Annotated in this window: 42 protein-coding genes and 2 pseudogenes; 22 read left to right on the top strand and 22 right to left on the bottom strand. The window is 66.8% G+C overall.

Features of this window, described 5'->3' with window-relative positions; translation table 11 throughout:
* From A9W99_RS15745 to A9W99_RS15720, 6 genes are all read left to right on the top strand, one after another.
* Positions 1-4546: non-ribosomal peptide synthetase (locus A9W99_RS15745; RefSeq protein ID WP_156623126.1), on the top strand; the 4546-nt coding region annotated here is incomplete at its 5' end.
* 194 nt (positions 4547-4740) lie between these two features.
* A complete protein-coding gene (gene glnA / locus A9W99_RS15740) occupies positions 4741-6081 on the top strand; it encodes a type I glutamate--ammonia ligase (RefSeq protein ID WP_067379629.1) in 1341 nt (446 codons plus the stop codon).
* A 21-nt stretch (positions 6082-6102) separates the two neighbouring features.
* Complete coding sequence (locus A9W99_RS15735) at positions 6103-9108, top strand: bifunctional [glutamine synthetase] adenylyltransferase/[glutamine synthetase]-adenylyl-L-tyrosine phosphorylase (protein WP_067379626.1); 3006 nt, start codon at positions 6103-6105, stop codon at positions 9106-9108.
* Positions 9105-9758 (top strand): PaaI family thioesterase, encoded by a 654-nt coding sequence (locus A9W99_RS15730; protein ID WP_067379623.1) that lies wholly within the window; start codon positions 9105-9107, stop codon positions 9756-9758. The genes A9W99_RS15735 and A9W99_RS15730 overlap by 4 nt, the downstream gene beginning before the upstream one ends.
* On the top strand, positions 9755-10612 hold the full coding sequence (locus A9W99_RS15725) for a TIGR03619 family F420-dependent LLM class oxidoreductase (RefSeq protein ID WP_067379620.1): 858 nt from the start codon (positions 9755-9757) through the stop codon (positions 10610-10612). Before A9W99_RS15730 ends, A9W99_RS15725 begins: the two co-directional genes overlap by 4 nt.
* Before the next feature lie 106 nt (positions 10613-10718).
* Positions 10719-10940, top strand: a complete 222-nt coding sequence (locus tag A9W99_RS15720; protein WP_067379617.1) for a hypothetical protein — start codon at positions 10719-10721, stop codon at positions 10938-10940.
* Positions 10941-11170: 230 nt separating this feature from the next.
* On the opposite strand, the gene A9W99_RS15715 is transcribed toward A9W99_RS15720, so the two are convergent.
* From A9W99_RS15715 to glnA (A9W99_RS15705), 3 genes are all read right to left on the bottom strand, one after another.
* Positions 11171-12487 (bottom strand): cytochrome P450, encoded by a 1317-nt coding sequence (locus A9W99_RS15715; protein ID WP_172828884.1) that lies wholly within the window; start codon positions 12485-12487, stop codon positions 11171-11173.
* 115 nt (positions 12488-12602) lie between these two features.
* Positions 12603-12866 (bottom strand): hypothetical protein, encoded by a 264-nt coding sequence (locus A9W99_RS15710; protein WP_067379614.1) that lies wholly within the window; start codon positions 12864-12866, stop codon positions 12603-12605.
* A gap of 74 nt (positions 12867-12940) precedes the next feature.
* Positions 12941-14377, bottom strand: coding sequence for a type I glutamate--ammonia ligase (gene glnA, locus A9W99_RS15705; protein WP_067379610.1), 1437 nt, complete (start codon positions 14375-14377; stop codon positions 12941-12943).
* Positions 14378-14571: 194 nt separating this feature from the next.
* Here glnA (A9W99_RS15705) and A9W99_RS15700 point away from each other — a divergent pair, with 194 nt between their 5' ends.
* On the top strand, positions 14572-14994 hold the full coding sequence (locus A9W99_RS15700; protein ID WP_067379607.1) for an RDD family protein: 423 nt from the start codon (positions 14572-14574) through the stop codon (positions 14992-14994).
* A 16-nt stretch (positions 14995-15010) separates the two neighbouring features.
* Here A9W99_RS15700 and A9W99_RS15695 read toward each other — a convergent pair whose 3' ends face one another.
* The 5 genes from A9W99_RS15695 to sucB all read right to left on the bottom strand — a co-directional run bounded on the left by A9W99_RS15695 (position 15011) and on the right by sucB (position 20204).
* Positions 15011-15763 carry a DUF4191 domain-containing protein gene (locus tag A9W99_RS15695; protein ID WP_067379604.1) on the bottom strand — a complete coding sequence of 251 codons (753 nt, stop codon included), beginning with the start codon at positions 15761-15763 and terminating at the stop codon, positions 15011-15013.
* A 21-nt stretch (positions 15764-15784) separates the two neighbouring features.
* Complete coding sequence (lipA, locus tag A9W99_RS15690; protein ID WP_067379601.1) at positions 15785-16720, bottom strand: lipoyl synthase; 936 nt, start codon at positions 16718-16720, stop codon at positions 15785-15787.
* Positions 16717-17409 (bottom strand): lipoyl(octanoyl) transferase LipB, encoded by a 693-nt coding sequence (gene lipB, locus A9W99_RS15685; RefSeq protein WP_067379597.1) that lies wholly within the window; start codon positions 17407-17409, stop codon positions 16717-16719. Before lipB ends, lipA begins: the two co-directional genes overlap by 4 nt.
* An 85-nt stretch (positions 17410-17494) precedes the next feature.
* A complete protein-coding gene (locus A9W99_RS15680; RefSeq protein WP_067379594.1) occupies positions 17495-18418 on the bottom strand; it encodes a TIGR01777 family oxidoreductase in 924 nt (307 codons plus the stop codon).
* 4 nt (positions 18419-18422) lie between these two features.
* Positions 18423-20204: a 2-oxoglutarate dehydrogenase, E2 component, dihydrolipoamide succinyltransferase gene (gene sucB, locus A9W99_RS15675; protein WP_067379591.1), complete on the bottom strand. Its 1782-nt coding sequence runs from the start codon at positions 20202-20204 to the stop codon at positions 18423-18425.
* Between the two features lie 173 nt (positions 20205-20377).
* Here sucB and A9W99_RS15670 point away from each other — a divergent pair, with 173 nt between their 5' ends.
* Positions 20378-22150 (top strand): SDR family oxidoreductase, encoded by a 1773-nt coding sequence (locus A9W99_RS15670; protein ID WP_067379587.1) that lies wholly within the window; start codon positions 20378-20380, stop codon positions 22148-22150.
* Between the two features lie 6 nt (positions 22151-22156).
* Here A9W99_RS15670 and A9W99_RS15665 read toward each other — a convergent pair whose 3' ends face one another.
* A complete protein-coding gene (locus A9W99_RS15665) occupies positions 22157-22495 on the bottom strand; it encodes an aminopeptidase (protein ID WP_067379584.1) in 339 nt (112 codons plus the stop codon).
* A 136-nt stretch (positions 22496-22631) separates the two neighbouring features.
* On the opposite strand from A9W99_RS15665, the gene A9W99_RS15660 reads away from it, so the two are divergent.
* Together A9W99_RS15660 and A9W99_RS15655 are read left to right on the top strand one after the other, a co-directional pair.
* Entirely contained in the window at positions 22632-23096 is a 465-nt protein-coding gene (locus A9W99_RS15660) for an SRPBCC family protein (protein WP_067379581.1), read from the top strand.
* A gap of 2 nt (positions 23097-23098) precedes the next feature.
* Positions 23099-24688: a phytoene desaturase family protein gene (locus A9W99_RS15655; protein ID WP_371514965.1), complete on the top strand. Its 1590-nt coding sequence runs from the start codon at positions 23099-23101 to the stop codon at positions 24686-24688.
* 174 nt (positions 24689-24862) lie between these two features.
* On the opposite strand, the gene A9W99_RS15650 is transcribed toward A9W99_RS15655, so the two are convergent.
* Together A9W99_RS15650 and A9W99_RS15645 are read right to left on the bottom strand one after the other, a co-directional pair.
* Positions 24863-26410: a leucyl aminopeptidase gene (locus A9W99_RS15650; RefSeq protein WP_067379578.1), complete on the bottom strand. Its 1548-nt coding sequence runs from the start codon at positions 26408-26410 to the stop codon at positions 24863-24865.
* A 20-nt stretch (positions 26411-26430) separates the two neighbouring features.
* The gene (locus A9W99_RS15645) at positions 26431-27534 is read right to left on the bottom strand and encodes an adenylate/guanylate cyclase domain-containing protein (protein ID WP_067379648.1); all 1104 of its coding nucleotides are present in this window, start codon (positions 27532-27534) and stop codon (positions 26431-26433) included.
* A gap of 134 nt (positions 27535-27668) precedes the next feature.
* Between A9W99_RS15645 and gcvT the strand changes: the two genes are divergently transcribed.
* Both gcvT and A9W99_RS15635 read left to right on the top strand, forming a co-directional pair.
* Positions 27669-28763, top strand: coding sequence for a glycine cleavage system aminomethyltransferase GcvT (gene gcvT / locus A9W99_RS15640; RefSeq protein WP_067379575.1), 1095 nt, complete (start codon positions 27669-27671; stop codon positions 28761-28763).
* 56 nt (positions 28764-28819) lie between these two features.
* The gene (locus A9W99_RS15635; protein ID WP_067379572.1) at positions 28820-29926 is read left to right on the top strand and encodes a branched-chain amino acid aminotransferase; all 1107 of its coding nucleotides are present in this window, start codon (positions 28820-28822) and stop codon (positions 29924-29926) included.
* 29 nt (positions 29927-29955) lie between these two features.
* Here A9W99_RS15635 and A9W99_RS15630 read toward each other — a convergent pair whose 3' ends face one another.
* The 4 genes from A9W99_RS15630 to A9W99_RS15615 are packed head-to-tail and all read right to left on the bottom strand — an operon-like array spanning position 29956 to position 33013.
* Positions 29956-30696 carry an adenosylcobinamide-GDP ribazoletransferase gene (locus tag A9W99_RS15630; protein WP_067379569.1) on the bottom strand — a complete coding sequence of 247 codons (741 nt, stop codon included), beginning with the start codon at positions 30694-30696 and terminating at the stop codon, positions 29956-29958.
* The gene (gene cobT / locus A9W99_RS15625) at positions 30693-31754 is read right to left on the bottom strand and encodes a nicotinate-nucleotide--dimethylbenzimidazole phosphoribosyltransferase (RefSeq protein ID WP_172828886.1); all 1062 of its coding nucleotides are present in this window, start codon (positions 31752-31754) and stop codon (positions 30693-30695) included. Before cobT ends, A9W99_RS15630 begins: the two co-directional genes overlap by 4 nt.
* 2 nt (positions 31755-31756) lie before the next feature.
* Positions 31757-32299, bottom strand: a complete 543-nt coding sequence (locus A9W99_RS15620; protein ID WP_067379566.1) for a bifunctional adenosylcobinamide kinase/adenosylcobinamide-phosphate guanylyltransferase — start codon at positions 32297-32299, stop codon at positions 31757-31759.
* Between the two features lie 27 nt (positions 32300-32326).
* Positions 32327-33013: a DUF3043 domain-containing protein gene (locus tag A9W99_RS15615; protein ID WP_067379562.1), complete on the bottom strand. Its 687-nt coding sequence runs from the start codon at positions 33011-33013 to the stop codon at positions 32327-32329.
* A gap of 215 nt (positions 33014-33228) precedes the next feature.
* Here A9W99_RS15615 and A9W99_RS15610 point away from each other — a divergent pair, with 215 nt between their 5' ends.
* Both A9W99_RS15610 and A9W99_RS15605 read left to right on the top strand, forming a co-directional pair.
* On the top strand, positions 33229-34305 hold the full coding sequence (locus tag A9W99_RS15610) for a glycerate kinase (RefSeq protein WP_067379644.1): 1077 nt from the start codon (positions 33229-33231) through the stop codon (positions 34303-34305).
* A gap of 89 nt (positions 34306-34394) precedes the next feature.
* Positions 34395-34751, top strand: a complete 357-nt coding sequence (locus A9W99_RS15605; RefSeq protein WP_067379559.1) for an iron-sulfur cluster assembly accessory protein — start codon at positions 34395-34397, stop codon at positions 34749-34751.
* 20 nt (positions 34752-34771) lie between these two features.
* On the opposite strand, the gene A9W99_RS15600 is transcribed toward A9W99_RS15605, so the two are convergent.
* Positions 34772-35443, bottom strand: a complete 672-nt coding sequence (locus tag A9W99_RS15600) for a hypothetical protein (RefSeq protein WP_067379556.1) — start codon at positions 35441-35443, stop codon at positions 34772-34774.
* Between the two features lie 219 nt (positions 35444-35662).
* On the opposite strand from A9W99_RS15600, the gene A9W99_RS15595 reads away from it, so the two are divergent.
* Positions 35663-36637, top strand: a complete 975-nt coding sequence (locus A9W99_RS15595) for a carbohydrate kinase family protein (RefSeq protein ID WP_067379553.1) — start codon at positions 35663-35665, stop codon at positions 36635-36637.
* 24 nt (positions 36638-36661) lie between these two features.
* Here the strand turns inward: A9W99_RS15595 and asnB are convergent, their stop codons facing one another.
* On the bottom strand, positions 36662-38644 hold the full coding sequence (gene asnB, locus A9W99_RS15590) for an asparagine synthase (glutamine-hydrolyzing) (protein ID WP_067379550.1): 1983 nt from the start codon (positions 38642-38644) through the stop codon (positions 36662-36664).
* Between the two features lie 171 nt (positions 38645-38815).
* Between asnB and A9W99_RS15585 the strand changes: the two genes are divergently transcribed.
* The 4 genes from A9W99_RS15585 to A9W99_RS15570 all read left to right on the top strand — a co-directional run bounded on the left by A9W99_RS15585 (position 38816) and on the right by A9W99_RS15570 (position 42063).
* Positions 38816-39904 (top strand): cytochrome c oxidase subunit II, encoded by a 1089-nt coding sequence (locus tag A9W99_RS15585; protein ID WP_067379546.1) that lies wholly within the window; start codon positions 38816-38818, stop codon positions 39902-39904.
* A gap of 13 nt (positions 39905-39917) precedes the next feature.
* Positions 39918-40337, top strand: a complete 420-nt coding sequence (locus A9W99_RS15580; protein WP_067233772.1) for a cytochrome c oxidase subunit 4 — start codon at positions 39918-39920, stop codon at positions 40335-40337.
* 191 nt (positions 40338-40528) lie between these two features.
* Positions 40529-41422 (top strand): MmpS family transport accessory protein, encoded by an 894-nt coding sequence (locus A9W99_RS15575; protein ID WP_067379543.1) that lies wholly within the window; start codon positions 40529-40531, stop codon positions 41420-41422.
* Positions 41422-42063 carry a DUF2561 family protein gene (locus tag A9W99_RS15570; protein ID WP_067379641.1) on the top strand — a complete coding sequence of 214 codons (642 nt, stop codon included), beginning with the start codon at positions 41422-41424 and terminating at the stop codon, positions 42061-42063. The genes A9W99_RS15575 and A9W99_RS15570 overlap by 1 nt, the downstream gene beginning before the upstream one ends.
* A gap of 191 nt (positions 42064-42254) precedes the next feature.
* Here A9W99_RS15570 and A9W99_RS15565 read toward each other — a convergent pair whose 3' ends face one another.
* From A9W99_RS15565 to A9W99_RS15550, 4 genes are read right to left on the bottom strand one after another with little or no spacing between them, the layout of a single operon-like run.
* Positions 42255-43913 (bottom strand): cytochrome bc complex cytochrome b subunit, encoded by a 1659-nt coding sequence (locus A9W99_RS15565; protein WP_067379541.1) that lies wholly within the window; start codon positions 43911-43913, stop codon positions 42255-42257.
* Positions 43910-45118, bottom strand: coding sequence for a ubiquinol-cytochrome c reductase iron-sulfur subunit (locus tag A9W99_RS15560; protein WP_067379638.1), 1209 nt, complete (start codon positions 45116-45118; stop codon positions 43910-43912). Before A9W99_RS15560 ends, A9W99_RS15565 begins: the two co-directional genes overlap by 4 nt.
* The gene (locus A9W99_RS15555; RefSeq protein WP_067379635.1) at positions 45115-45963 is read right to left on the bottom strand and encodes a c-type cytochrome; all 849 of its coding nucleotides are present in this window, start codon (positions 45961-45963) and stop codon (positions 45115-45117) included. The genes A9W99_RS15560 and A9W99_RS15555 overlap by 4 nt, the downstream gene beginning before the upstream one ends.
* Positions 45964-46022: 59 nt before the next feature.
* The gene (locus A9W99_RS15550; RefSeq protein ID WP_067233780.1) at positions 46023-46634 is read right to left on the bottom strand and encodes a heme-copper oxidase subunit III; all 612 of its coding nucleotides are present in this window, start codon (positions 46632-46634) and stop codon (positions 46023-46025) included.
* Positions 46635-46818: 184 nt separating this feature from the next.
* On the opposite strand from A9W99_RS15550, the gene trpD reads away from it, so the two are divergent.
* Complete coding sequence (gene trpD, locus A9W99_RS27290) at positions 46819-47907, top strand: anthranilate phosphoribosyltransferase (protein WP_067379632.1); 1089 nt, start codon at positions 46819-46821, stop codon at positions 47905-47907.
* Here trpD and A9W99_RS26105 read toward each other — a convergent pair.
* Positions 47845-49659: pseudogene (locus A9W99_RS26105) on the bottom strand (DEDD exonuclease domain-containing protein); the annotation flags it as partial. The gene trpD and the pseudogene A9W99_RS26105 sit on opposite strands and share 63 nt — an antisense overlap.
* Positions 49660-49771: 112 nt before the next feature.
* On the opposite strand from A9W99_RS26105, the gene A9W99_RS15540 reads away from it, so the two are divergent.
* Together A9W99_RS15540 and A9W99_RS15535 are read left to right on the top strand one after the other, a co-directional pair.
* Positions 49772-50017 carry a hypothetical protein gene (locus A9W99_RS15540; protein WP_067379538.1) on the top strand — a complete coding sequence of 82 codons (246 nt, stop codon included), beginning with the start codon at positions 49772-49774 and terminating at the stop codon, positions 50015-50017.
* Between the two features lie 236 nt (positions 50018-50253).
* A pseudogene (locus tag A9W99_RS15535) lies at positions 50254-50850 on the top strand (endopeptidase); the annotation flags it as partial.
* Positions 50851-50996: the final 146 nt, after the last annotated feature.

Below are 50996 nucleotides of genomic sequence, written 5' to 3'. Positions count from 1 at the left end.
CCGCACCGATGAGCAGGTCAAGATCCGCGGGTATCGCATCGAACTCGGCGAAATCCAAACGGCGCTGGCAAGTTTGGCCGGAGTGGAGCAGGCGGTGGTGGTTGCCCGTGAGGACCGCCCCGGGGATAAGCGCCTGGTCGGCTATGTGACCGGCACCGCCGACCCAGCCGAGGCGCGCCGCGTGCTGAGCGAGCGGCTGCCGGCCTACATGGTTCCGGCGGCGGTGGTGGTGATCGACGCGCTGCCAGTAACACCCAACGGCAAACTCGACCGGCGTGCCCTGCCGGCTCCGGAGTATCGCGAGCTTGATCGTTACCGCGCCCCGAGCACCCCCACCGAAGAAATTCTGGCCGGTATTTACGCGCAAGTGTTGAGTGTTGAACGCGTCGGGGTCGACGACTCGTTCTTCGATTTGGGTGGGGATTCGCTGTCGGCGATGCGCCTGGTCGCCGCGGTCAAGGCCGCACTGGATGCAGATCTTTCCGTCCGCGCGGTGTTCGAGGCGCCCACGGTTGCCCGCCTGGCGCCGCGGGTCGGGGCCGAGGCAGGTCGGTATGCGCCGCTGGTGCCCGTAGAGCGCCCCGCGGTGGTGCCGTTGTCGTTTGCCCAAAACCGGTTATGGTTCATCGACCAGTTACAGGGCCCTTCACCGATCTACAACCTGCCGATGTCGTTGCGCCTGCGAGGGCCGCTTGACACCGAGGCGTTGGGTGCGGCGCTGGCCGATGTGGTGGGTCGCCATGAGAGTCTGCGCACGCTGTTCCCGGCCGCCGAGGGGATACCCCGCCAGCAGGTGGTGCCGGTTGAGCGGGCCGACTTCGGCTGGCAGATCATCGATGCCGGCGATTGGCCACCCGCCCGGCTGGGTGAGGCCCTCGATGCGGTGGTGCGGTACAAGTTTGACCTGTCCACCCAAATCCCGCTGCACGCCAGGCTTTTCCGTCTTGGCCAAGACGAGCACGTGCTGGTAGCCGTGGTGCACCACATTGCCGCCGACGGCTGGTCCATCGTGCCGCTGGTGCGTGACCTAAAGACGGCCTACGCCAGCCGGCGCGCGGGGCAAGCCCCGGGCTGGACGCCATTGGCGGTGCAATATGTCGATTACGCGCTGTGGCAACGCGCGCAATTGGGCGAGCTGCACGATCCGCACAGTGCTATCGCCGCGCAGGTCGCCTACTGGGAGAACGCCCTGGCCGGCATGCCCGACCGCCTGCAGCTGCCCACCGACCGGCCCTACCCACCGGCGGCTGATTTCCGCGGCGCCAGTGTGACGGTGGACTGGCCGGCGGGGCTACAGCAGCAGGTGGCGCTGGTGGCACATGAGCACAACGCGTCCAGTTTCATGGTTATTCAGACCGCCCTGGCGGTGCTTTTGGCCAAGCTCAGCGCCAGCACAGATGTGGCGGTGGGTTTCCCGATCGCCGGGCGGCGCGACCCAGCGCTCGATGAGCTGGTCGGATTCTTCGTCAACACGTTGGTGCTGCGGGTCGATTTGACCGGAGATCCCGGCTTGGCCGAGCTGCTGGCCCAAGTGCGAGGGCGCAGCCTGGCCGCCTACGAGCACCAAGACGTGCCCTTTGAGCTGCTCGTTGAGCGGCTCAACCCGACCCGCAGCCTGACTCATCACCCCCTGGTGCAGGTCGCGTTGGCTTGGCAGAACTTCGCCGGGCAGGACACGACGAAGCTCGCCGCCGGTTTGGCCTCGGGTGACCTGCAGATCACGTCGCTGCCGGCGGACACCCACACCGCTCGCATGGACCTGACCTTTTCGCTGGCCGAACGCTGGACCGAGGCCGCCGAACCCGCCGGGATCGGTGGCGCGGTGGAATTCCGCACCGACGTGTTCGACCCGGAAACCATCGAGGCGCTCATCAAACGGCTGGAGCGGGTATTGATGGCGATCACCGCCGACACCAGCCGGCGGCTGTCGTCGATAGATCTCCTCGATGAGGCTGACCACGCCCGCCTCGACGAAATCGGTAATCGGGCGGTGTTGACCCGGCCCGCACCGTCGGCGCCGGTGTCCATTCCGGTGTTGTTCGCCGCCCAGGTGGAGCGTGCGCCGGATGCGGTGGCCCTGGTGTGCGGCGACTGTTCGTTGACCTATCGCGAGCTGGAGGACACCGCTAACCGCTTGGCGCACCTGCTGGCCGACCACGGTGCGCGGCCGGGACAATCTGTGGCACTGCTGTTTTCGCGGTCCGTCGAGGCCATCGTGGCGATCTTGGCGATACTCAAAACCGGGGCGGCCTACGTCCCCGTCGACCCGGCGCTGCCGGAATCCCGGATCGGATTCATCCTCGGCGATGCCACACCGATCGCCGCGGTCACCACCGCGGCACTGCGATCGCGGCTGGACGGGCACGATTTGCTGGTTGTCGATGTCAGTGACTTCGCTGACCCCGCTGTGCACAACCAACCCAGCACGCCACTGCCGGCGCCGGCCCCTGACGACATCGCCCACATCATTTACACCTCCGGCACCACCGGCGTGCCCAAAGGTGTTGCGGTCAACCATCACAACGTGATTCAGCTGTTCGACGCGCTGGATGCCGGCGTGGAGTTGGCGCCGGGGCAGGTATGGACACAGTTTCACTCGTTGGCCTTCGACTTTTCGGTGTGGGAAATCTGGGGTGCGCTGTTGCACGGCGGACGGTTGGTGGTGGTACCCGACGAGGTGACGCGCTCACCGCAGGACTTCCACGACCTGCTGGTCGCCGAAGGGGTCAGCGTGTTGACCCAGACTCCCTCGGCTGTGGCAATGCTCTCGCCTGCGGGGTTGGAGGCGGCGGCGTTGGTCATCGGCGCTGAGCCCTGCCCGGCCGAGCTGGTGGATCGGTGGGCGCCGGGACGGGTGATGATCAACGTCTACGGCCCGACCGAGACGACGATGTGGGCGGCCAAGAGCGCGCCGTTGACGGCGGGGTCGGGGTCACCGCCGATCGGCTCGCCGGTGCCGGGGGCAGCCTTCTTCGTACTGGACGGCTGGTTGCGCCCGGTGCCGACCGGTGTAGTCGGCGAGTTGTATATCGTCGGCCGCGGCGTCGGGTGTGGGTACTGGCGCCGGGCCGGGTTGACCGCGTCGCGGTTCGTGGCATGTCCGTTCGTGGACGGTGCGGATGTGCCAGCACAACCTGGACAACCTGGACAACGCATGTATCGCACTGGGGATTTGGTGCGTTGGCGCCCGGATGGGCAGCTGGATTATCTAGGCCGCGTCGATGAGCAGGTCAAGATCCGCGGCTATCGCATCGAGTTGGGCGAAGTTCAGGCGGCGCTGGCCGGGCTGAACGGGGTGGAGCAGGCAGTGGTGATCGCCCGCGAGGATCAGCCCGGCGACAAACGCCTGGTGGGTTACATCACCGGGACGGCCGACCCGGCCGAGACCCGTGCGGCGCTGGCCGCGCGCCTACCCGCATACATGATCCCCGCGGCGGTGGTGGCGCTTGACGAATGGCCGATGACGGTCAACGGGAAACTTGACAGACGCGCCCTGCCGGCGCCGGAATATCAGGGCACCGATCGGTACCGCGCCCCGGCCACCCCCACCGAGGAGACGCTGGCCGACATCTACGCAGCGGTACTCGGGCTCGAGCGGGTCGGGGTCGACGACTCGTTCTTCGACCTGGGCGGGGATTCGTTGTCGGCGATGCGCGTGATCGCGGAGATCAACACTCGCCTGGGAACACATGTCGCGGTGCGCACCTTGTTCCACGCGCCGTCCGTTCGAACCTTGAGCCGGCAGCTGGGCACAGATGCCAGTGAGTTAGAAGTCGTCCCTGTCGAGGTCCTCAAAGAGGGTACCGGTGTGCCGCTGTTCTGCATCCATCCCGGGGGTGGGATGAGTTGGCCGTATCAGCGTCTTAGCCATTACTTGGACTGCCCGATCATCGGAATTCAACAACTCCTTGAGGGCGATGAAACCGAACCTCGGTCAATTCGCCAGATGGCGAGGAACTATGCCGACAGGATCCAAGAGGTGAATCCCAGCGGGCCCTACAATCTTCTCGGCTGGTCTTTTGGCGGCCTCGTCGCTCATGAAATCGCCGTCGAGCTTCGGCAACGCGGATATGTAATCGGGCGCCTGATCATTCTCGATGCGCAATTCAGTCTCGAGGGCGCGACCGTGCCGAACCATCCGTTCGAGGACAAACAGATGCTGGAAGAAGCCTTCCGGTTCTGCGGGATCGATATACCCGAGCAGGACGAGCCAGTGACCTACGAGCAGCTGGAAAAGGTGATGCTCGAACGGGGAGTCACAGAATTTCCCCGGTACAAACGGCTCGTGGATTGGCTAATTCAAAACTTCAATAAGAACATGGAGTTGCAGCGAACTCACGAGCCCCGCATCTTCGATGGTGATGTCACCGTCTTTTCGGCTGCGCGGGATGAGAGCGATCGGGGTTCATATCTTGTTCAGGCTTGGCGGCCACACGTCGCCGGCGACATTACCGAATACCCGGTTGACTGCCCGCATGAAGAAATGTTGACCGTCGAATCGCTCAACCTGTATGGCCAACAACTCAAACTATTATTGGAAAGTTGAGGCCGTCGGTTCGGCCCGGCAGTCGACGTAGGCCAGCGCGTCGGCTTTCGGATGCCGTGGCCATTGTGGCCTCAGTCACGGGCGATTCCAGTGATCTGCTGTTACGTGTTTTGCCTGTTCAGGCACACCTCGACGCGCCACATAGGTGCTTCGGCTGTAACACGTTGTTAACAGAAGGTGCCTAGTGTTCGGGTATGGACCGACAGAAGGAATTCGTCCTCCGTACCCTCGAAGAGCGAGACATCCGCTTCGTGCGGCTGTGGTTCACCGACGTGCTCGGCTATCTCAAGTCGGTCGCAATCGCGCCGGCCGAACTCGAAGGCGCCTTCGAGGAAGGCATCGGCTTCGACGGGTCGTCGATCGAAGGATTCGCCCGGGTTTCCGAGTCCGACACCGTCGCCCACCCGGACCCGTCGAGCTTCCAGGTGCTGCCCTGGACCACCAGCGCCGGCCACCACCACTCGGCCCGAATGTTCTGCGACATCACCATGCCGGACGGCTCGCCGTCGTGGGCGGACCCGCGGCACGTCCTGCGGCGTCAGCTCGCCAAGGCCAACGACCTGGGCTTCTCCTGCTACGTGCATCCGGAGATCGAATTCTTCCTGCTCGAGCCCGGCCCCGACGACGGCTCGTCGCCCGTCCCGATCGACAACGCCGGCTACTTCGACCAAGCGGTGCACGAATCGGCATCGACATTCCGCCGCCACGCGATCGAGGCGCTCGAGTTCATGGGCATCTCGGTGGAATTCAGCCACCACGAAGGCGCCCCGGGCCAGCAGGAGATAGACCTGCGTTTCGCAGACGCCCTGTCGATGGCCGACAACGTCATGACGTTCCGCTACGTCATCAAAGAAGTCGCGCTGGAAGAAGGCGTGCGGGCGACGTTCATGCCCAAGCCATTCGGCCAGCATCCCGGCTCGGCCATGCACACCCACATGAGCCTGTTCGAGGGCGACGTCAACGCCTTCCACAGCGACGACGACCCGCTGCAACTGTCGGATGTCGGCAAATCGTTCATCGCCGGAATCCTGGAACACGCCTCTGAAATCAGTGCGGTTACAAATCAATGGGTCAACTCCTACAAGCGGCTGGTGGTCGGCGGCGAGGCGCCCACCGCGGCCTCCTGGGGCGCGGCCAACCGGTCAGCTCTGGTGCGGGTCCCCATGTACACGCCGCACAAGACGTCGTCGCGGCGGGTCGAGGTGCGCAGCCCCGACTCGGCGTGCAACCCGTACCTGGCGTTCGCCGTACTGCTGGCCGCCGGATTGCGCGGCGTGGAAAAGGGCTACGTGCTGGGGCCGCAGGCCGAGGACAACGTGTGGGACCTCACGCCCGAGGAACGCCGCGCGATGGGCTACCGCGAGCTGCCGTCCAGCCTGGACAGCGCGCTGCGCTCGATGGAGCCCTCCGAGCTTGTGGCGGAAGCGTTGGGAGAGCACGTCTTTGACTTCTTCTTGCGCAACAAGCGCCGGGAGTGGGCCAATTACCGCAGCCATGTCACCCCCTACGAGCTGAGGACTTACCTCTCGCTGTAGCGGTTGCGCTAACGTCGATTCGTGACCAAGCCCGCGACGGAGCGACCCAGGCTGCCCAGCGCCGGGCGACTCGGATTGGTCGACCCCCGCGCCGGCGAACGTCTGACGCAGCTCGGCTGGTACGACGTAACCGACCAGAAAGACGAACAGGCACACATCGAGCTGTTGTGGTCGTTGTCGCGCGCACCCGACGCCGACGCCGCCCTGCGAACCCTGATAAGGCTTTTCGAGAACCCCGACACCGGGTGGGACGAGCTCAACGCTGCTTTGCTCACCGACCGGAGCCTGCGGGGGCGGTTGTTCGCCGTGCTCGGCTCGTCGCTGGCTCTGGGCGATCACCTGGTTGCCCATCCGCAGTCCTGGAAACTGCTGCGCGGCAAGGGCATACTGCCAAGCCGCGAGCAGCTGGCCGCGGCGTTCAAGCAGTGCTGTGACGAATTACAAGACGACGCGTCGGCCGCGCCCGGCTCGGCCGTGCCCCGGTTGAGCGCGCTGTACCGCGATCAGCTGCTGGTGCTGGCCGCGCTCGACCTGGCCGCGACGGTCGAGGACGAACCGGTGCTGCCGTTCACACTGGTGGCCGCGCAGTTGTCGGACACCGCGGATGCGGCGCTGGCGGCCGCGCTGCGGGTCGCCGAGGCGACCATGTGTGGTGACAACACGCCGCCCCGGCTCGCCGTCATCGCGATGGGCAAATGCGGTGCCCGCGAACTGAATTACGTCAGCGATGTCGACGTCATCTTCGTCGCCGAGCGTGCCGACGCGCTCAGCGCCCGGGTGGCCAGCGAGATGATGCGGGTGGCCTCATCCGCGTTCTTCGAAGTCGATGCCGGGCTGCGGCCGGAAGGGCGCAGCGGCGAGCTGGTCCGCACACTCGAGTCACACGTCGCCTACTACCAGCGCTGGGCGAAAACCTGGGAGTTCCAGGCGTTGCTGAAGGCCCGGGCCGCGGCCGGCGACCCTGAACTGGGCCAGCGCTACCTGGATGCGCTGACGCCGATGGTGTGGGTGGCCTGCGAGCGCGAGGACTTCGTGGTCGAGGTGCAGGCCATGCGCCGGCGGGTCGAGCAGCTGGTGCCCGCCGACGTCCGGGGCCGCGAACTCAAGCTCGGCACCGGCGGGTTGCGGGACGTGGAATTCGCCGTGCAGCTGCTGCAACTGGTTCACGGGCGCGGCGACGAGTCGCTTCATGTGGCTTCCACGGTCGACGCGCTCAAGGCGTTGAGCGAGGGCGGCTACATCGGGCGCGAGGACGCGGCCAACCTGACCGCGTCGTACGAATTCCTCCGGCTGCTCGAACACCGGCTGCAGCTGCAGCGGCTCAAACGGACTCACCTGCTGCCGGAATTCGACGACGACGAAGCGGTGCGCTGGCTGGCGCGGGCGGCCCACATCAGGCCCGACGGCCGCCACGACGCGGCGGGCGTGCTGCGCGAAGAGCTCAAGAACCAGAACGTGCGGGTGTCGCGGCTGCACGCCAAGCTCTTCTATCAGCCACTGCTGGAGTCGATCGGGCCGGCGGGCCTGGAAATCGCCGGCGGTGGCATGACGCCGGAGGCCGCGGAGCGCCAGCTTGCCGCGCTGGGCTATGAAGGCCCCAAGACCGCGCTCAAGCACATGTCCGCGCTGGTCAACCAAAGCGGACGGCGTGGACGGGTGCAGTCGGTACTGCTGCCCAGACTGCTGGACTGGATGTCGTATGCCCCCGACCCCGACGCCGGGCTACTGGCCTACCGCCGGCTGAGCGAAGCGCTGTCGACCCAGACCTGGTATCTGTCGACACTGCGCGACAAGCCGGCGGTCGCCAAGCGGCTCATGCACGTGCTGGGAACCTCGACGTATCTGCCGGACCTGCTGATGCGCGCTCCCGAGGTCATCCAGCAGTACGGCGACGGGCCGGCCGGCCCGAAGCTGCTCGAAGCCGATCCCGCCACGGTGGCCCGCGGCCTGATCACCTCGGCTGCCCGGCACAGCGACCCGATAAGGGCCATCGCCGCCGCCCGCTCGCTGCGCCGTCGCGAGCTGGCCCGCATCGGTTCGGCCGATTTGCTCGGCCTGCTCGAGGTCACCGAGGTATGCCAGGCGCTCACGTCGGTGTGGGTGGCGGTGCTACAGGCCGCCCTGGACGCGATCATCCGCACCAATCTGCCTGAGGACGGCAAGCCGCCGGCCGCGATCGCGGTGATCGGCATGGGCCGGCTCGGTGGCGCCGAGCTGGGCTACGGGTCGGATGCCGACGTGATGTTCGTCTGTGAGCCGGTTTCCGGCGTCGAGGACTCCCAGGCGGTCCGCTGGTCGACGACGATCGCCGAGCAGGTTCGGACACTGCTGGGGACCCCCAGCGTGGACCCGCCCCTGGAGGTCGACGCGAATCTGCGGCCGGAGGGCCGCAGTGGTCCGCTGGTCCGCACGCTGGCGTCGTACGCGGCCTACTACGCACAATGGGCACAGCCGTGGGAGATTCAGGCGTTGCTGCGCGCCCACTCGGTTGCCGGCGATGCCGATCTGGGCCAACGGTTCCTGCGGATGGCCGACCAGACGCGTTACCCGCCCGACGGTGTGTCAGCCGAGGCGGTGCGGGAGATTCGCCGGATGAAGGCCCGGGTGGAATCCGAGCGGCTGCCGCGCGGGGCGGACCCCAACACCCACACCAAGCTGGGCCGCGGGGGACTGGCCGATATCGAATGGACCGTGCAACTACTGCAGTTGCGGCACGCTCACGAAATCCCGGCCCTGCACAACACCTCGACGCTGCAGTCGCTGGACGTGATCGCCGACGCGGGGCTGGCCCCGGCCGAGGAAGTGGACCTGCTGCGGCAAGCCTGGCTGACGGCCACCCGGGCCCGCAACGCGCTGGTGCTGGTGCGTGGCAAGCCCACCGACCAGCTGCCTGGGCCCGGCCGCCAGCTCAACGCGGTCGCGGTCGCCGCGGGCTGGCCCAACGACGACGGGAGCGAGTTCTTGGACAACTACCTGCGGGTGACCCGGCGGGCAAAAGCCGTGGTACGCAAGGTGTTCGGAAGTTGAGTCAGGACGCCGGAGCGCTGGACGCACTATTCGAGGTGTTGAGCGCAGCCGAGGCCGAGCGGGTGACGACACTGTATGCTCCGCTGGCCGACGCGGTCCGGGACCTCATCGACGCCACCATTCGCACCGAGACCGACGACGACGTCGTCGCGCAGGCGCGCACCGCGATCGAGGCCGTCACCCAATCGCTCCGGCAACGTGCCCGGCCGGTCGGGGTGAGCTATCGCGTCGACGATCGCCCGCTGCCACTGGGCAACGCGGTCGTAGGCGTGTGCAACCCGGTCGCGCCGCCGATCGTCGTCAATCATGTGGGCGGCGGGCGCTGCTGGAGCGAGTTCGTCCTGGGTTCGGCTTACGAGGGTCCTCCCAAGCTGGTACACGGCGGGGTCAGCGCGCTGATGCTCGACCACATGCTCGGCGAGGCGGCCAGCGAAGGGCTGTCCAAGCCGCGGTTCACCGGAACCATCACCGTCAAATACCTGCGCGGCACGCCGCTGGGCCCCCTTCGTTGCGACGCGTGGATCGACCGCAAGGAAGGCGTGAAAGTTTTTGCGCGCGGGACTATTTCAGACGCCGCGGGGACCACCGTCGAGGCCGACGGTGTCTTCATCGAGCCGGCGTGGGCGCGCGACGGGCAACGCGGGCAATGAGGTTCTATGTCAGCAGTGCCTTTCTGAATACCCGGGAGATTGTCGAGATCGCCAGGGCCGCAGATGAACTCGGATACGACGGTATCGGAATCCCCGACCACGTCGTCAACCTGGAGACCTTGCAGACCCCGTACCCGTATACCAAAGACGGGCAACGACGCTGGCAGCCCTTCACCGACTGGGCGGATCCCTGGGTGCTCGTCGGCGCGCTGGCGCAGGTCACCGAGCGGCTGCGATTCGTCACCACCGTCTACATCCCCGCCATGCGCAATCCCTATTCGGCTGCGAAAGCCATTGGCACCGCTGCTGTTTTGGCAGCCGGGCGGGTGGAACTCGGCATCGGTGTGGGCTGGTGCCGCGAGGAGTTCGCCTTGATGGGTGAGCAGTTCGCCGCCCGCGGCAGACGCACCGACGAGATCATCGACTTGATGCGGGCGCTGTGGGAACCGGGCTGGACGGAGTTCGACGGTGAGTTCTTTCAGGCTCCGCGGCTGGAGATGCAGCCAACCCCGCCGCCGATCCCGGTCTACGTCGGCGGCCTCAGCGAGGTCGCGCTGCGCCGCGCCGCCCGCAACGACGGCTGGATCGGCGACTTGATCAAGACCGACCGGGCCATCGAGGCCGTTCGCCGGCTGCGCGAGGTGCGGGCCGAAAACGGTTTGACCATGGACGATTTCACGGTTCTGACGCCGTTGACCGATGCTTTCACACCGGCCGACTACCAGCGGGCCGCCGATGCCGGTATCACCGGCATCATCACCATGCCGTGGATGTTCTACGCCGGGCCGGACGCGTCGTTGGCCGACAAGATCGACGGCATGCGGCGCTTCCGTAAGGACATGACGCTGGATTAGGGCGAGCACTGGCGCGCGCTGTAGCGCGAGCAGACGCAAAATCGCCCAAAACGGGGCCGTTTTGGGCGATTTTGCGTCTGCTGGCCGAGGCACGCATACTGCACGCATGGTGTTTACGGTGGTATTCGCGAATGGCGAAACGCGTGACTACGGTGCCTTCGACAGCTTCGAGGTCACCGATGCCGGCGTGCTGATCATTCAGATGAAGCGCGAGGACATCAACCGGCACTATGTGGCTCCGGGGGCGTGGCTGGAGGTGGTCGAGATGGTCGACGGAACGCCGGTACGGATGTCGCGCGGAATCATCGGTCACCGCCCCAAGATGTGAGGGCGAGCAGACGCAAAATCGCCCATTTCCCTACAGAAATGGGTGATTTCGCGGTACGCCCAGTACGGGCATTCACTAGGAGGTGTGCGTCCCCTGGAGGGGAAAGTGGTCGGTGCGTAAATGCGCGCGGAGGCAAAAGGACAGTGAATGTGCTTATCTGGTGAGATCTGTCCCCCCAGTGCGCCGGCAGTGTGTGGTCGGACAACCATGCACGGATGGGTGCGGTCGCTCTATCGTCGTGTGATCGTCACGGGGACACCGCCTTTGACGGTGGTGGTCCCGGTGGCGTCGTGGATGGGCTGCCAGCCGGGCCGGACCGTCACCTGGTATCGCTGGGTGATCATCGCCATGAGGAACTGACCATTCATGTAGGCCATCGAGAAGCCGGGACAGTGGTGCGGTCCGTGGGTGAACGGGATGAACGCGGTGCGGGGCCGCGCCGTAGCAACCGCCTCATCGGTAAACCGCGTCGGATCGTAACGGTCGGGGTCAGGCCACCAGCGTTCGTCGCGGTGCAGCGAATACAGCGAGATGGCCACCATCGTGCCGGCCGGGATCGAATAGCCGCCCAACTCGATGTCCTTCACAGCGATGTGCGGCTTAAACGGATTTCCCTTCAGCCGCTGAGCCTCATCGAAACACGCCTTCGCCCAGGTCAGACGTTTCAGATCGGCCATTTGCGGCTTGGCTCCGCCGAGGGTGGCTACTTCGTCCTCTAGCTTGCGCACTGTGTCGAGATTGTCCTTCATCAGTGCATACGTCCAGGACAGCGCGGCTACCACCGTCTCGTACCCCGCTGCGATCAGCAGCATCGACTCAGCCAACAGATCGCCATACGGGTATTCGTCGGGCCGATTGAGGTGGTGTTCGACCAGCACGCTCAACAAGTCTTTCGTGTCGGCGGGTCTCGCGATCCGGCCGTCCAGCAACTCGCGGGTAAACGCCATTGCGTCGCGCGAGGCACGGAATAGTTTGTATGGGTTGGGCGGCGGCCGCAAAAGGAACATCGCGGACATTTGCGACTTCACGATCTCAGAGTCGCTGTTGAGTCGTTGTTCCTGCGCGCTGGTGATCGTGGCGGAGAACATCGCGCGCAAGAACGCGGGCAGCGTCACCCCCGCAATCGCCTCCTGCAGATCGAACTCCTGGCCACTGTCAGCCCACTGATCCCACTTCGCCAACTGCCTATCGAACTCGTCGACGATCACATCCGACACCGATGCCAATCCCCGGTGCGAGAACATCGGACTGATCAGCTTGCGCCGCTGCGCATGCGGCTCCCCATCCAATGCGCCCATCATGACACCGCCGAGCATCACCTTTGAGAAGAAAGCAGTTGCCTTAGAGGAGAAGGCAAATTCGCCGCCGTTGGTGTTGAAAACTCGCGGAACGTCATCCGGGTTGTTGAACATCACCACGTCGTATACCGGCAACGGCAACCGATACACATCGCCGTAGCGTTTTGCACATTCATAGTTGTATCCGAACGGATCCCGCATCAGCTGCGGCATCACCCCGACCACTGGCAGCCCAACCGGCCCAGGCATCTTTCCAAGACCCCGCCGGCGCCGCACCACCTCCACGGCCGACTTGATCGGCCGCCGAGTCACCCGCCACGGATCACCCCCAACACCAACGGCGCTATCCGTCTGGCACCTGATATCACCAACGACCGCAGTCATCTGAGAACCTCCGCCATCGTGACCACAGCGCTCGGGTGGGCGGCAGGAGCCACGCCAAGACCGCGGCGAAAGCCACCAACCGCCGCGACGACACCCCACGCTGGAGCATCTCCCACACCGCAACCGTCGTCAACGGATTCGGACCCTGTCCGATCCCACCCAAGGCTGCTGGAGAATCCTGGCCGGCGAGCGCACCGCCGACGACGGCGTCGAGCATGCCGGGATCCGGTTCGGTGCGGGCCACAGGGCGAGCAGACGTAAAATCGCCCATTTCGATAGCGAAATGGGCGATTTTACGTCTGCTCGCGCGGGATCGACTTACACGTCGTAGTACAAAGCGAATTCGTACGGGTGCGGCCGGATGTTGACCGGATCGATCTCGTTTTCGCGCTTGAAGGTGATCCACGTCTCGATCAGGTCAGGCGTGAAAACGCCTCCCTCGGTGAGGTATTCGTGGTCGGCCTCCAACCGGTCGATCACGTCCGCCAGCTGGGTGGGGGCCTGCGGAATGTTCGCGGCCTCCTCCGGCGGCAGCTCGTAGAGGTCCTTGTCGACCGGCGACTGCGGCTCGATCTTGTTCTTGATGCCGTCCAGGCCGGCCATCAGCATCGCCGAGAACGCCAGGTACGGGTTACCCGACGAGTCGGGGCAACGGAACTCCAGCCGCTTGGCCTTCGGGTTGTTGCCGGTGATCGGGATCCGCACACACGCCGACCGGTTGCGCTGGCTGTACACCAGGTTGATCGGTGCCTCGTAGCCGGGAACCAATCGCTTGTAGGAGTTCACGGTCGGGTTGGTGAACGCCAGCAGCGACGGGGCGTGGTGCAGCAGGCCGCCGATGTAGTGGCGTGCGGTGTCCGACAGACCCGCATACCCGGTCTCGTCGTACATCAGCGGGCTGCCGTCCTTCCACAGCGACTGATGCGTGTGCATACCGGAGCCGTTGTCACCGAACAGCGGCTTGGGCATGAACGTGACGGTCTTGCCGTGCTGCCAGGCGGTGTTCTTGACGATGTACTTGTACAGCTGCAAGTCGTCGGCGGCGTGCAGCAGCGAGTTGAACTGGTAGTTGATCTCGGCCTGCCCGCCGGTACCGACCTCGTGGTGGCCCTTCTCCAGAATGAAGCCGGCCTTGATCAGGTTGGTCAGCATCTTGTCGCGCAGGTCGACGTAGTGGTCGTTGGGGGCAACCGGGAAATATCCGCCCTTGTGGCGCACCTTGTAGCCGCGGTTGGCGCTGCCGTCGCTCTCGCTGGCGTTACCGGTGTTCCACCACCCCGAGATCGCGTCCACTTCGTAGAACGAGCCGTTGGCGGTCGAGTCGAAGCTCACCGAGTCGAAGATGTAGAACTCGGCCTCGGCGCCGAAGTACGCGGTGTCGGCGATGCCGGTGCTGGCCAGGTAGGCCTCTGCCTTGCGGGCGATGTTGCGCGGGTCGCGCGAGTACGGCTCCAGCGTGAACGGGTCGTGCACGAAGAAGTTGAGGTTCAGCGTCTTCGCCTCACGGAACGGGTCGATCTGCGCGGTGTCCGGATCGGGAAGCAGCACCATGTCGGATTCGTGGATGGCCTGGAACCCGCGAATCGACGAGCCGTCAAAAGCCACGCCCTCTTCGAACAGGCTCTCGTCGAGCACGGTCGCCGGAATCGTGAAGTGCTGCATGATCCCGGGCAGGTCACAGAACCGGACGTCGACAAACTCAACGTCTTCGTCTTTCGCGAGTTTGAAGACGTCGTCGGGCGTCATTTCCGTCACTGAAGGCTCCTTTACTTGGTGATTCGCGGCCGACGCTATGAAGCTGTTATTGCACGTCAGTCAACCCCGTGTTGCGCAGACGTTACGCGACCATGCCGCCCGCATCGGAATCCGGGTAACCCCCGCCCTATTGTGAGGCCATGGCCCGCAAGATCGTAACCCTCGTGGTTTGAGCTGCCGCCAGGACCATGTCAATGACTGCAGGATCGCAGCCCGGATACCCCGGCGAGACGCTCGGCCTACCGCAGACGGGCCCGGGTTCACTGGCTCCGATGGGGCGACGGCTGGTTGCGCTGATCATCGATTGGCTGATTGCCTACGGCCTGGCCTTGCTGGCGATGGGGTTCGGCGCATTCCCCAAGGCGATGTTGTCGACAATGATTTTGGTTGTCTGGCTGGTGCTGGGAGTGGTGTCGGTGCGCCTGTTCGGATTCACCCCGGGCCAATTGGTAGCGGGTCTGCAGGTGGCGGCGGTGGACGGCCGGATCCCGGTGGGCATCGGCCGGCTCGCCGCGCGCGGGCTGCTGATCGGGCTGGTGGTCCCGCCGCTGTTCACCGACAACGACGGACGTGGGCTGCAGGACCGGCTGACCGGCACCGCCGTGATCCGACGCTAGGCCTGATCCGGCCGCTTTACTTCCGGCGCACTGTGCGCTGAATGCCGCGCATCTTGCCGGCATTGGGCAGCGGCCCCTTGGGCAGGGCGCCGGCACCGGCCCGAGATCCCAGCGCGGACAATCGCGACTCGAGCGAGTCGATTTGCTTGGCGTTGATGTTGACCGGAAGACGAGCCAGGTGGCGCTCCAGTTTGGCCAGCGGAACCTCGCCGTCGCCGTTGCCGACGACGATGTCGTAGATCGGCACGTCGCCGACCAGCCGTGCGGTGCGCTTCTTCTCCTGCGCCAGCAGCGGTTTGACCCGGCTCGGCGATCCCTCGCCGACCAGGATGACCCCGGGCCGGCCGAGTACCCGGTGGAGCACGTCCAAGTGACCGGTGCCGGCCACGCCCGGGGTTACTCGCCACTTGCCGCGCATGTTGTCGAGCACCCACCCCGCGGCGCCGGTCTGGCCTTCGGCCTGGCGGTAGATGCTGCGCTGGGCGCGGCGGGTGAAGATGATGAACGCCACCAGCGCGCCCAGCACCACGCCGAGCACGATCATCATGATCATGGTGATCCCGCCGGACAACACGCCGACGGCCGCCGATACCCCCGCGACCAGCACGAAGGCGCCGATCATGTACGGCAGCAGCCGTTTGTCCTCTTTGCGCTGCGTGGTGAACACCTGCCACATCTGAGCGCGTCGCTCACGACCGGCGGCCTTGGCAGCTGCCTTCGCCTCGGCTCGGACAGCCTTGTTTTCCGCGGCGGTTCGGGGTTTAGCCATAGTCACCAAGGATAGTTGCGATCAGCGCGCCGCCGCGGCGCGGTGGCGGGCCGCCGCTTGCGCGTACAGCCGGCCCGCGCGGTACGACGACCGCACCAATGGCCCGGCCAGCACCCCGTCGTACCCGAGCCCTTCGGCGTACGACGCGTACTCGACAAATTCGTCCGGCGGTATCCAGCGCTCGACCGGATGGTGACGCGTCGACGGCCGCAGATATTGGGTGATGGTGAGGATGTCGCAGCCCGCATTGCGCAGATCGACCAGGGCGGTGCGCACCTCGTCTGGGGTTTCGCCCAGGCCCAGGATCAGGTTGCTCTTGGTGACCAGGCCGAAGTCGCGCGCCGCGGTCAGCACGTCCAGGCTGCGCTGATAGCTGAACGCGGGCCGAATCCGTCTGAAGATGCGGGGCACGGTTTCGACGTTGTGCGCCAACACTTCTGGGCGTGACTCGAAGACTTCGTTGAGCCGCACGGCCGCGCCGTTGAAGTCGGGGATCAACAGTTCGACACCGGTGGCGGGATTGAGCTCTTTGATGGCACGTACGGTCTCCGCGTAGAGCCAGGCGCCGCCGTCGGGCAGGTCGTCACGGGCGACGCCGGTGACCGTGGCGTAGCGCAGGCCCATCGTGTGCACGCTCTCGGCGACCCGCCGGGGCTCGTCGCGATCCAGGGCCGCCGGCTTGCCGGTGTCGATCTGGCAGAAGTCGCAGCGACGGGTGCACTGGTCGCCGCCGATCAGAAAGGTGGCTTCCCGATCCTCCCAGCATTCGAAGATGTTGGGGCAGCCGGCCTCTTCGCAGACCGTGTGCAGGCCCTCCCGGCGGACCAGGCTCTTCAGCTCGGTGTACTCCGGTCCCATCCGCGCACGGGTCTTGATCCATGGTGGCTTGCGCTCGATCGGGGTCTGCGCGTTGCGCACCTCGAGGCGCAAAAGCTTGCGGCCTTCCGGCAAAGTCACGGTATCGATGCTACGCGGGCAGGCCCGCCCGGTTGCCAGGTCAGGGCGAGGCGTCCATCGAGGGCGTCGCACACGGCGTCGGCGACGGACGCGCGGATCTGCTCGACCGTAACGGTGCGCCCGAGCTCGGCCGACAACGACGTCACACCGGCGTCGCTGATGCCGCACGGCACGATGGCTGTGAACGCGGCCAAGTCGCAGTCGCAGTTGAGTGCGAACCCGTGCAGCGTCGTGGCGCGCGATACCCGCACACCGATGGCGGCGACCTTGCGTGCGGGCCGGCCGGGGATCCAGACCCCGGATCGGCCGTCGACCCGGCCCGCGTCCAAACCCAGATCGGTGCATACCTTGATCAGCGATTCCTCAAGGCGCCGAACATAATTGACCACATCCAACGGCTCAGCCAGGCCGATGATCGGATAGCCGACCAGCTGTCCTGGACCATGCCAGGTGATCTTGCCGCCACGGTCGGTGTAGACAACGGGAGTTCCGTCAACCGGCCGCTCGTGCGGCTCGGTGCGCCGCCCGGCGGTGTAGACCGGCGGGTGTTCCAGGAGCAGCAAGGTGTCCGGGCCGCCGCCGCCGCCGGCGTCGGCCAAGTCCCGCTGCAACTGCCACGCGGCGCGGTAGTCGATCGTCTGCAGCCAGCGCACGTCGATCGCGGACGGAGACGACCGGATGGAACTCATGCCCGTGAGGTTACTCGGATGCGTCTCCGGGGCATTCGCGTCCGGTGTTCAGGGCCACGCCGGCGTGATGCTCGGCACCGGGTGCTTAATCCGCGTCGCGGCGCGCGGTGGCGTAGGCGAGCGCTTCGCCGATGGTGTTGTGGTGGAACTGGAAACCGGCGGCCTCGAGTGCCGAGGGGATGGCGCGCTGGCCGGTCAGCAGTCCCTCGTCGGCGAATTCGCCCAGTGCCGCCCGTACCGCGAAACCGGGCAGCGTCAACGGGGTCGGCCGGTTGACCGCGCGGCCCAAGGCGGTGGTGAACTCGGCGTTGGTAACCGGAGCCGGCCCGGTCATGTTGACCGGGCCGGACAATGTGGAGTGCGAGATGGCGAACAGCAGCGCGCGCACCTCATCTTCCAGGCTGATCCAGGACATGTACTGCCGGCCGCTGCCCAGCCGGGCGCCCAGACCCGCCGAGAACAGCGGCCGCAGCCTGCGCAGTGCACCGCCTGCGGGGGCCAGCACCACCCCGGTGCGTGCCAGCACCACCCGGCAACCGGCGTATTGCGCGGGCAACGTGGCGGCTTCCCAGTCCTCACACAGCTGTGCCAGGAAACCCGTTCCGGCCCTGTCGTTTTCGTCGACCACACGGTCCTTGGTGTTCCCGTAGTAGCCCACCGCGCTGGCGTTGATCAACGTCTCGACGCCGGCGTCGGCAACCGCGGCGGACAGCACCTCGGTGGGCGCGATCCGGCTGTCCCGCAGGCTCTGCTTGAATGCGCCCGACCAGCGACGCCGACTGATGTTGACCCCGCACAGGTTGACGACGGCGTCGACCTCGGCCAGCGCGTCGATGTCGAACTCGCCGCTTTCCGGGTTCCAGTGCAGCTCTTCGGAATTCGTTGGTGTGCGGCGCACGATACGCAGCACCGGGTGGTCGTTGGCGCGCAGCGCCGCGGCCAGTGCCGAACCGATCAGGCCGGACGAACCCGCGATGGCGATAACGGCTTTTCGACCAAGTCGAGCCACGTCGTCACAGCCCCAGATCGGCCTCGAACGCTCCCTCTTCGAGCCGGTTCTTGATGGTGGTGAGGAAACGCCCGGCATCGGCACCGTCAATCAGCCGGTGGTCGTAGGTCAGCGGCAGGTAACAGATCGAGCGGATCCCGACCGACTCGTTGCCCAATCCGTCGACGACCACTCGCGGGCGCTTGACGATGGCCCCGGTTCCCAGCATGGCGGCCTGAGGCGGAACCAGGATCGGGGTGTCGAACAGCGCGCCCTGGCTGCCGATGTTGGTGATAGTGAAAGTGCCGCCGGACAATTCGTCGGGCTTCAGATTGCCCGAGCGGGCCCGCGCGGCGATATCGACGATGGCGCGGGCCAACCCCGCCAGCGACAGGTCGCCGGCATTGTGGATCACGGGGGAGAGCAGCCCCTGTTCGGTGTCGACCGCGAAGCCGAGGTGCTCGGCGTCGTAGTAGGTGATCTCCTTGGTGTCCTCGTTATAGCTCGCGTTGATATTGGGGTGAATCTTCAGCGCGTCGATCGCGGCGCGGGCGATGAACGGCAGGTAAGTCAGGTTCACGCCCTCGCGTTCGGCGAATGCGGCCTTGGCTCTGGCCCGCAACGCCACGATCTTGGTCATGTCGACCTCGTGCGTCTGCGTGAGCTGCGCGGTCACCTGCAGCGACTCGCGGGTCTTCGTGGCGGTGATCTGACGGATCCGGCTGGCCTTCTGCGTGGTGCCGCGCAGGTGGGCCAGCGCCGGCGCTGCGGCAGGCGCCTTGGCTGCCGCCGGCGCTTGAGCCGCGGGCGCTTGGGGTGCGGGTGCCTGCTTGGCCTGTTGCTTTTGCTCTGCGGCGGCCAGCACGTCCTGCTTGCGGATCCGGCCGCCAACTCCAGTGCCGGTCACCTCTGCCAGGTCGATGTTGTTCTCGGCAGCCAGTTTTCGGACCAGCGGGGTCACATAGGGCCCGCCGTCTCCCTCGGCTGCCGCGGCCGGCTCGGCTATCGGCTCGGGCTTGGGTTCTGGCTTGGGTTCCGGATTCGGTTCGGGTTTGGGTTCCGGCGGTGGGGCCGGTTTGGCCGCTTCGGGGGCGGGTTCGGGTTTGGGTTCCGGCTTGGGCTCGGGTTTCGGCTCGGGTTTGGGCTCTGGGGCCGGAGCGGGCGCGGCACCGCTCTCGGAAGCGACGCCGACGCGCGCCAACTCGCCGCCGACCGAGACCGTCACGTCCTCCTCGGCGGTGATGCTGACCAAGACGCCGGCCACCGGTGACGGAATCTCGGTGTCCACTTTGTCGGTGGACACTTCCACCAGCGGCTCGTCGACCTGAACCGAGTCGCCCACCTTCTTTAACCAGCGGGTCACGGTGCCCTCGGTCACCGACTCGCCGAGTTCGGGCATCAGCACCGGCGTGCTCTCGCCACCAGCGGCTTGCTGCGGCGCTGCCGCCGGCTCGGGCTCAGGTTCGGACGGGGCCTGCGCCTGCGGTTCCGGTTCGGGCTGCGGTTCAGGTTCCGGTTGAGCCGCCGCGGCGCCTCCAGAGGTGTCTGATTCCGAAGCTGCGCCTTCGGTTCCGTCGCCGATGATGGCCAGCTCGCCGCCGACCTCGACGGTGTCGTCCTCCTGGGCGATGATCTTGGTCAGCACACCCGCGGCCGGCGACGGGATCTCGGTGTCCACCTTGTCCGTCGACACCTCAACCAAAGGCTCGTCGAGTTCGACGGTGTCGCCTTCTTGCTTGAGCCAGCGGGTGACCGTTCCCTCGGTGACGCTCTCACCAAGTGCCGGCATCTGGACGGAGAACGCCATTCGTTTGACTCCTCGATCGTGGGTCGGCCCAGGTGGTCATCTGGCTTACCAGAACGAAACTATCCTGTCATCGCCTATTTGTGGGCACACATTCAGGGCGCAGTGGTCCGGGGAGCCGCGCCGGTCAGCTTGCTACCGTGTGCCCACAGATCAACCCCAGGTAGCGAGGTCCGATGCCGGTAACACCACAAGCACCCCAGCAGTTCGTGGACAGCGCGGACGGCGTGCGCATCGCGGTCTACGAGGAAGGCAACCCCGAGGGGCCGACGGTGGTGCTGGTGCACGGCTTCCCCGACTCGCATGTCCTGTGGGACGGGGTGGTTCCGCTGCTGGCCGACCGGTTCCGGATCATCCGCTACGACAACCGCGGCGTCGGGATGTCCTCAGCGCCCAAGCTGGTATCGGCCTACACGATGGAGCGGTTCGCCGACGACTTCGCGGCCGTCACCGGCGAACTCAGCCCAGGCCGGCCGGTGCATGTGCTGGCCCATGACTGGGGCTCGGCGGGTATGTGGGAGTACCTGACCCGCCCGGGCGCCGGCGACCGGGTCGCGTCGTTCACGTCGGTGTCCGGCCCGAGCCAGGACCACGTGGTCCACTACGTCTTCAGCGGCCTGCGTCGACCATGGCGCCCGCGCCGGTTTCTGCGGTCGATCAGCCAGGCGCTGCGTTTCATGTACATGCTGTACTTCTCGATACCGGTGCTGTCTCCGCTGCTGATGCGACTGGCGCTGTCGTTCGCGCGGGTGCGGCGCAACATGGTGGACAACATCCCTGACGAAAAGATCCATCACTCCCCGAAATTGGCCAGCGACGCCGCGCATTCGATAAAAACGTATCCTGCCAACTACTTTCGCTCATTCTCCAGGAAGCGGCCGGTTCCGGTAATCGACGTGCCGGTGCAGCTGATCGTCAACACCCAAGACAAGCGTGTGCGGCCCTACGGGTACGACGAGACCGCACGCTGGGTGCCGCGGCTGTGGCGGCGTGACATCAGGGCCGGACACTTTTCGCCCATGTCGCACCCGCAAGTGATGGCGGCGGCCGTGCACGACTTCGCCGATCTGGCCGAAGGCAAGCAGCCGAGCCGGGCAATGCTGCGCGCGCAAATCGGGCGGCCGCGCGGGTACTTCGGCGACACCCTGGTCTCGATCACCGGCGCCGGCAGCGGAATCGGTCGTGAGACCGCGTTCGCCTTTGTACGTGAGGGCGCCGAGGTAGTGGTCAGCGACATCGACCAGGCCGCCGTCAAGGAAACCGCCGCGGAGATCGCGGCACGCGGCGGCGTGGCACACCCCTATGTGCTGGACGTGTCCGACGCCAATGCGGTCGAGGCTTTCGCCGAGCGGGTCACTGCCGAGCACGGCCTGCCCGACATCGTCGTCAACAACGCCGGCATCGGGCACGCTGGGCGGTTCCTGGATACCCCCGCCGAGCAATTCGACCGCGTGCTGGAGGTCAACCTCGGCGGTGTCGTCAACGGCTGCCGGTCGTTTGCCCGGCGTCTGGTCGAGCGCGGCACCGGCGGGTACATCGTCAACGTTTCGTCGATGGCGGCGTACGCGCCGCTGCAATCGCTGAACGCCTATTGCACCGCCAAGGCGGCTAGCTTCATGTTCTCCGATTGCCTGCGCGCCGAGCTGGACGCCGCCGGAGTAGGACTGACCACGATCTGCCCGGGCGTCATCAACACCAACATCATCAGCAACACCCGGTTCGACGCGCCGGTCGACCGAGATGACCGGGTTGACGACCGGCGCGGGCAGCTGAACAACATGTTCGGGGTACGTCGTTACGGGCCGGACAAGGTGGCCGACGCGATCTTGTCGTCGGTCAAGAAGAAGAAACCGATTCGCCCTGTCTCCCCGGAAGCCTATGCGCTGTACGGACTTTCGCGGTTTTTGCCGCAGGCGCTGCGCAGCACCGCCCGCATGCGGGTGATCTGAGGAAACTCAGACACGAGCCCCTTCGGAGCGTCGCACCAGCAGCGCACCGCCGATCCCGACCGCCCCGACCAGCGTCAGCGGAATGGACCAGCTGCGTCGGGTGGACAGCGACGATTCGCATTGCGCCACAAAGTCGGTGTGCGGAATGACTTGGTTGAGGATCGGGATGTTGGCCCCGTTCCTTTCGTTGGCGCTCTTGGCCGCGGAGAGGTCGGAGGCGATCCCGCTGCCACATGCCACGGAACCGCCGTTGCCGTCGGACACCGACACCGGCACCAGGAGTCCGATCACGCCGGCGAGCAACAGCAACGCACCCACCGCCATGATCACCCGTCGCGCAGTCATTTGTTGGCCTCCCGTCGAATAACACCTGGTAACAGGGTTAGCCGGTCGATGGCGGGGTTAAACGTGGTCGGTCCGGTATTAGTTCCGCCCGCCGGGGGTATCCGCCGGATTGTTGCGCAACGCGAGAGGAAAACATATGACAGCGACCCGAGAATTGGCCGCGACCCGCGATGTGGTCGCGTCCTGCCAGCAGATCTGGGACGTGCTGGCCGACGGATGGACGTATAGCCAATGGGTCGTGGGCAACAGCCGGACTCGTGCGGTCGACTCGCACTGGCCACAGCCGGGGGCGGCGATCCGGCATTCTATCGGGGTATGGCCGTTGGTGATCGACGACCAGACCACGGTCGAAAGCTGCACCCCTGGCCGGGAACTCGTGCTGCTCGCCGGCTTGGGTTCGCTGGGCGCCGCGCGGATAACGATGCGGCTCACCGAGATTCCGGACGGGTGCCGGGTCGAGATGATCGAGGTGCCGGCGGCCGGTCTGGTCAACATGGTTCCCGATCGACTGACGCTGGTAGCCATCTATCCGCGTAACCGGGAGTGCTTGCTGCGGCTGACGGCCCTGGCCGAACGTCTCGAACCCAGGCAGGTCAAATAACGATGGCGGATGTCGTCGACGCGGTCGTGATCGGTGCCGGACACCACGGCCTGGTCGCCGCATCGATGCTGGCCGACGCCGGTTGGGACGTGCTGGTTCTCGAAGCCCAGCCGGAACCGGGCGGCGCGGTACGCAGCGCCGAGCTGACGCCGGGTTACATCACCGACCTGTTCAGCTCGTTCTATCCGATGACGGTGGCCTCACCCGCGATGGAAGCGCTGCGGTTGGAGGAGCACGGGCTGCAATGGTCGCATGCGCCTGCGGTGGTAGGGCATCCGCGCAGTCCGGCCGATGACGACCCGCCCGTCCTCTACCGTGATCCGGCCCGCACCGCATCGGAATTCGCGCGTCGCGAACGCGCCGATGGCGACAACTGGTGGCGCGTCGTGGAATTGTGGAACAGGATCAAAGCGCCGCTGCTCGACGCCATGTTGGCGCCGTTTCCACCCGTCTTTCCGATGCTGCGGTTGCTGCTCAAACTCGGTACGTCCGAGGCGGTTCGGCTGGCCCATCTGCTGGTGCAGCCGGCGAACACCATGGTGGACCGCCTTTTCGACGGTGAGGCACCGCGAGTCTTATTGCTGGGCAATGCAATGCACGCCGATGCCCCGCTGGATGCGCCGGGAAGCGGTGCTTTCGGGTTCTTGATGACGATGCTCGGCCAGGACTATGGCTGGCCGGTGCCGGTGGGCGGTTCAGGTCAATTGACGTCCGCTCTGGTCAAGCGGGCATGCTCAGCAGGAGTGCGAATTGAGTGCAGCCAGACCGTTTCTCGCATCCAGGTTCGCGGCCGTAGGGCTGTCGGGGTAAGCACAGTCGAGGGTCGGACGGTCCGCGCGCGCCGCGCGGTCGTGGCCGACGTGACCGCGCCGCGATTGTTCTGCGACATGCTGCCGACAGATGCTGTTCCGGATGGCCTGCGCCGCGAGCTCGAGCACTACGTGTGGGATCCGCCGGTGGTCAAGGTCAACTATGCGTTGGACAGTCCGATTCCGTGGCGGTCGGCGAGCCTGCAGGCCCCTGGCACTCTTCATCTGGGAGCCGACGGGCACGGGCTGGTGCGCTGGATGGCCGATCTGAACACCCGGGTGATACCCGACCGTCCCTTCATGCTGCTGGGACAGACCACCACGGCCGACCCGAGCAGATCGCCTGCCGGCACCGAAAGTGTCTGGGCTTACACGCATTTACCCCGAAACGTGGCCGACGACGCCTCGGCGGAGCAACTGGCCAAATCAATGGACCAGGTGATCGAAGAGCATGCGCCCGGCTTCGGTTCGCGAGTGATCGAGCGGTTCGTGCAGCGCCCGTCGGACTTGGAGGCCAGCGATGCCAATCTGCATTTGGGCGCTCTGAATGGCGGGACCGCCTCACTGCAGCAGATGCTGGTCTTCCGTCCCGCTCCGGGGATGGGGCGGGCCGAAACCCCGGTTGAGCGACTGTATTTGAGTAGCGCCTCGGCCACGCCCGGGGGTTCCGTGCACGGCGCGTGCGGACGTAACGCGGCCAATGCGGCGCTTGCTGCCGACGGCTTCACCGGCTGGCCCCGACGCAAGCTGAGCCGTGCGGCGATCTCGCTGCTGACCAAATAGCGCCCGGCCGAAAGTTGGCTTGGCTGTGCAGTCACGGCTTTGGTTGTGATTCCACGGCTTTGGCGGTGAAACCAGGGCGCGAAAATCGCCTGATCCCCGCCCTACCTACACAATCAAAGCCGTGGATACACAACCAAAGCCATAGGCTCACACTGAAGTTCGGCTCTAAGAGGTTCAGCCGTTCCGCACGATGTCGTCCAGCACCGCGAACATGGTGCGCGTCGGCACGCCGGTGGCGCCCTTGGGGGTATAGCCCCACGCGCTGCCGGTGTTGTATGCGGGGCCGGCGACATCGATGTGGGCCCACTGCACTCCGTCGGCGACGAATTCGCGCAGGTACACCCCGGCCACCAGCATGCCGGCGAAACGCTGCCCGCTGACATTGGCCAGGTCGGCGACGGTGGACTTCAGGTCGTCCTTGAGTTCATCGGGCAGCGGCATCGGCCAGCCGTTCTCGCCGACCTGTTGCGAGATCGCGGCGACGCGGTCGCGGAATTCGTCACTGCCCATCACGCCGGGAATACGGGCGCCCAGCGCGACGGTCTGTGCGCCGGTCAGGGTGGACGTCTCGATCAGGTAGTCGGGATTGTCTTCGCAGGCCCGAACGATGGCGTCGGCCAGGATCAGCCGGCCCTCCGCGTCGGTGTTGAGTACCTCGACGGTAGTGCCGCCGTACTGCGTCAGCACGTCACCGGGACGTTGCGCGGTGGCCGACGGCATATTTTCGGCCATCGGGACGGTGGCAATCACGTCGATCGGAAGCTCCAGTTGCGCGGCCAGCGTCACGGTGGCGATGACCGCGGCGGCCCCGCCCATGTCCGAGGTCATGTGGTGCATCGACGCGGCGGGCTTGATGGAGATCCCGCCGGTGTCAAAGGTGATGCCCTTACCGACCAGGGCCACCTTCTTAGCCTGCTTGGGATTCTTGGCCAGCCGCGAGCCGCGGTGGCTCAGCCGCACCAGCCGCGGCGGCCGCGACGAGCCCTGCCCGACGCCGATCACTCCGCCGTAGCCGGCCTTACGCAGCGCCTTGTCGTCGAGCACCTCCACCTCGAGGCCGGCGGCTTCGCCCAAAGCCTTTGCTCGCTTTGCGAATTCGGCGGGAAACAGATGGCTCGGCGGAGTGTTGACCAAGTCGCGGGCGGTGGCGACGGCGGTCGCGACGGCCGCGCCGTGGTCACTCCGCTTCTTGGCGTCCTTCGCGGTACTCAGCACGGTGATTCGGCGCAACCCACTGTCCTTCGGCGCGGTCTTGGCGCTGCGGAACGCGCTGAATCGGTAGGCGCCCAGGACCAGCCCCTCGACGGCGGCCGAGCCGATGCCATCGCCCGGCAACTCGCCCAGGGTGGTGATGACCGTCTCGGCGTTGCCCAGTGATCGGGCGGCCACACCGGCGGCCCGCCGGATGGTGTCCGACGCCCACTCGTGGCGGGGCTTGCCCAAGCCGACCGTCAGCACACTGCCCACCGGCAGCGACGGCACCACCAGACGGTGTACCTGTTCACTGGCGCCGGTGGCATCCAGGGCGTGCAGGCCGTCCTCGATCTCCGCCACCACGTCGGCGGACAGGAATGGCTCGGCCGCCGCGACGACTGCCCCCGGCCTGTCGTCTTCGCCGGTCGAGACGACCGGCACCAGCAAGACCGAGGAACCCGCACTGCGCTTGGGCAGCGAGCCGGCAACGGTGACGGTTGGTGATTGGTAGCCCGATTCGGTGGTCACGTGCAATCACCCTAGCCACCTCAGCCAGGCCTGGCGTCGACAGCGTCCCCGCTATGCAGCTCGAAGGCGGTCACCGGGGCGTCAAAACCCTTGAGCTGCAATGGGCCATGCGCCTTGGCAGGCCAGTCCGGTAGTTGATCGTGCAGCTCTGCCGACGCCAGAATCTGACATGGCGCGGCCGCCGCCACCAGACGCGCCGCCAGGTTGACCGGACTGCCGAAATAGTCGCCATTGATGGCCAGTACCGTGCCGTAGGCAAGCCCCGCCCGGACTTGCAGACCCTCCTCGCGTCCCCGCGGATGGTCGACGAGATCGACCGCCGCTTGCGCAAGGCGCTCCGGCGACCCGCACACCCACATCACCTCGTCGCCGATGAACTTCACCACCCGGCCACCGTCGGCATGCACCACCTCTGAGACGGTGCCGGCGAATTCGTTGAGTAGGTACGACAATTCCGCGGGTGCAAGCGCCTGAGTGAGCGCAGTGAAGCCGGACAGATCCGCAAAACCGACGCCACACACCACGCTTGCCGTCGTGTCGCGAAGAACGCCCTCGAAGTGGGTGCGTGCGCTGATCAGGTGGTGGCGATGGACAACGTCGATCAATGCCCCAATCCGCGGGACGAACTCCGCGACCGCGCGATAAGCCTGGGCCGTGGCGAGCTCGTCGTGGGTGTGGGTCATCTGGATGTCCGGCGTCCCGGCGCGGATCACAGTCGACTCGGCCTCCGCGAGCCGCGACATCGTGGCGCCGAGCACCCGCAGCATGCCGAATGCACCGTCCTCACCCAGCACCGATTTGATGGCCACCCACGTCGTCAGAGCGTCGACATCGGCCTGGCTCAGCGCCGGGATGTCCGGACTGGCCACCGTCAAACCGAGCAGAGCCCACGCGTGCGCGACCTCCTCGGGCGCCACCCCGAGTTGTTCGGCCGCGGTCTCAAACGTGTAGATCGGCCGCCCCGACCACGACAGCACATCCCCGGCCAGCCCGAACAGCCGGCCTCGCTGCTCTGCCTCGGCCATCTCTTCGACGGTGAAGCCAAGGTCGTCCAGGTACTTGATCAGGTCGGCACGCTCGCGCGCGTTCTTGATTCCGGCCGCCTCGAGTGCGTCGAAGTCCAGTGGCGATCGCGAGCGCGGCGATGCCGGGCGTGGGGGCACCCCCGCGAAGCCGGGGGACGGGTCGCCACCATCAGTCGCAGCATCGGACACCTGCCCAAGTCTGCCAGCAATACCCCTCATTAGGGTGAGACGACGTGACCGACCTGCAGCACGGACCACTGGAAGACCGTCATCGTGAGCTGGGTGCGAATTTCGCCGAGTTCAGCGGCTGGCTGATGCCGGTGTCGTACGCCGGAACGGTCAGCGAACACAACGCCACCCGCAACGCCGTCGGCCTGTTCGACGTCAGTCATCTGGGCAAGGCATTGGTCCGCGGGCCGGGTGCGGCGCAGTTCGTCAACTCCGCGCTCACCAACGACCTGAGCCGCATCGGGCCGGGCAAAGCGCAATATACGTTGTGCTGCACCGAATCTGGCGGCGTCATCGACGACCTGATCGCCTACTACGTGGACGACGACGAGATCTTTCTGGTGCCCAACGCCGCTAACACCGCCGCCGTGGTCGACGCGCTGCAGGCCGCCGCGCCCACTGGGCTGAACATCAGCAACCAGCATCGGTCGTATGCGGTGCTGGCCGTACAAGGTCCTCGTTCGACGGATGTGCTGGCCGCGCTGGCGCTGCCCGCCGACATGGATTACATGGGCTATGCCGATGCCTCCTATTCCGGGGTGCCGGTGCGGGTCTGCCGCACGGGCTACACCGGCGAGCACGGTTACGAACTGCTGCCACCGTGGGAGTCGGCGGGAGTCGTGTTCGATGCCCTCGTGGCGGCTGTCGCGGATGCCGGCGGTGAGCCCGCGGGACTGGGGGCACGTGACACGCTGCGCACCGAGATGGGTTATCCGCTGCACGGCCACGAGCTTTCGCTGGATATCTCGCCGCTGCAGGCCCGCTGCGGGTGGGCGGTCGGCTGGAAGAAGGAGGCGTTCTTCGGCCGTGACGCGCTGCTCGCCGAGAAGGAGGCCGGGCCACCGCGGCTGCTGCGCGGACTGCGCATGGTCGGTCGCGGTGTGCTACGTCCCGGGCTGAGGGTGCTCGCCGGCGACGCACCGGTGGGGGTCACCACCTCGGGTACGTTCTCGCCGACCCTGCAGATCGGAATCGGGTTGGCGCTCATCGACACCGACGCCGGCGTCGAGGACGGCCAGCGAATCATCGTCGACGTGCGGGGCCGTCCCGTGGAGTGCGAAGTGGTGCGACCGCCGTTCGTCGCCGTCAAGACCCGGTAGCGGACCAGCATTTGCACGGCAAATATCAATTGGCACCCGGGGATACAATCAGCGCCATGACCCGCGGCTCCCTCGAGTTCACGGTTTCGCCCGCGACAAATCCGGCCACCCGCGCCGAACGTGAATCGATCCTGACTGACCCCGGCTTCGGCAAATACCACACCGATCACATGGTGTCGATCGACTATCTGGACGGAAAAGGCTGGCACAACGCGCGGGTCATCGGCTACGGCCCGATCGAGCTGGATCCGTCGGCGATTGTGCTGCACTACGCGCAGGAAGTGTTCGAGGGCCTCAAGGCCTACCGCTGGGCGGACGGGTCGATCGTGTCCTTTCGTCCGGACGCCAACGCCGCCCGGTTGCACTCGTCGGCGCGGCGGCTGGCGATTCCCCAACTGCCCGACGGGGTGTTCATCGAATCGCTATGCCAGCTCATCGCCGTCGACAACGCCTGGGTGCCGCGGGCCGGCGGCGAGGAAGCGCTGTATCTGCGACCGTTCGTCTTCGCCACCGAGCCGGGCCTCGGGGTGCGGCCGGCCAAGGAGTACCGGTACCTGCTGATCGCCTCGCCGGCCGGGGCGTACTTCAAGGGCGGCATCAATCCTGTCACCGTCTGGGTGTCGACGGAGTATGTGCGGGCCAGCCCCGGGGGCACCGGCGCGGCCAAGTTCGGCGGTAACTATGCCGCCTCGCTGCTGGCCCAGGCCGAAGCCGCCGAGCACGGCTGCGACCAGGTGGTGTGGCTGGATGCCGTCGAACGTCGCTTCGTCGAAGAGATGGGCGGGATGAACATCTTCTTCGTGTTCGGAAGCGGCGGATCGGCACGACTGGTCACACCCGAGCTGTCCGGCTCGCTGTTGCCCGGCATTACCCGGGATTCGTTGCTGCAGTTGGCCACTGACGCCGGGTTCGCCATCGAGGAACGCAAGATCGACATCGACGAGTGGCAGAAGAAAACCGCCGCCGGGGAGATCACCGAGGTGTTCGCCTGCGGTACCGCCGCGGTCATCACGCCGATCGGGCGGGTCAAGTACGGGGACAGCGAATTCACCATCGCCGACGGCAAATCCGGTGAGGTGACGATGGCCCTGCGCGACACCCTGACCGGCATCCAGCGCGGCACCTTCGCCGACACCCACGGCTGGATGACGCGACTGGGTTAGGACCCGCGCTCGAGCGTGACGTTCGGCGATTAGGTGCGCACCAAAGCCGCCAATGCCACGGCGCACACCGTCGTGGTGAGCTCGATCGCGGCGCCCAGCACGTCGCCGGTGATACCGCCGAACCGGCGCACGCAGTGCGCCACCAACCCCGCGCCGCAACAAATCGCCACCAGCACCGCAACCGGCCCCTGCCAGAGTCGTGCGTCAGCGGGCACCGCGACGGCCAGCAGCACCGCAAGCCAGGCCGCCACCACCGGCGTGGACTGGGTGCCGGCGACCCGCACGCCGAGGGAGCTGCCGTCGGCCGCGGGCACCGAGCGCCGGCAAGCCAGCACCGCGGCCACCCGGCCGGCGAACACCGACACGGCAATCGCCGGGAGCCCCAGCCGGGAGAATGCCAGCCCCTGCAGCAGGATCACCAGCACCACCGCGGCCACCCCGAACGGTCCCGTCGACCCCTCGCGCATCACGGCCAGCGCCCGCTGCGGCGGCCCGTAGCAGCCCAGCCCGTCGGCGGTATCCGCGACGCCGTCGATGTGCAGACCCCGGGTGGCGAGCAGCAGCGCCGTCACCGCCAGCAGGCCGGACAGCGGGCTGGACGGCCCGAACATGTGCGCGCCGGCCCACGACACCGCGGCCGCCAGCCCACCGAGCGCGGCGCCGACCACCGGCAGCGCGGTCATGCCGCCACGGCCCATCGCGACCCCCTCGGCGCGCGGCACCGGCATGACCGTTGCGAACGCGAAAGCCGCTGCCAGCGAACGCATCACGAGGTGGCGGGGCCGGGTACAGGGGACGTGACACCAGCTTCCTGAAACGTCGCCATGCCCGACAGTGTCGCCACCCCGCCGCGCAGCACCGGCAATGCCACTGCGGCACCGGTACCCTCGCCCAGCCGCATGCCCAGGTCCAGGATCGGGTCCAGCATGAGCGACGCCAGGGCCAGGCTGTGACCCGGCTCGGTGGACCGGTGACCGGCCTGCCACCACATCCGGGCGCCGGGCGCCAGTCGTTCGGAGACCAGCGCGGCGGCCGTCACCGCCATGCCGTCCAGCACCAGCGGAGTCCGCCGTACGGCGGCCTGCGCGCAGAAGCCCGCCAGGGCGGCCAAATCCGCGCCGCCACAGCAGCGCAGCAAACCGATCGGGTCGTGCAACACCGGTCGCGCCCGGAACAGCGCATCGCGCACTGCCGCCGTCTTGCGGGCCCACCCGGCGTCGTCGATCCCGGTCCCGAAGCCGACCACGGCCACCGGCTCGGAGTTGGTCAGCGCTGCCACCAGAACCGCTGCGGGAGTGGTGTTCCCGATTCCCATGTCGCCGGCGATCAACAAGTCGGCCCCGCCGTCGACCTCCTCGTCGGCGATGCGCCGGCCGGCCTCGATCGCACCAACCGCCTCGTCTTCGGTCAACGCGTCCTCGACGGCGATATCGCCGCTGCTGCGCCGCACCTTGTGGGCGCCGACCTGTTCAGACAAAGCGTCGGCGTCCACGGACAGGTCGACGACGCGCACCGTCGCGCCGGCCACACCGGCCAGTGCGTTGATCGCGGCCCCGCCGGCCTCGATATTGGCGACCATCTGAGCGGTCACTTCCGGTGGATAAGCCGACACCCCGGACCGGGCGACACCGTGGTCACCGGCGAACACCACCACCCGCGCACGCTGGAAATCTCGGGGCGGGCACTGACCCTGGCACGCGGCTACCCAGATCGACAGTTCCTCCATGCGGCCCAGCGCGCCCTTCGGCTTGGTCAACGTGTCCTGGCGGACCCGGGCGGCTGCGGCGGCGTCCCGGTCCGGCGGCTCCACGGGCGCGAATTCCATCAGGTTCACGACGGCTTGATCGGCACGGCCTGCCCCGCCACTACCAACACCACCCGTTCGCACAACGCCGCCACCCGCTGGTTGAGGCTCCCCAGTTCGTCGGCGAACCGCCGCCCCGACGCGGTGGCTGGCACGACGGTCAACCCAACCTCCGGGCTGACGAGCATCAGCGTCGAACCGAACGTGCTGACCGCGGCGATCATGTCGTCGATCATCTGCTGGACCGAAACCATCGCCGGACCGTCGTCCCACGCCTGGCAGCGGTCCAGCACGTTGGTCAGCCACGCGCCGAGATCGTCGACCAGCGTCGGCATACCCGGGGACCGCCGCAATTGTGTTGCGACATCATCGGTTTCGATGGTCGACCAATGCGCGGGCCGGCGGTCGCGATGCTTGGCGACCCGCTGTGCCCACTCCGCGTCGGCTGCTGCGGCCGAGCCCGCGGCCAGGTAACACACCGGCTCATCAGGTGCCAGTAACTCCGCGATGGTTTCCTCCGCCCAGCGGGATTTGCCCGACCGGATCCCGCCGAGCACCAGCGTGCGCACCGGCGTCAGACGGCTTTCGTCGCGCTTTTAGCCGACATCGGCGCCACGTTTGACTTGGGGCCTGGGCGTGCGCGTCCGGCGCAGCTGGGAGGCTCGGCCTGCGGCGTAAACACCCAGCTTCCAATGGCTTTCAGTGTTGGTCGGGAATTTCTCGTCGACCATCCTGCCGACTTTGCGACCCAGAACGAACGCGTCGATACCCATCACGGCCATCAGAATCAGCATCGCCGGGGAGATGTAGAGCTGCAGCGGCGGCACCGCGAACATGATGAACAACAGCGCCAACGCCGACGGCATGAATAGGCCGAGCACATTGCGCCGGGCATCCACGACGTCGCGCACGTAGCGGCGAATCGGACCCTGATCGCGCGGCAGCAGATAGGCCTCTTCACCGGCCATCATGCGCTCGCGGCGTTCGGTCATCCGCGCCCGGCTGGCGGCTCTTTCGGCACGCCGTTCCTCCCGGCTCAGCTTGGGACCGGCCAGCGATTTGCGCCTGGCCCGCGCCTCGGCGGCAGTCATGGGTGCCGGTGCGACCGGGCCCTTCCGGACGCCGCGCCTGGCGGCGTCGCGCTTGGGGGTGGGCCGACCTTTGGGCCCCGTGGTGCGCGACCCGCGCGCCGGTGCGACGACGGCGTCTTCGGATGTGGACGGTGTCTCTCGGCCACCGTCGCGGCCATCCTCTTGGCCCTTCTTGCGGCCCAGCAGCTTCACAGTCGACAGGTTACTTCCCGGCTGGACAAGGCCCCAAATATCGGCTTCGTCGATCCAGGGTCCATCCGAGAAGGCCCGTATCCTGCATCGCCAGTGCGTCGCGCGAGTTGGCCCTACTCTTACGGAGTAATGAACGGCTGCCCGTGAACGACGACTCTGCGGCGTCGGATCCCGCCGGTGCTGACCTCGCGCCAGGCCGTATCCAGCTGCCTGCGATGTGCGTCCTGGTGGCTCCGGACTGCTATGGCAACAGCCTGTCGGCGGTGCAGGCCGCCGCGGCCATCGCGACCGGCTGGACCAGATCCCGGCCCCGTGACCGCTTCATCGTCGCCCCGCAGTCCGACGGCGGACCCGGTTTCGTCGAGGTGCTGGCCAACCGGTTCGGGAAGGCGCGGCGACTGCGGGTGGCAGGGCCGCTGGGCAAGCCGGTTGACGCCAGGTGGGTGTTCGACCGAAGCTCGTCGACCGCATATTTGGAGTGTGCGCAGGCCTGCGGCCTGACCTTGCTCGACGGGCCGCCGACGCCGAGGACCTCGTTGGCCGCCCACAGCAGGGGAGTCGGGCAGCTCATCGACGAGGCGCTGCGCGCCCGGGCGACCCGGATCGTGGTCGGGCTGGGGGGCAGCGCATGCACCGATGGCGGCAGGGGAATGATCGCCGAGCTCGGCGGGCTGGAGGCTGCCCGCGCCAAGCTGAGCGCCGTCGAGCTGATCGCCGCGTCCGACGTGAAATACCCGCTGTTGGGACCGTGGGGCGCGGCGCGCGTGTTCGCGCCGCAAAAGGGTGCCGACACCGCCGCCGTGGCAGCGCTCGAAGTCCGGCTCGAGGGGTGGGCGCTGGAGCTGGAAGACGCCGCCGGACGCGACGTGAGCGCCGAGCACGGCGCCGGTGCCGCCGGTGGCATCGGGGCCGGGCTGCTGGCGCTCGGCGGTCGATGTGAGTCCGGGGCGGCAATTATCGCGGAGCACACCCACCTAGTTGACGACTTGGCCGAGGCGGACATGATCGTCACCGGCGAGGGCAAGTTCGACGAGCAGTCCCTGCACGGCAAGGTGGTCGGCTCGCTGGCCGACGCCGCCATTCCGCTCGGAATTCCGGTGATCGTGCTGGCCGGGCAAGTGAGTTTGGACAAATCCACCTCGCGAGCGGCGGGCATCATGTCGGCCCTCTCGATCGCCGAATACGCCGGTTCGGTGGGGTTGGCGCAGGCTGATGCGGCCAATCAGCTGATCGGATTGGCGTCCGAGGTGGCGGCGCGACTCGGGAATAGCGGCCCAGCAAGGTACCGTTGATGAGGTGGGCTGCTCCCAGTGCGCAAACCATGAGTCGCCGGGCGGACCCACCTGAACTCGGACCCACGCAAGAGCACGTAGGAGAAGCAATGACGGTGCAGAACGAGTCGACCGCCAAGACCCACGGCGTAATTCTGACCGAGGCCGCCGCTGCCAAGGCGAAGTCGCTGCTGGATCAGGAAGGCCGAGACGACCTGGCCCTGCGTATCGCGGTTCAGCCGGGCGGTTGCGCAGGACTGCGCTACAACCTCTTCTTCGACGATCGGACGCTGGACGGGGATCTGACGGCGGACTTCGGTGGGGTGACCCTTACAGTCGACCGGATGAGCGCTCCCTACGTGGAAGGCGCGTCCATCGACTTCGTGGACACCATCGAAAAGCAGGGCTTCACCATCGACAACCCCAACGCCACCGGCTCCTGCGCGTGCGGCGACTCGTTCAACTGACCTTCCGGGTCTGAGGCGGCCTAGTAGGTGCCCGCGCCGCGCGGGATGTAGGAGCACACCGAGATCTGGCCACGCTGGAAGAGCAACTGCGCGACGGCCTGCATGTCGCTGCGCTTCGGGCCGCCCCTCGCCGGCGTCGCCCGCATGGTGAACAACGCCTGGGACTGGTACTGCGACAGGTAGACGATCTTGTCGACCGAAGTCACCTCGACCTGCGAGAACTGCTTGCGGAAGGCGTCGCTGCTCGCCTTGGCCAGGGCCTGGTCGGGCCGGCGGTCGCGCACCCCGTCGTACATGCCGCACAGGGCGTTGCGGGAGATGGTCTCGATGTCGCGGTGCTCGAGTGCGTCCAGGTAGCCCTGGATCGCGGTTTTGACCGCCCCCTCGGACAACGTGGAGCCGGTGTTGGCGCCGTTGGTGCGAACGCCGTACACGATCGCCGCCGTCACGACAGCCACCAGCGCGGCGACCACCAACAATCCGATGATCAGCCGCTTGGGCCTGCGCTTGGGATATGGCTGCGGAGGTGGCAGCTGCTCGGGATACGGAACCGACGATTGCGCCGCCGACGGGTTGGTTGCGAACGCCGGCTCGCTCGCGACGAACTCGTGGCCCTCGGGACCGGGGGATCCGGGCTCAGGGTAGTGGGGTCCGTCAGTGCCGGTCGGGTTCGGCGATTGCGGACCGGCCATCGTGATTCTCCTACGGTGGTGGATGGGGCATGAGCGGTTGCCGCCCAATGGGTGGAGTTCCCCGCAATTGGAGTTTCAGGCAACGAAGTGAGCTCTCTTGGCAGGCTAGCGCACGGCCTGTCGCAGACCGTGGACGAGCCTGAGTCGCAACCGCGCGAAACGCACGGTCGAGAGCCCTGGGTAGGCTGGACGGCCGGATAAGACGAAGGGTGGATTTCCGTGACGATCGCGGTGACTGGCTCGATTGCGACCGACCATCTGATGCGGTTTCCCGGCCGCTTCTCCGAGCAGCTGCTGGCCGATCATCTGCAGAAGGTCTCACTCAGCTTTCTGGTCGATGACCTGGTGATTCATCGGGGCGGCGTGGGTGGCAACATCGCCTTCGCGATCGGCGTGCTGGGCGGGGACGTGGCGCTGGTGGGCGCGGCCGGCGACGACTTCGCCGACTACCGCAACTGGCTGGAAGCCCACAACGTCAATTGCGACAACGTGCTGGTCTCCAAGACCGCGCACACGGCGCGTTTCGTCTGCACCACCGACCTCGACATGGCCCAGATCGCGTCGTTCTATCCGGGCGCCATGTCGGAGGCCCGCGACATCTCGCTGGCCGACGTGGTGTCCGCCACCGGCAAGCCCGAGCTGGTCATCATCGGGGCAAACGACCCGGCGGCGATGGTGGTGCACACCGAAGAGTGCCGCAAGCTCGGGCTGGCGTTCGCCGCCGACCCCTCGCAGCAGCTGGCGCGGCTGTCCGGCGAGGAGATCAGGAAGCTGATCGACGGGGCCACCTACCTGTTCACCAACGACTACGAATGGGACTTGCTGCTCTCCAAGACCGGCTGGTCGGAAGCCGACGTGATGGCTCAGATCGACCTGCGGGTCACGACGTTGGGCGCCAAGGGCGTCGACATCGTCGACCGCGACGGCACCAGCGTTCACGTCGGCGTGGTGCCCGAGACCAGCCAAACCGACCCCACCGGCGTGGGCGATGCATTCCGCGCCGGGTTCCTGACGGGACGAAGCGCCGGGCTGAGCCTGGAGCGTTCCGCACAGCTGGGCTCACTGGTGGCTGTGCTGGTGCTGGAATCGACCGGCACCCAGGAGTGGAGCTGGGACCGCGAGCTCGCGACCACCCGGTTGGCGGGCGCCTTCGGTGACGATGCCGCCGCCGAGATCGCCGCGGTGCTGGCTTAGCCGCGTCTGCTCGCCGCCGGACAGCTACAGCTCGACGGGATACTCCGGCTCGCTGATCTGCGGAACCACGCTGCCCTCGACGAAGATCGCGTGCCACAGCATGAAAATCAGCAACGTCCATAGCCGACGGCTGTGGTCGGCGTTCCCGCTTCGGTGCTCGTCGAGCATCCGGCGTACAGCGGCTGTTTCGACCAAGTGATCGGCCTGCGACGCGTCGACCATCGAGTACGCCCACTCCAGCAGCTCCCCGGTGCGCAGCCAATGCCGGATCGGCACCGGGAAACCCAGCTTGGGCCGGTTCAGCACGTGCGCGGGCACGATGGGCTCGAGGGCCCGTCGCAATGCGTACTTGGTGGTGGTGCGGGTGATCTTGGCGGCTACCGGTAACCGTGAGGCCACCGCGAACACCTCGGGATCCAAGAACGGCACCCGCAGCTCCAGCGAGTTGGCCATGGTCATCTTGTCGGCCTTGACCAGAATGTCGCCGCGCAGCCAGGTGAATAGGTCGATGTGCTGCATGCGGGCCACCGGGTCCCACCCGGTGGACTCCGCGTACACCGGCGCCGTCACATCGGTATGGGTCCAGTCCGAACGGAATCCGGGCAGCACCTCGCGCAGCTGTAGGTCCGAGAAGCTGCGGGCATTGCCGTAGTAGCGCTCCTCGAGCGTCAGCGATCCGCGATGCAGCAGGCTCTTGCCGCGCATGCCCTCCGGCAGCGGCTTGGACACCTTGCCCATCGAGCGCCGCAACCGCGCCGGTAGGTAGTCGAAGGGTTTCAGCGACAGCGGCTCCCGGTAGATCGTGTAACCGCCGAACAACTCGTCGGCGCCTTCGCCGGAAAGCACCACCTTGACGTGCTTGCGGGCCTCGCGGGCCACGAAGAACAGCGGTACCAGCGCCGGGTCGGCGACGGGTTCGTCGAGGTACCAGACGATTTCGGGCAGGGCGGCGACGAACTCGTCGGGCGTCACCACCTTGGCGATGTGGCGGGCGCCGATCGCCTCGGCCGAGGCCACGGCGACGTCGATCTCGGAGAATCCCTCGCGCTCGAAACCGGTGGTGAAGGTGATCAGCCTGGGATTGTGCCGGATGGCCAGCGCCGCGATGGCCGTGGAGTCGATGCCACCGGACAGGAACGCGCCGACGGTGACGTCGGCACGCATGTGCTTGGCCACCGAGTCCTCCAGCACCGCGGTGATCTCGTCGTAGCGGGGCTGCTCGGTGTCGCGGGTGATCGGCACCGCGGCGAACCGCGGCACGAAGTAACGGGTGATTTCGGGGGTCAGCCCGGGCCGGATGCGCGCGTAGCATCCCGACTCCAGCCGGCGTACGCCGCGATGCAGCGTCTCGGGCTCCGGCACGTACTGCAGAACGGTGTAGTGCTGCACCGCCCGCAGGTCGATTTCGGTGTCGAATCCCACCAACTCGGCCAGGTCCAGCAGGCATTTCTTCTCGCTGGCCACCGCCGTGCCCCCGGTGCCGGTCGCCATGAACAGCGGCTTGATGCCGAACGGGTCACGCGCACAGAACAATTCGCGGCTGACGGTGTCCCAGAGCGCGAACCCGAACATGCCGCGCAGCCGCGTCAGCACATCGGTGCCCCAGTAGTGGTAGCCGGCGACGATGGTCTCGCCGTCGCCGTCGGTCGCGAAATCGGCGCCATGCTGGGTGCGCAGCTCGTCGCGCAGCTCCAGGTAGTTGTAGATCTCGCCGTTGAACACCAGGACGTAGCGGTCGGGTGTTTCCGGTGGGCCCCAACGCAGCGGCTGGTGCGAATGTGCGATGTCGATGATGGACAACCGGTTGAAGCCGAACACCACCGAGCCGTCGGCGTCGGGGTCCGCCCAGGTGCCCGGCTCGTCGGGCCCGCGGTGGCGCATCAGGTGTGCGGCGCCGGCGATCGCATTGTCGGCGCGAGCCGCGGTGGCCTGGGCAAGCTCGTCGGTCCCGGCAGCAGGACCGTCAGGGGGAGCCGGAGCCGCTACGAACGCCAGCAGTCCACACACGGCGCCCCAGTATGCCGCATCCGGGGCGTCGATCGCCTTTAGAGTGCTGCAACGGGTCGTTATGGCACACATCGTCGCCCTGTTAGGCGGCGTGGTCTACGCTGCGTAGTATTCGCATCCGAGTTAGCCGACGGTTCCGTCGACCCAGCTTGTGATACAGGAGGCGCCAACGTGACACGTCGCGAGCTAGGCCGTTCGCAATGCTTGTCGCAGGGTACGTTTCAGCGCCTCTTCGTGGGCGCGGCAGTCATGAGAGTCCGACGGCTCGCGCTGGTGGGGACACTTGGGGTGCTGGCCATCGTCCTGAGCGGGTGCAGCTGGGAGGACGCGATGGCGATGGGGTGGCCGAAGGGCGTCACCCCGGAGGCTCACCTGAACCGGGAGCTGTGGATTGGCGCGGTGATCGCCTCCCTGGTTGTCGGCGTCGTCGTGTGGGGCCTGATCTTCTGGACCGCCGTCTTCCACCGCAAGAGGGCTCGCGACACCGACTTCCCGCGCCAGTTCGGCTACAACATGCCGCTGGAGCTGGTGCTCACCGTGGCCCCGTTCATCATCATCTCGGTGCTGTTCTATTTCACCGTGGTGGTGCAGGAGAAGATGCTGCACCTGGCCAAGGATCCCGAAGTCGTCATCGACGTCACGTCCTTCCAATGGAACTGGAAGTTCGGCTACCAGCGGGTGCATTTCAAGGACGGCCAGGACTACGACGGCGCCGACGCGGCAAAGAAGAAGGCCATGGTCTCCAAGCCGGAAGGCAAGGACCAGCACGGTGAGGAGCGAGTCGGACCGGTGCGTGGGCTCAACACCGAGGACCGGACCTACCTCAACTTCGACAGGATCGAAACCCTGGGCACCAGCACCGAGATTCCGGTCCTGGTGCTGCCCACCGATACGCGTATCGAATTTCAGCTGAATTCGGCAGACGTCATCCACGCGTTCTGGGTACCGGAGTTCCTGTTCAAGCGTGACGTGATGCCAAACCCCGAGGCGAACAACTCCATCAACCGCTTCCAAATCGAACGGATCACCAAGCCGGGAGCCTATGTCGGTCACTGCGCCGAGATGTGCGGCACCTACCACTCGATGATGAACTTCGAGGTGCGCGCCGTTACACCCGACAAGTTCAAGGCGTACCTGCAGAAGCGGATGGACAACAAGACGACCAACGCCGAGGCGCTGAAGGCGATCGGCGAAGAACCTCTTGCGACCACCACCCATCCGTTCGACACTCGCCGTGGCGAGCTGGCCCGAAGCCAGTAGTTAAGGACACCCAATGCATATCGAAGCGAGGCTGTTCGAGTTCATCGCCGCGTTCTTCGTCCTCTCCGCGGTGCTGTACGGGGTGCTTACTTCGCTGTTCGCCACCGGCGGCGTGGAGTGGGCGGGCACCACCGCACTGGCGCTCACGGGCGGCATGGCGTTGATCGTGGCCACCTTCTTCCGGTTCGTGGCGCGCCGGCTGGACACCCGGCCGGAGGACTACGAGGGTGCTGAGATCAGCGACGGCGCAGGGGAATTGGGGTTCTTCAGCCCGCACAGCTGGTGGCCGATTCTGATTGCGTTGTCCGGGTCGGTAGCGGCGACCGGCATCGCGTTGTGGCTGCCGTGGCTCATCGTTGCCGGTGTGGTGTTCATCCTCGCGTCGGCGGCCGGGCTGGTGTTCGAGTACTACGTCGGGCCCGAGAAGCACTGATCGACGCCCGAAGGTCACAATCCGGACATCACTTCATCGGTGGCCCGTTCGCCCAGACTTATTTGCCCTGACCGGTTCGGTAGGGTTTGCCGAAGGACCATGAGAATCTCCCTAGCGCGTGCGCACCGATGCAGCTGCGGAACCGCACGCGCTGGCGATGCAGTTGGACAAGGCAGACGAAGCAGACGAACATGAGCGGGCCGAATCCTCCCGGGCGGGATCTTGAGGGACCCGATTCCGCCGGCGAACACAGCGACTCTGGCAGCGAGCCTGACGCCGAGCTGGAGCCCTTCGACGCCGCCGCAGACGACGCCGGCGACCATACCGGCCAGACCGACATTTATTCGCGGGCCTACTCGGCGCCCGAGTCCGAGCAATTCATCAGTGGCCCCTACGTGCCGGCGGACCTGCGGCTCTACGACTACGACGACTATGACGGCTCGTCGGACCTGATCGACGAACGCGCCGCTCCGCGCTGGCCGTGGGTGGTCGGCGTCGCCGCCATCCTGGCTGCGATCGCGCTGGTTACGTCGGTGTCGATATTGGTCACCCGCAGCGACACCAGCCAAGTCGCCACCCCCGGCACGACGTCGTCCGCGTTGCCCTCCCAGGACGAGATGACCACGACCACGCCGCCGCCGCCGTCGTCGACGCCATCCTCCACCGAAATCTCGACATCAACGGAGACCCAGACAGTGACCGTGACCCCTGCGCCGACAGCGGCCCCGCCACCGCCGACCGGCGCGGCGCCGCCGGCGAGCAGCACGCCGGCCGCGGTGGTGCCGCCGCCCCCCACGACCACGACGCCCGCCGGTCCGCGGCAAGTCACCTATTCGGTGACCGGTATCAAGGCGCCAGGCGACATCATCACCGTGACCTACGTGGACGCGTCTGGCCGGCGGCGGACCCAGCACAACGTGTACATCCCGTGGTCGATGACCGTGACCCCGATCTCGCAATCCGACGTGGGCTCGCTCGAAGCGTCCAGTCTGTTCCGGGTCAGCAAGCTCAACTGCTCCATCACCACCAGCGACGGGACGGTGTTGTCGGCGAACGCCAATGATGCATGGCAGACGAGCTGCTGATGGTCGGCAGGTACTCGGCATACCGGCAGGGGTCGGACACCGTTCCTCCGGACGTGGTCGATCGCATTCTCATCGGGGCGTGTGCGGCGGTATGGCTGCTGCTGGTGGGCGTGAGCGTGGCAGCTATCGTCGCGCTGGCGGATCTGGGTCGTGGCTTCCACAAGGTGGCGAGGACGCCCCACACGCCATGGATTCTGTATGTCGTCATCGTCGTCTCCGCGCTGATCATCGCGGGCGCGATCCCGATGCTGTTGCGCGCACGCCGCATGGCACAGGACGAACCGGCGGGCGGGCCGGTAGGCGCGCTGGCAGGCCGGCCCACCAGGCCGTCGGCCGGCACCGGGTACCCGGCGGCGCGCGGCGCGGCCCGGCCGCGTGCGGAGCGGGTACAAGAGTACGGGCACGTCGACGAGTGGTCAGGCGCGGCGGTGGACCGCATTTGGTTGCGCGGGGCGGTCGCCCTCACCGGCACGATGGGCGCAGCGCTTATTGCTGTCGGGGTGGCGACCTACTTGATGGCCGTCGGCCACGACGGCGCGTCCTGGGTCGGCTATACATTCGCCGGGCTGATCACCGCGGCGATGCCCGCGCTCGAGTGGATACATGTCCGTCAGCTGCGTGAGGTCATCGCCGTTCACTAGCTGAGACGACGTTCGTTGCCGGGAGCGTTCAAGCGTGAATTTGCTGTGAATCCTGGGCTTTGGCCGCGCAACCAGGGCGGAAATCCGCGCCTTGGGGGCACCCTACGTTCACACCAAATGCCATGAGTGCACGCTCAAAGCCCAGGCTGCACAGCGAAAGTCGTCAGGACAGATGCAATGCGTCTGCGGGCCTAGTGCTCGCGGCGTTCCCCGTTCGGTGAGCCGTTGCGGCCTTCCTGGTGCTCGCGCAGGGCGGTGAGGGCACGGTGCTCGGCGGCGTGCGCCGCCTCGCGTAGTGCGGCATCCTCCGACGCCGGGTCGGCGAACATGAAGCTGCCACTACCTGGCGTGCCGGCCGACCCCAGCTTGTTCATGCGCTTGGGGACGGGTGCGCCCTGGTATTCCAGCGCCAGTGGGTGGCCGTGGTCGTCGACGGGGCCCAGCGGTTGGTGCAATTCGATGTAGGCGCCGTGCGGGAGTCGCTTGATGATGCCGGTCTCCACGCCGTGCTCGAGCACCGCGCGGTCGCTGCGCTGCAGCCCGATGCACCACCGATAGGCGATGAAGTACACGAACGGCGGCAAGATCACCATGCCGATACGCCCGATCCACGTCGTCGCGTTCAGCGAGATGTGGAACTTGAACGCGATGATGTCGTTCATCGCCGCCAGCGTGAGCACCATGTAGAAGCTGATCGCCATGGCCCCCACCGCCGTGCGCACCGGGGCGTCGCGCGGGCGCTGCAGCAGATTGTGGTGGGCATAGTCACCGGTGAACCGCTTCTCCAAGAACGGATAAACGATCAGCAGGACGAAAACCAAACCCATGATCAACGCCACCCAGACCGGGGCGGGAATGGTGTGGTGCCAGAAGTAGAACTCCCAGGGCGGCCAGATACGGGCCAGACCCTCGGTCCACATCATGTAGAAGTCGGGCTGGGAGCCCGCCGAGACCTGGGATGGCTTGTAGGGGCCCAGGTTCCAGATCGGGTTGATCTGCAGCAGGCCGCCCATCAGGCCCAGCACACCGACGATGGTGGCGAAGAAGGCGCCGGATTTGACCGCGAACACCGGCATCACCCGCACGCCGACGACGTTGTGTTCGGTGCGGCCGGGGCCGGGGAACTGGGTGTGCTTCTGGAACCACACCAACGCCAGGTGCGCCCCGATCAGCGCCAGAATGATCGCCGGCAACAGCAGAATGTGCAGCGCGTACAGCCGCGGAATCAAGATGTTGCCGGGGAAGTCGCCGCCGAACAGGAACCAGTGCAACCAGGTGCCGATCACGGGCATACCCAGGGTGATCGAGGAGAGGGCGGCGCGCAGGCCGATGCCGGAGAGCAGGTCGTCGGGCAGGGAGTAGCCGAAGTAGCCCTCGAACATGGACAGGATCAGCAGCAGTGAGCCGAGCACCCAGTTCATCTCGCGGGGGCGCCGGAAGGCGCCGGTGAAGAAGATGCGGGCCAGGTGCACCATGATCGCCGCGGAGAACATCAGCGCCGCCCAGTGGTGGATCTGACGCACGAACAGCCCGCCGCGGACTTCGAAGGAAATGTTGAGCGCCGACTCGTAGGCCCGCGACATCTCCACGCCGCGCAGCGGTTGATAGGCACCGTGATAGTTGACGTCGACCATGGACGGGTCGAAGAACAGCGTCAGATACACGCCCGTGATCAGCAGCACGATGAAGCTGTACAGCGCGATCTCGCCCAGCAGGAACGACCAGTGGGTCGGGAACACCTTGTTCAGCTGTCTGCGGACGGCCGCCGAAGGGTGATAGCGCGTGTCGATGTCCTCGCCTTGGCGGGTCAGGACGTCACCGATGTTCGGGGGAGTCAGTTTTGGACTCATGATGTAGTTCGCTCCCAAAATGCCGGTCCGACGGGCTCGGCAAAGTCACCGTTGGCGACCAGATACCCCTCGGCGTCGATGGTGATGGGCAGTTGAGCCAGTGCGCGGGCCGCGGGACCGAATATCGGCTTGGCGAAGTGCAGAGCGTCGAACTGCGACTGGTGACACGGGCACAGGATCCGGTAGGACTGCTGCTCGTAGAGCGAGGACGGGCAGCCCAGGTGCGAGCAGACCTTGGTGAAGGCGAAGAACTCGCCGAAGTTGAAGCTCTCCTGCCCCTTGCGCTTGACGACCCGCGGCATGTCACTGGGACGAATCCGGATGAGCATCACGGGGTTACGGATACCCAGCTTGATGTCGATCAGCTTTTCATGGGATTCCGCGGTGGTGCCGTCGCCGTCGGACTGCCGCCAGGGGAACACCGTCTCCATCCCGCCGGCGTCGATGTCTTCCGGCCGCATCCGAACGAACGGCGCGGAATCGTGCGAGCCGGTGGCCCGCGCCAGATAGATGGTTTCGCCCTTGTAGCGCGGCGTCCAGCCCGACGTCCACAACACGGCTTTCTTGCCTTCGGCGGTGTCGACGACCGGCTTCCACGGGTTCTTGATCATGCCGCCGGCAAAGGCCACCAGGGTGCCGAGGCCGAAGGCGCCCAAGCCCATGCCCAGCGACAGGCCGACCAGCTTGCGCCGTCTGATCGTCGAGCCTTCGAGGGCGTTGGTCAGGTTCGCGACGACCGTCTTGCGGTCGATCTCCCGCGATACGCCGTCGTGCCGTTCCTGGATCGAAATCTCTTCGGGGATAAAGCGTTTCTGGTACAGCACGGCGCCGATGCCGATCGCCAGAATGGACAGCCCGAAGGTCAGCCCGTACAGCGGGGTGGCCAGCGTGTAGAGGATGCTGCCGTGCTCCTCGCGCGGCTTGTACTCCCACGGCCAGAACAGGAAGACCAGCAGCAGCGCCAGCCCGGAAGCGCCGCCCAGCAAAAGCCACAACGCCACTCCGCGCTCGGCGCGCTTCTCGGCCTTGGTGCCCTCGATCGGCCAGCGAGGCTCTTTGTAGACGGTCTCGACACCGTCGAGCTTGCCGCCCAACGCCAGCAGCTCTTCGTTGGACATCGTGGCCAGCGCGGCCTCGTCGGGCTCCCGGGCCGAGCCGGCCTCCTTGTCGGTGTCCGAACCTTTCACTTCATCAACGTCGCTCACGAGCGCGCCCCAATCCACAACGTCAACCCGATGGCGGCGACCATGCCGATGATCCACATCGCCATACCCTCAGGTGCCGGTCCGAACCCGCCGAGACCGTAGCCACCCGGTTGACGTTCTTCGACGACCGTCCTGACGTAACCGATGATGTCCTTCTTGGCCTCCATGGAGAGCTGACGCTCGGAGAACTTGGGCATGTTCTGCGGGCCGGTCAGCATCGCCGTCAGAATTTGCTGTTCGTTGGCCGGTCCCAGGTCGGGCGCGTACTTGCCGGAGGACAGCGCCCCACCCTTGCCGGTGAAGTTATGGCAGGACGCGCAGTTCAGCCGGAACAGGTCGCCGCCGCGGCCGAGGTCCTCGCCGCGCAGTGACCGCATCGCGATGGTTTTGCCGTCGGACTCGCGCACCACCCTGGGGCCGCCGCCATTGGCCTGCACGTAGGCGCCGAGCGCGTCGGTCTGGGCCTCGTCGAAGATCGGGTCCTTGCGCTGTGCTTGCGCCTCACCGCGCATGGCGGGCATCCGGCCGGTGGACACCTGGAAGTAGACGGCGGCCTCGCCGACGCCGATGAGGCTCGGCCCGTGGTCGGGCACGCCCTGCAGGTTGGCGCCGTGGCAGGAAACGCAGGAGGTTTCGAAGAGCTGCTTACCCATGCGCAGCCGCGCCGAGGAGTCCTCGTCGGCGACGGCAACCTGCGGAGTCGGGGTCAGCACGGCGGCCAGGCCGCCGGCGACGGTGAGCGCAATGAGTAGCAGCAGTCCTCCGGACAATCGGCGCTGCAGCCGCCGTCGGGAGCGGTTGTCGCGCTTGTCATCTCCGGATCGGGTGAACCGCAGTTTCTTCAACCGAGAACTCCTGTCCATTCCTGTTCGGGCTGCTGGGCCGGTACCGGACTCTGCCGGCCTCACCGGATGAAATAGATCACGGTGAACAGCGCGATCCACACGATGTCGACGAAATGCCAGTAGTAGGAGACGACGATGCTGGCGGTCGCCTGCGCCGGCGTGAACTTGCTCATCGCGGTGCGCGCGAGCAGGAAGATGAATGCGATCAGGCCGCCGGTGACGTGTAGGCCGTGGAAGCCGGTGGCGAGGTAGAAGACGCTGCCGTAAGCGCTGCTGGGGATCGTGGTGCCGTGCGTCACCAGGTGGAAGTACTCGTAGCCCTGGCCGAGGACGAAGAATAGGCCCATCAGGAAGGTGATCACATACCAGCGGCGCAACCCGAAGACGTCGCCGCGCTCGGCGGCGAACACGCCCATCTGGCAGGTGAATGACGACGCGATCAGAACCAACGTCACCGGGACGGCCTGGTAGAGATTCAGCTCGGTCGGTGGCGGCGGCCACTTGCCGCCGGCCTGGGCCCGGGCGGTGAAATACATGGCGAACAGGCCAGCAAAGAACATGAGCTCGCTGGAAAGCCAGACTATGGTGCCAACACTCACCATGTTCGGCCGATTCAGCGAATGAATGCGCGACGTGATCGCAGTACCCGAGGTCCCCACAGCGCTGGTCACATCCGCAAGTATGACGCTTTGTAGTTGTTGAGCACTACCCGGGGCGGCAAATCAATGTGGCGCGTCGCACTCAATAGCTACCACCTGACCTCGTCGGGGATTGGGCGGCGGCTGGTCGTCGTGGGACCATCGGCGCGTGGCTGTGTCATCCGGGGCGTCATCCGAGCCGCCAGTCGAGACGCCGTTGCCCGGGGGGTCTCCTGCGGTTCCGGCCGGGTCGGCGCCGTCGTGGCCGCAGGTCCTGAGCCGATTGACCGCCGGGCAGAACTTGGCCCGGGGACATGCGGCCTGGGCCATGGACCAGATCATGACGGGCAGCGCGAGGCCTACCCAGATCGCCGCCTTCGCCGTCGCCATGAAGATGAAGCGTCCCACCGCGGCCGAAGTCAGTGAGCTGGCCGACGTGATGCTCAGCCATGCGCGTCAGATGCCGGTGGACGCGATGCGGCGAGACATCGGAGACACCGTCGACATAGTCGGCACCGGCGGCGACGGCGTCAACACCGTCAACCTGTCCACCATGGCGGCGATCGTGGTCGCGGCCGCCGGCGTGCCGGTGGTCAAACACGGCAACCGGGCGGCGTCGTCGCTGTCCGGTGGCGCCGACACGCTGGAGGCACTCGGAGTTCGCATCGATCTCGGTCCCGAGCAGGTCGCGCGCAGCCTCGGCGAAGTCGGGATCGGCTTTTGCTTCGCGCCGGTATTCCATCCGTCGTACCGGCACGCGGCCTCGGTGCGCCGCGAGATCGCCGTGCCCACAGTCTTCAATCTCCTTGGGCCGCTTACCAATCCGGCGTGGCCGCGAGCCGGGCTGATCGGCTGCGCGTTCGGCGACCTCGCCGAGGTGATGGCCGGGGTGTTCGCCGCGCGTCGATCCAGCGTGCTGGTTGTGCACGGCGACGACGGGCTCGACGAGCTGACCACTACGACCACCAGCACCATCTGGCGGGTGCAGGCGGGCACCGTGGACAAGCTGACCTTCGATCCGGCGGGTTTCGGGTTCGCGCGCGCGGAACTCGACGAGCTGCTGGGCGGCGACGCGCAGGCCAACGCCGCCGAAGCGCGCTCGGTGCTGGGCGGCGCCAAGGGCCCGGTGCGGGATGCCGTGGTGCTCAACGCCGCCGGCGCGATCGTGGCTCATGCCGGGTTATCCAGCCGCGCCGAGTGGCTGCCGGCGTGGGAGGACGGGCTGCAGCGGGCCCGCGCCGCCATCGACACCGGCGCGGCCGAAAAGCTGCTCGCGCGATGGGTGCGGTTCAGCCAGCAGGTCTGAATCAGCCTGCTCGGCTGCGAGCCGCGCGGAGCGAGCCGTCGCGGCCCACTGGGCCCAGGCACCTGCCGCCCGCAACGGGGTGGTCCAGCCGGCGTCGTCCACGCCGGCGACGCGGACAATGCGTACCCCCGGGGCCGCCAGCCAGCGGGCGATGAGCGCGGTCTCCTCGACCAGCGCGCCCGCGAGCGGCGCCGGCGCCGGAATGACGGTCTGGGCACCGGCCCGGATGGCCTCCACGACGGGCATCGGCGGCACCCCACGTGGGGCCGCGCCGGCCGCGGCGAGCTGGCCGTGGCGGATCACGCAGAGGTGGTAGCCGCCCTGGCCATCCGGCGCGGCGGCGATCAGCTCGGGCAGCGCGGCCAGTGCGCGCAAACGCTGCCCGCGCCACAGGGTTTCGATGGCGGCGGCGGTGAAGTCGCGCAGCCGCGCGGCGCTCTCGTAGCGGTGCAGCCCGGCCAGCCGGGTGACCTCGTGGACGGCGCCGGTCAGCGCGCTGTTGTCCTGCCCGTCGATCAGTGCCGCGGCCCGCGCCACCGCCGTCGCGTATTGCGTGGCTGTCACGCCGCGAGCGGCGGGGCACGGCGACACCTCGACCTCCGGGCACGAAGGCCCGTGCAGCGCCGCACGTCCCAGCCGGGTGGTGCAGGTCCGGACCCCGGTGAACCGCGCCAGCAGGGCCGCCGTCTGCGCGGCCTCGGTGCGGGACCGGAACGGTCCGACGGCGCGGTCGTGTCGGGGGGAGCGGACCACCGACAGACGAGGAAATGCCTCGTCGCTGAGCACTACCCACCACCACCGGTGCGGGAACCTCGACCGCCGGTTGTACGGCGGTGCGTGTGCGGCCAGCATCCGCAGCTCGCGTACGCCGGCCTCCAGCGCATGCGCGCACTCGACGTGGTCGATGCGGCCGGCCAGTCCCACCATCTCCTTGATCCGGCCGCGCCGGTCGGCGCCGTTGAAGTACTGGCTTACCCGGCGCCGCAAGTCGACGGCGGTGCCGACGTAGAGCACCTCGCCCGACGGTCCGCGGAACAGGTAGACCCCCGGCCGGTGCGGCAACCCCTCGGCGAGCACGCGCTTGCGGCGCTGCGCCGTCGTCACGTCGGGCAGATACGAGCGCAGATCGGCGTAGGTGTGCACGCCCTGGTTGCCTACGCGTTCGATGAGGGCGTGCAGCACCTCGACGGTGGCGCGCGCGTCGTCGAGGGCGCGGTGAGTGGGCTGGGCGGCGACGGCGAACAACCGCGCCAAGGCGGCCAGTCGCACGCTGGGGGCCTCCTCGCGGCTGAGTATCCGGCGGGCCAGCCGAACCGTGCACAGCACCTGCGGCCGGCGCCAGGTGATGCCGCAGCGCTGCGCGGCGGCCCGCAGGAATCCGATGTCGAAGCCGGCGTTGTGGGCGACCAGCACCGATCTGCCCGCGAACTCCAAGAACATCGGCAGCACGCCGTCGATGGTCGGAGCGTCGCAAACCATCGCCGACGTGATGCCGGTGAGCTGCACGATCTGGGGCGGGATGCTGCGCTGGGGGTCCACCAGGGTGGCGAACTCGCCGAGCACGACGCCGCCGCGGACCTTGACCGCTCCGATTTCGGTGATGGCGTCGGCTGGGGCTTCTCCGCGGGCCGTCGCGCGCCCCCCGGTGGTCTCCAGGTCCACCACGACGAAAGTGGTCTCACGCAAGGGCATCTCATCGGCCGCGACGCCTGGGCACAGGTCGGCGAAGCTCAGCTGGGTCGCGCCGCTCACTCGCACAGCCGTGACGTTAGGCACACCCACCGACAGCTAACGGCCAAAACATGTCGGTGGTCGCGGTTAGCGTGCGAAGGAACTCGACGGAGGCCCGACCGAGAGGACCCTGATGGCCCACAGCACTGCATCCGACAGCAACGGTGGCGCGACCGGCGCGCCGGTGGTAATCGACTGCGACGACTGCGCGGCGCGGGGTGCGGGATGCCGCGACTGCGTCGTCAGCGTGATACTCGGGGTACCGGAAACTTTGTTGTCCGACGAGCGTGCCGCTTTAGAAGTGCTCGCCGATGCCGGATTGGCTCCGAGGCTGCGCCTGGTTCCGATTCGACGCGATCGCGGATCAGGTGTCGCTTAATTGCCCTGTGGCGCTGTAACTCCTGGACACCGACGATGTGCCCGAGGCCTTTCACAAAGAAATGACAGAAATCTTTCTATTTTCTTAATGCCCCGCTTTGGACAAACGCGTATATCGTTTCGTAACCTGTTTGAGACCTAAAACCGGCTCGATGACATGCGTCGACGGCAGTTTAAGGAAACAACACTTTGAAGCTCATCTGTAAGCCTCCGATTGCGCGTGCCATCGCGCGTTGCATGGTCGGTACGCTTGCGGGCTTCACCGTCTTCTCCGGTGTCGTTGCCACCAACGCCTTCGCCGACCCCGCGGGCGATGCGGTAGCAAAGCTGACAGAGCTATCCCGGCAGGCCGAGCAGACAACCGAAGCCATGCATACCGCCCAGCTCGACTTGATCAAGAAGCTGGCCGTCCAGCAGGCCGCGGAGAGAAAGCACGCGGACGACCAGGCCGCCGCACAGGCCGCCAAGGATCGGCTGGCCAGCTTCCAGGGCGCTGTCAACAAGCTCGCCGCCGCCACCTACATAGGTGGCCGCACCGACGGCATGCACGCCATCTTGACGGCCAAGTCGCCGCAGCAGCTGATCGACAGTTTGTCCGTGCAGCGGGTGCTTGCGGCTGACATGTCCCAGCAGATGGTCAGTTACCGGGCTGCGGGCGAGCAGGCCGCCAAGGCCGAGCAAGCCTCCGCCAAGTCCGCCGCCGAGGCCAAGAGCGCTGCCGAGCAGGCCGCCGCGGTACGGGCGAGTCTGCAGTCCAAGCAGAGCCAGCTGCAGGTGCAGATCGCCGTGGTCAAGTCGCAATACCTCGCACTGACGCCAGGCCAGCGCACGGCTGGAGTGCGGCAGTGAGATGCCGGCCTGCTGGAAGGCCCACATCACCAGTCCGGAGCAGTCGAACCCGCCCGGTGAGGCGCCGCCCCACACGTACGACGATCCGACCTGGCTCAACGCCGCCTGCACAACGGTGGCCCGATCCCCGG

The organism is Mycobacterium sp. 1164966.3, from assembly GCF_001665395.1.
Lineage (GTDB): Bacteria > Actinomycetota > Actinomycetes > Mycobacteriales > Mycobacteriaceae > Mycobacterium.
Note: the sequence above shows the minus strand (reverse complement) of the source record. Positions and strands in the feature narration are given on the sequence as shown.

Coding starts and splice junctions, on each gene's coding strand:
- glnA (WP_067379629.1), top strand. CDS start 4,741: ATGGACCGACAGAAGGAATTCGTCCTCCGTACCCTCGAAGAGCGAGAC.
- A9W99_RS15725 (WP_067379620.1), top strand. CDS start 9,755: ATGAGGTTCTATGTCAGCAGTGCCTTTCTGAATACCCGGGAGATTGTC.
- A9W99_RS15720 (WP_067379617.1), top strand. CDS start 10,719: ATGGTGTTTACGGTGGTATTCGCGAATGGCGAAACGCGTGACTACGGT.
- A9W99_RS15715 (WP_172828884.1), bottom strand. CDS start 12,487: ATGCCTGGGCCGGTTGGGCTGCCAGTGGTCGGGGTGATGCCGCAGCTG.
- A9W99_RS15700 (WP_067379607.1), top strand. CDS start 14,572: ATGACTGCAGGATCGCAGCCCGGATACCCCGGCGAGACGCTCGGCCTA.
- A9W99_RS15695 (WP_067379604.1), bottom strand. CDS start 15,763: ATGGCTAAACCCCGAACCGCCGCGGAAAACAAGGCTGTCCGAGCCGAG.
- lipB (WP_067379597.1), bottom strand. CDS start 17,409: ATGAGTTCCATCCGGTCGTCTCCGTCCGCGATCGACGTGCGCTGGCTG.
- sucB (WP_067379591.1), bottom strand. CDS start 20,204: ATGGCGTTCTCCGTCCAGATGCCGGCACTTGGTGAGAGCGTCACCGAG.
- A9W99_RS15670 (WP_067379587.1), top strand. CDS start 20,378: ATGCCGGTAACACCACAAGCACCCCAGCAGTTCGTGGACAGCGCGGAC.
- A9W99_RS15665 (WP_067379584.1), bottom strand. CDS start 22,495: ATGACTGCGCGACGGGTGATCATGGCGGTGGGTGCGTTGCTGTTGCTC.
- A9W99_RS15660 (WP_067379581.1), top strand. CDS start 22,632: ATGACAGCGACCCGAGAATTGGCCGCGACCCGCGATGTGGTCGCGTCC.
- A9W99_RS15655 (WP_371514965.1), top strand. CDS start 23,099: ATGGCGGATGTCGTCGACGCGGTCGTGATCGGTGCCGGACACCACGGC.
- A9W99_RS15635 (WP_067379572.1), top strand. CDS start 28,820: ATGACCCGCGGCTCCCTCGAGTTCACGGTTTCGCCCGCGACAAATCCG.
- A9W99_RS15610 (WP_067379644.1), top strand. CDS start 33,229: ATGTGCGTCCTGGTGGCTCCGGACTGCTATGGCAACAGCCTGTCGGCG.
- A9W99_RS15605 (WP_067379559.1), top strand. CDS start 34,395: ATGACGGTGCAGAACGAGTCGACCGCCAAGACCCACGGCGTAATTCTG.
- A9W99_RS15600 (WP_067379556.1), bottom strand. CDS start 35,443: ATGGCCGGTCCGCAATCGCCGAACCCGACCGGCACTGACGGACCCCAC.
- A9W99_RS15580 (WP_067233772.1), top strand. CDS start 39,918: ATGCATATCGAAGCGAGGCTGTTCGAGTTCATCGCCGCGTTCTTCGTC.
- A9W99_RS15575 (WP_067379543.1), top strand. CDS start 40,529: ATGAGCGGGCCGAATCCTCCCGGGCGGGATCTTGAGGGACCCGATTCC.
- A9W99_RS15570 (WP_067379641.1), top strand. CDS start 41,422: ATGGTCGGCAGGTACTCGGCATACCGGCAGGGGTCGGACACCGTTCCT.
- A9W99_RS15565 (WP_067379541.1), bottom strand. CDS start 43,913: ATGAGTCCAAAACTGACTCCCCCGAACATCGGTGACGTCCTGACCCGC.
- A9W99_RS15540 (WP_067379538.1), top strand. CDS start 49,772: ATGGCCCACAGCACTGCATCCGACAGCAACGGTGGCGCGACCGGCGCG.